At 43.3% G+C, this 57,671-nt stretch carries 52 protein-coding genes and 12 pseudogenes (2 of these 64 cut by a window edge); 16 read left to right on the plus strand and 48 right to left on the minus strand.

Annotated elements, in window-relative coordinates:
- A protein-coding gene (locus tag ACMAZD_RS09445) for a methionine synthase (protein WP_435247039.1) crosses the window boundary here: on the plus strand, positions 1-43 show its end. The gene continues 989 nt to the left of window position 1, outside the view; only the last 43 of its 1,032 coding nucleotides appear in the window; its start codon lies beyond the left edge, outside the window; its stop codon occupies positions 41-43.
- A 502-nt stretch (positions 44-545) separates the two neighbouring features.
- Here ACMAZD_RS09445 and ACMAZD_RS09450 read toward each other — a convergent pair.
- The 4 genes and pseudogenes from ACMAZD_RS09450 to ACMAZD_RS09465 form a co-directional block, all read right to left on the minus strand.
- On the minus strand, positions 546-956 hold the full coding sequence (locus ACMAZD_RS09450; protein ID WP_435247040.1) for a PhzF family phenazine biosynthesis protein: 411 nt from the start codon (positions 954-956) through the stop codon (positions 546-548).
- Positions 957-1,393: 437 nt separating this feature from the next.
- Positions 1,394-2,224, minus strand: a complete 831-nt coding sequence (locus ACMAZD_RS09455) for a sugar nucleotide-binding protein (RefSeq protein ID WP_102460120.1) — start codon at positions 2,222-2,224, stop codon at positions 1,394-1,396.
- Between the two features lie 82 nt (positions 2,225-2,306).
- Positions 2,307-2,765 carry a GNAT family N-acetyltransferase gene (locus tag ACMAZD_RS09460; protein ID WP_029225843.1) on the minus strand — a complete coding sequence of 153 codons (459 nt, stop codon included), beginning with the start codon at positions 2,763-2,765 and terminating at the stop codon, positions 2,307-2,309.
- 28 nt (positions 2,766-2,793) lie between these two features.
- Positions 2,794-3,003, minus strand: a pseudogene (locus ACMAZD_RS09465) (DinB family protein); the annotation flags it as partial.
- 68 nt (positions 3,004-3,071) lie between these two features.
- On the opposite strand from ACMAZD_RS09465, the gene ACMAZD_RS09470 reads away from it, so the two are divergent.
- A protein-coding gene (locus tag ACMAZD_RS09470) for an IS3 family transposase (RefSeq protein ID WP_435247041.1) occupies positions 3,072-4,606 on the plus strand; the annotation gives its coding sequence in 2 pieces (ribosomal slippage) (positions 3,072-3,525 and positions 3,525-4,606; 1,536 coding nt in all).
- Between the two features lie 29 nt (positions 4,607-4,635).
- Here the strand turns inward: ACMAZD_RS09470 and ACMAZD_RS09475 are convergent.
- From ACMAZD_RS09475 to ACMAZD_RS09565, 19 genes and pseudogenes are all read right to left on the minus strand, one after another.
- Positions 4,636-4,947 (minus strand): annotated as a pseudogene (locus tag ACMAZD_RS09475) (DinB family protein); the annotation flags it as partial.
- A 192-nt stretch (positions 4,948-5,139) separates the two neighbouring features.
- Entirely contained in the window at positions 5,140-5,895 is a 756-nt protein-coding gene (locus ACMAZD_RS09480) for an isocitrate lyase/PEP mutase family protein (protein WP_435247042.1), read from the minus strand.
- A 131-nt stretch (positions 5,896-6,026) separates the two neighbouring features.
- Complete coding sequence (locus ACMAZD_RS09485; protein WP_435247043.1) at positions 6,027-6,521, minus strand: AAA family ATPase; 495 nt, start codon at positions 6,519-6,521, stop codon at positions 6,027-6,029.
- A gap of 30 nt (positions 6,522-6,551) precedes the next feature.
- Positions 6,552-6,890 carry a GFA family protein gene (locus tag ACMAZD_RS09490; protein ID WP_063523247.1) on the minus strand — a complete coding sequence of 113 codons (339 nt, stop codon included), beginning with the start codon at positions 6,888-6,890 and terminating at the stop codon, positions 6,552-6,554.
- Between the two features lie 67 nt (positions 6,891-6,957).
- Positions 6,958-7,560, minus strand: a complete 603-nt coding sequence (locus tag ACMAZD_RS09495; RefSeq protein ID WP_435247044.1) for a glutathione S-transferase family protein — start codon at positions 7,558-7,560, stop codon at positions 6,958-6,960.
- Between the two features lie 47 nt (positions 7,561-7,607).
- Positions 7,608-8,453, minus strand: coding sequence for an MBL fold metallo-hydrolase (locus tag ACMAZD_RS09500; RefSeq protein WP_435247045.1), 846 nt, complete (start codon positions 8,451-8,453; stop codon positions 7,608-7,610).
- 186 nt (positions 8,454-8,639) lie between these two features.
- Positions 8,640-9,062, minus strand: coding sequence for a VOC family protein (locus ACMAZD_RS09505; RefSeq protein ID WP_435247046.1), 423 nt, complete (start codon positions 9,060-9,062; stop codon positions 8,640-8,642).
- Between the two features lie 193 nt (positions 9,063-9,255).
- Positions 9,256-9,752 (minus strand): annotated as a pseudogene (locus ACMAZD_RS09510) (GNAT family N-acetyltransferase).
- A gap of 72 nt (positions 9,753-9,824) precedes the next feature.
- Positions 9,825-10,223, minus strand: a complete 399-nt coding sequence (locus ACMAZD_RS09515) for a GFA family protein (protein WP_435247047.1) — start codon at positions 10,221-10,223, stop codon at positions 9,825-9,827.
- A gap of 83 nt (positions 10,224-10,306) precedes the next feature.
- Positions 10,307-10,807: a GNAT family N-acetyltransferase gene (locus ACMAZD_RS09520; RefSeq protein WP_435247048.1), complete on the minus strand. Its 501-nt coding sequence runs from the start codon at positions 10,805-10,807 to the stop codon at positions 10,307-10,309.
- 32 nt (positions 10,808-10,839) lie between these two features.
- Positions 10,840-11,304: a cupin domain-containing protein gene (locus tag ACMAZD_RS09525; RefSeq protein ID WP_435247049.1), complete on the minus strand. Its 465-nt coding sequence runs from the start codon at positions 11,302-11,304 to the stop codon at positions 10,840-10,842.
- 293 nt (positions 11,305-11,597) lie between these two features.
- Positions 11,598-12,362, minus strand: coding sequence for an alpha/beta hydrolase family protein (locus ACMAZD_RS09530; RefSeq protein ID WP_435247050.1), 765 nt, complete (start codon positions 12,360-12,362; stop codon positions 11,598-11,600).
- A gap of 42 nt (positions 12,363-12,404) precedes the next feature.
- Positions 12,405-12,614 (minus strand): hypothetical protein, encoded by a 210-nt coding sequence (locus ACMAZD_RS09535; protein ID WP_435247051.1) that lies wholly within the window; start codon positions 12,612-12,614, stop codon positions 12,405-12,407.
- 123 nt (positions 12,615-12,737) lie between these two features.
- Positions 12,738-13,145 carry a GFA family protein gene (locus ACMAZD_RS09540; protein WP_435247052.1) on the minus strand — a complete coding sequence of 136 codons (408 nt, stop codon included), beginning with the start codon at positions 13,143-13,145 and terminating at the stop codon, positions 12,738-12,740.
- 125 nt (positions 13,146-13,270) lie between these two features.
- Positions 13,271-13,636: a VOC family protein gene (locus tag ACMAZD_RS09545; protein WP_435247053.1), complete on the minus strand. Its 366-nt coding sequence runs from the start codon at positions 13,634-13,636 to the stop codon at positions 13,271-13,273.
- A 224-nt stretch (positions 13,637-13,860) separates the two neighbouring features.
- Positions 13,861-14,046, minus strand: a pseudogene (locus tag ACMAZD_RS09550) (lipocalin-like domain-containing protein); the annotation flags it as partial.
- A gap of 202 nt (positions 14,047-14,248) precedes the next feature.
- Positions 14,249-14,623 (minus strand): VOC family protein, encoded by a 375-nt coding sequence (locus ACMAZD_RS09555; protein ID WP_435247054.1) that lies wholly within the window; start codon positions 14,621-14,623, stop codon positions 14,249-14,251.
- A 68-nt stretch (positions 14,624-14,691) separates the two neighbouring features.
- The gene (locus ACMAZD_RS09560; RefSeq protein ID WP_435247055.1) at positions 14,692-15,408 is read right to left on the minus strand and encodes a pseudouridine synthase; all 717 of its coding nucleotides are present in this window, start codon (positions 15,406-15,408) and stop codon (positions 14,692-14,694) included.
- Positions 15,381-15,542 carry a hypothetical protein gene (locus ACMAZD_RS09565; RefSeq protein ID WP_198593006.1) on the minus strand — a complete coding sequence of 54 codons (162 nt, stop codon included), beginning with the start codon at positions 15,540-15,542 and terminating at the stop codon, positions 15,381-15,383. Before ACMAZD_RS09565 ends, ACMAZD_RS09560 begins: the two co-directional genes overlap by 28 nt.
- 197 nt (positions 15,543-15,739) lie before the next feature.
- Between ACMAZD_RS09565 and ACMAZD_RS09570 the strand changes: the two genes are divergently transcribed.
- On the plus strand, positions 15,740-16,141 hold the full coding sequence (locus tag ACMAZD_RS09570; protein WP_102350151.1) for a YkgJ family cysteine cluster protein: 402 nt from the start codon (positions 15,740-15,742) through the stop codon (positions 16,139-16,141).
- A 53-nt stretch (positions 16,142-16,194) separates the two neighbouring features.
- On the opposite strand, the gene ACMAZD_RS09575 is transcribed toward ACMAZD_RS09570, so the two are convergent.
- From ACMAZD_RS09575 to ACMAZD_RS09650, 16 genes and pseudogenes are all read right to left on the minus strand, one after another.
- Positions 16,195-16,608, minus strand: a complete 414-nt coding sequence (locus tag ACMAZD_RS09575) for an NUDIX domain-containing protein (RefSeq protein WP_372262743.1) — start codon at positions 16,606-16,608, stop codon at positions 16,195-16,197.
- A 198-nt stretch (positions 16,609-16,806) separates the two neighbouring features.
- Positions 16,807-17,187, minus strand: a pseudogene (locus tag ACMAZD_RS09580) (STAS/SEC14 domain-containing protein).
- Positions 17,188-17,352: 165 nt separating this feature from the next.
- Entirely contained in the window at positions 17,353-17,877 is a 525-nt protein-coding gene (locus ACMAZD_RS09585; RefSeq protein WP_435247056.1) for an HAD family hydrolase, read from the minus strand.
- A gap of 42 nt (positions 17,878-17,919) precedes the next feature.
- The gene (locus tag ACMAZD_RS09590; RefSeq protein WP_435247057.1) at positions 17,920-18,420 is read right to left on the minus strand and encodes a GNAT family N-acetyltransferase; all 501 of its coding nucleotides are present in this window, start codon (positions 18,418-18,420) and stop codon (positions 17,920-17,922) included.
- A 52-nt stretch (positions 18,421-18,472) separates the two neighbouring features.
- A pseudogene (locus ACMAZD_RS09595) lies at positions 18,473-18,592 on the minus strand (D-2-hydroxyacid dehydrogenase family protein); the annotation flags it as partial.
- Positions 18,593-18,667: 75 nt separating this feature from the next.
- A complete protein-coding gene (locus tag ACMAZD_RS09600; protein ID WP_435249357.1) occupies positions 18,668-19,132 on the minus strand; it encodes an ASCH domain-containing protein in 465 nt (154 codons plus the stop codon).
- Between the two features lie 223 nt (positions 19,133-19,355).
- Entirely contained in the window at positions 19,356-20,411 is a 1,056-nt protein-coding gene (gene glpQ, locus ACMAZD_RS09605) for a glycerophosphodiester phosphodiesterase (RefSeq protein WP_435247058.1), read from the minus strand.
- Between the two features lie 110 nt (positions 20,412-20,521).
- The gene (glpT, locus tag ACMAZD_RS09610) at positions 20,522-21,892 is read right to left on the minus strand and encodes a glycerol-3-phosphate transporter (protein ID WP_435247059.1); all 1,371 of its coding nucleotides are present in this window, start codon (positions 21,890-21,892) and stop codon (positions 20,522-20,524) included.
- A 435-nt stretch (positions 21,893-22,327) separates the two neighbouring features.
- Positions 22,328-22,582 carry a DUF3297 family protein gene (locus tag ACMAZD_RS09615; RefSeq protein WP_029223190.1) on the minus strand — a complete coding sequence of 85 codons (255 nt, stop codon included), beginning with the start codon at positions 22,580-22,582 and terminating at the stop codon, positions 22,328-22,330.
- A gap of 244 nt (positions 22,583-22,826) precedes the next feature.
- Positions 22,827-25,019, minus strand: a complete 2,193-nt coding sequence (locus ACMAZD_RS09620; protein ID WP_435249358.1) for a TonB-dependent siderophore receptor — start codon at positions 25,017-25,019, stop codon at positions 22,827-22,829.
- Positions 25,020-25,144: 125 nt separating this feature from the next.
- Positions 25,145-26,800, minus strand: coding sequence for a multidrug ABC transporter permease/ATP-binding protein (locus tag ACMAZD_RS09625; RefSeq protein ID WP_435247060.1), 1,656 nt, complete (start codon positions 26,798-26,800; stop codon positions 25,145-25,147).
- A 211-nt stretch (positions 26,801-27,011) separates the two neighbouring features.
- Positions 27,012-28,988, minus strand: coding sequence for a Fe(3+)-hydroxamate ABC transporter permease FhuB (fhuB, locus tag ACMAZD_RS09630; protein ID WP_435247061.1), 1,977 nt, complete (start codon positions 28,986-28,988; stop codon positions 27,012-27,014).
- On the minus strand, positions 28,985-29,923 hold the full coding sequence (locus ACMAZD_RS09635; protein WP_435247062.1) for an ABC transporter substrate-binding protein: 939 nt from the start codon (positions 29,921-29,923) through the stop codon (positions 28,985-28,987). Before ACMAZD_RS09635 ends, fhuB begins: the two co-directional genes overlap by 4 nt.
- Complete coding sequence (locus ACMAZD_RS09640) at positions 29,920-30,699, minus strand: ABC transporter ATP-binding protein (protein WP_435247063.1); 780 nt, start codon at positions 30,697-30,699, stop codon at positions 29,920-29,922. Before ACMAZD_RS09640 ends, ACMAZD_RS09635 begins: the two co-directional genes overlap by 4 nt.
- Positions 30,700-31,073: 374 nt before the next feature.
- A pseudogene (locus ACMAZD_RS09645) lies at positions 31,074-31,490 on the minus strand (GNAT family N-acetyltransferase).
- A 273-nt stretch (positions 31,491-31,763) separates the two neighbouring features.
- Positions 31,764-32,893: pseudogene (locus ACMAZD_RS09650) on the minus strand (PcfJ domain-containing protein).
- Positions 32,894-33,135: 242 nt separating this feature from the next.
- On the opposite strand from ACMAZD_RS09650, the gene ACMAZD_RS09655 reads away from it, so the two are divergent.
- From ACMAZD_RS09655 to ACMAZD_RS09670, 4 genes are all read left to right on the plus strand, one after another.
- Positions 33,136-33,558: a universal stress protein gene (locus ACMAZD_RS09655; RefSeq protein ID WP_435247064.1), complete on the plus strand. Its 423-nt coding sequence runs from the start codon at positions 33,136-33,138 to the stop codon at positions 33,556-33,558.
- 286 nt (positions 33,559-33,844) lie between these two features.
- Positions 33,845-35,227, plus strand: coding sequence for a DASH family cryptochrome (locus ACMAZD_RS09660; RefSeq protein ID WP_435247065.1), 1,383 nt, complete (start codon positions 33,845-33,847; stop codon positions 35,225-35,227).
- Entirely contained in the window at positions 35,224-36,783 is a 1,560-nt protein-coding gene (locus tag ACMAZD_RS09665) for a cryptochrome/photolyase family protein (RefSeq protein ID WP_435247066.1), read from the plus strand. Before ACMAZD_RS09660 ends, ACMAZD_RS09665 begins: the two co-directional genes overlap by 4 nt.
- Positions 36,783-37,523 (plus strand): SDR family oxidoreductase, encoded by a 741-nt coding sequence (locus tag ACMAZD_RS09670; protein WP_435247067.1) that lies wholly within the window; start codon positions 36,783-36,785, stop codon positions 37,521-37,523. The genes ACMAZD_RS09665 and ACMAZD_RS09670 overlap by 1 nt, the downstream gene beginning before the upstream one ends.
- A 145-nt stretch (positions 37,524-37,668) precedes the next feature.
- Here the strand turns inward: ACMAZD_RS09670 and ACMAZD_RS09675 are convergent, their stop codons facing one another.
- The 5 genes and pseudogenes from ACMAZD_RS09675 to ACMAZD_RS09695 all read right to left on the minus strand — a co-directional run.
- Complete coding sequence (locus ACMAZD_RS09675; protein WP_435249359.1) at positions 37,669-38,553, minus strand: PA4780 family RIO1-like protein kinase; 885 nt, start codon at positions 38,551-38,553, stop codon at positions 37,669-37,671.
- A gap of 89 nt (positions 38,554-38,642) precedes the next feature.
- Positions 38,643-38,786, minus strand: a complete 144-nt coding sequence (locus tag ACMAZD_RS09680) for a DUF2256 domain-containing protein (RefSeq protein ID WP_435247068.1) — start codon at positions 38,784-38,786, stop codon at positions 38,643-38,645.
- Between the two features lie 230 nt (positions 38,787-39,016).
- Positions 39,017-42,739 (minus strand): AAA family ATPase, encoded by a 3,723-nt coding sequence (locus ACMAZD_RS09685; protein WP_435247069.1) that lies wholly within the window; start codon positions 42,737-42,739, stop codon positions 39,017-39,019.
- Between the two features lie 5 nt (positions 42,740-42,744).
- Entirely contained in the window at positions 42,745-44,031 is a 1,287-nt protein-coding gene (sbcD, locus tag ACMAZD_RS09690) for an exonuclease subunit SbcD (RefSeq protein WP_435247070.1), read from the minus strand.
- Positions 44,032-44,264: 233 nt separating this feature from the next.
- Positions 44,265-44,747: pseudogene (locus ACMAZD_RS09695) on the minus strand (outer membrane protein); the annotation flags it as partial.
- Between ACMAZD_RS09695 and ACMAZD_RS09700 the strand changes: the two are divergent.
- Positions 44,744-45,052, plus strand: a pseudogene (locus tag ACMAZD_RS09700) (sphingomyelin phosphodiesterase); the annotation flags it as partial. The pseudogenes ACMAZD_RS09695 and ACMAZD_RS09700 overlap by 4 nt on opposite strands.
- 378 nt (positions 45,053-45,430) lie before the next feature.
- Positions 45,431-47,149 (plus strand): S8 family peptidase, encoded by a 1,719-nt coding sequence (locus ACMAZD_RS09705; protein WP_435247071.1) that lies wholly within the window; start codon positions 45,431-45,433, stop codon positions 47,147-47,149.
- 174 nt (positions 47,150-47,323) lie between these two features.
- On the opposite strand, the gene ACMAZD_RS09710 is transcribed toward ACMAZD_RS09705, so the two are convergent.
- The gene (locus ACMAZD_RS09710) at positions 47,324-47,782 is read right to left on the minus strand and encodes a GNAT family N-acetyltransferase (RefSeq protein ID WP_435247072.1); all 459 of its coding nucleotides are present in this window, start codon (positions 47,780-47,782) and stop codon (positions 47,324-47,326) included.
- Between the two features lie 320 nt (positions 47,783-48,102).
- Here ACMAZD_RS09710 and ACMAZD_RS09715 point away from each other — a divergent pair, with 320 nt between their 5' ends.
- From ACMAZD_RS09715 to ACMAZD_RS09740, 6 genes and pseudogenes are all read left to right on the plus strand, one after another.
- A complete protein-coding gene (locus ACMAZD_RS09715) occupies positions 48,103-49,296 on the plus strand; it encodes an IS91 family transposase (RefSeq protein WP_435247073.1) in 1,194 nt (397 codons plus the stop codon).
- Positions 49,297-49,641: 345 nt separating this feature from the next.
- A pseudogene (locus tag ACMAZD_RS09720) lies at positions 49,642-50,612 on the plus strand (tripartite tricarboxylate transporter substrate binding protein).
- 248 nt (positions 50,613-50,860) lie between these two features.
- Positions 50,861-51,361, plus strand: coding sequence for a tripartite tricarboxylate transporter TctB family protein (locus ACMAZD_RS09725; RefSeq protein ID WP_435247074.1), 501 nt, complete (start codon positions 50,861-50,863; stop codon positions 51,359-51,361).
- A 10-nt stretch (positions 51,362-51,371) separates the two neighbouring features.
- Positions 51,372-52,892 carry a tripartite tricarboxylate transporter permease gene (locus tag ACMAZD_RS09730; RefSeq protein ID WP_435247075.1) on the plus strand — a complete coding sequence of 507 codons (1,521 nt, stop codon included), beginning with the start codon at positions 51,372-51,374 and terminating at the stop codon, positions 52,890-52,892.
- Positions 52,893-53,085: 193 nt separating this feature from the next.
- Complete coding sequence (locus ACMAZD_RS09735; RefSeq protein ID WP_435247076.1) at positions 53,086-53,844, plus strand: sulfite exporter TauE/SafE family protein; 759 nt, start codon at positions 53,086-53,088, stop codon at positions 53,842-53,844.
- Between the two features lie 299 nt (positions 53,845-54,143).
- Positions 54,144-54,335, plus strand: coding sequence for a hypothetical protein (locus tag ACMAZD_RS09740; RefSeq protein ID WP_435247077.1), 192 nt, complete (start codon positions 54,144-54,146; stop codon positions 54,333-54,335).
- Positions 54,336-54,473: 138 nt separating this feature from the next.
- Here the strand turns inward: ACMAZD_RS09740 and ACMAZD_RS09745 are convergent, their stop codons facing one another.
- A complete protein-coding gene (locus ACMAZD_RS09745; protein ID WP_435247078.1) occupies positions 54,474-54,887 on the minus strand; it encodes a VF530 family DNA-binding protein in 414 nt (137 codons plus the stop codon).
- A 175-nt stretch (positions 54,888-55,062) separates the two neighbouring features.
- Between ACMAZD_RS09745 and ACMAZD_RS09750 the strand changes: the two are divergent.
- Positions 55,063-55,413 (plus strand): annotated as a pseudogene (locus ACMAZD_RS09750) (HD-GYP domain-containing protein); the annotation flags it as partial.
- Between the two features lie 130 nt (positions 55,414-55,543).
- Here ACMAZD_RS09750 and gnd read toward each other — a convergent pair.
- Positions 55,544-56,992: a decarboxylating NADP(+)-dependent phosphogluconate dehydrogenase gene (gnd, locus tag ACMAZD_RS09755; RefSeq protein ID WP_004733587.1), complete on the minus strand. Its 1,449-nt coding sequence runs from the start codon at positions 56,990-56,992 to the stop codon at positions 55,544-55,546.
- A gap of 28 nt (positions 56,993-57,020) precedes the next feature.
- Positions 57,021-57,671, minus strand: partial view of a 6-phosphogluconolactonase gene (gene pgl, locus ACMAZD_RS09760; protein ID WP_435247079.1) — the 3' portion only. Its footprint extends 84 nt past the window's final position; the window shows 651 of its 735 coding nt (coding positions 85-735); its start codon lies beyond the right edge, outside the window; it ends in the stop codon at positions 57,021-57,023.

The following is a 57,671-nucleotide window of genomic DNA, read 5'->3' on the forward strand; positions in this document are numbered from 1 at the left end:
TGCAGGTGCAGAGATCATCAGAAAAGAACTCGCCGATAGATAGAACACTCATCGGAAGCTTTATCGGGATATGAAGCATCAAACTATTTAACTAAGAGCGCACCTCAGAAATCGGTATGCTTTTTTATGCACCTAACTATTTTTGACTTTGGTTAACTCTTGATGAGGCTGAGGGGTTCTAAGGACAGCCTAACCTTTCAACTGGTTGGTGCTTGTGATTGTGATTGTGATTGTGATTGTAGTATGCGATACATTATCTGTATTTCTTCATTGAATTTTGGACAATGGGTTTTGTCCGAGTGTATGAAAAGTGTAATACCCAATAAATAAGAATGAACAGCCCGATATCAATGACAAAGAGCCTTACGTCGAATGGGTCAGAAAAGATATTGTAGCTATACCCTAACTGACTCATGGCATATCGGCTTAATAAGATAGTGACTAAAATAATGATGAAGTTCATGAATATCCTTATAATTCAAAAATCCGTTCGTTTATAAACACTCGAGACGAACAACCTATTACTCAGGCGTTTTTCAATATTCCTACATAGCGATGTCTTGAGGCCCAATTGGGTGAGCGAAGCCACCGGCACTCACCTTGATAATCTCCATACCTTCTATATTGTCCAATTCAACGGCTGCCGTAATTTGTGAAACACAACCCATTGCCCTACCTTGCTCGAAAGTAAAACTATCTCCATGAGTGCCATTTAAGTGCTTGGCTAAGTAGCAAGCCAACGCACCACTGGCGCTCCCGGTTGCTGATTCCTCAGTGATCCCAAATAAAGGTGCGAAATTTCTGCAACTTGCAGTTAATTCGGTGTGTTTATCACACAGTTCAAAAGCATGCAGGCCAATGACATCATGTAACTTACAGAATTCACTTATAGAGTTTTCATCTACTTGAATCTTGTCGAGATAGCCATTGGGGACGGGAACAATAATATCTGGCAACCCAGTAACGTGAAATCTACAGACCTGATTAACACGAACTCATGAATAGTGATCGATGAGTTCAGACTCACTATAGATACTAACTTTTAGAAGAAAAGCTGACTTTCTGAGGTGTTTTTCGGTCTTTTTTTGCAGATAACCACAGTGTTGGCCAATTTATCATGCCACCCCTGTTTACGCTTATCCCAAGCAACCCAAAATATTCCAAGACCAAATTAACAAAGAGCGACTACAAATAAAACGTTTTATACGCCAGTTATTGGTGCAAGCCGAGCACTAACAAGCACCAATAGCAGATTATCTTAGTTCCTCTTCCTTGAGTGATTTTGATGAAAATGAAAAAAGCTTCTATGAGCAATAACTATGGCGATTCGCTAACCTTAACGTGCCACTTATACTTTACACCGTCACTCGGAAGCTAATTAATCGTTTTACAATTAATCTTGGTACATACAACTTGTGATGCAGTCGCTGATAAGTTCTGTGGGTTCGAATAAAGGGCTAACTGGAAGCGTGAGATTCAATTGTTCTATATCTGCGGCATCACAGCCCTTCAGTCTCGAAAATTCACTCCAAGAACAATGATCGACTTTTTGAATAACGTTTGATTCAAATAAAAGTTGAGCAAACTCTGCTGGGCTATACCCCTTTTTTTCTGCAATAAAGTGCTGCGTTTCCGAAGTTGGGTTTAATACCAACTGTAAATAAAATTTTGCAATATCATAAACGTGCACGTATTGATTGTGCCCTGTGGACGGAACAGCAACTTGCATAGTTTGTTCAGTAAGAGACTCGACGATTCGCTTTAATTGGCAATTGTCACCGCCATACACCAAGCTCGGGCAGTAAACAATATTCCAGTTAGAACTCATCGCATGTTCAATTGTTCTTACGTCTAACTCAACGGCTGTGAGAGGTTTAAGTTTAAACTCTTTAAGATCTTGGTGAGATGCACGGCCAAATAACCAAACTCCCGAGGTGTGTATCTTTATTGCATCTTCACTTGCAAAATTATCAAGCTGCTTTATCAACTTGGACTCAATATCCACAATTTCACTTGCTGAATACTCTGCCCAATGAGGACGCGCGCAGTTGATAATCACATCGAAGTAATTTTCATACCCTGTCGATACGTTTTTAGAATGAACCGAGCAAGGAACAACACCATCGTCCCTAGAGTACCGAAATACCTCCAAGCCACTTTCTACGAACACTTTATGAACGTGACGACCAATATAACCATTGGTACCTGATATCAAAACTCTCATTCGTTACCTCAATTAAATGCCAAGCCTTATATTTCAAGTGCTAGTCATTATTCTTGCGAAAGAGCTCACATGACATGTGCGTTTAAAAATACCTAGGCAGTGTCTCTTTGAACGCCCTACCATCACTTGTAATGTACATGCAGTCAGAACCTTCAGTCACTGTAAACCCTAACCGCCTATAAAACGTTTTGTCGATGTCACTATGTAAGAACAACACTGTATTATTTTGCTTTTGGAGTAACTCATTCTTTATCATGTTAATTAACTTTGAAGCATAGCCTTTGCCTCTTAGCTCTGGAGGTGTAGCAACGGAACCAAGCCCGCAGCTACCATCTTCAAGACCAAACACTCCTTGATAAACAATCAAGGAAGATAAGATTTTTTGATGTTCAATAAGCACATACCAAGTTCCCTTCTGATACTTATTACTTTTATTACAACCAGCTAGATAGTCATCGACAGATGCGGAACCTCCCCATACATCAAAGCCCATAAGATAAATATCATCTAACTCATGAGTGTCTGCAGTTCTTAAAGTCATCATATTGAATTCCCAAATTCACTTACTGCTATTTTTCTTTCAACGCCGCGCTACCTCTGCGTGTTGGCTCCGCGAGATGAAGGTAACGGGTAAATGTGTCCTTTGGGCGTTCTAAATTGTTTTCAGCTAACACTCTAGAAGCCATGCCTCTGTGGTTATTACCGTGTGTGAGCAAGTGGAGAAGGACTTCTTCAACAGACATTGTCCCTATATCACCATCTACGAAGTTAAACTGAATAACTTCCCTATCTGGCAGGGTAGTTGTCACTGTTAAAATTTAACCAGTTTGGGCGATAAAGAGTAATTGTGTCTCGTATCTCAGTAGAAAGAAAAGAAGCTATATTGAAGAAGCTGTTGCCTCCCTATTCGATGTCAGTGAAAGAAGTATCGGAAGAGGAAGGAATTAGCACTGCGACCTTGTATCATTGGCGTCAGCAACTCAGACGTTCAGGAGCCGCCGTGCCAAATAGCCATACTTCATCAGAGCAGTGGTCTGCTCAAACTAAACTTGCCATTGTCGCTGAAACCTACTCAATGACAGAAAGTGAACTCAGCCAATATTGTCGTGAAAAAGGTCTTTTCCCAGAACAAATCCAAAGCTGGCGCAGCGAATGTATGCAAGGGTTTAAGTCGAGTAAAGAGCAGGAAGCTGAAGCAAAGAAGCAGACTAAAGCTGACAAACTTGAAATCAAAGAGTTGAAGAAAGATTTACGACTCAAAGAAAAAGCACTCGCTGAAACGGCCGCCCTCTTGGTGCTAAGAAAAAAGCTGAGAGCCTTTTACGGGGAAGAGCCAGAGGACGACTAACCTCAACCGATGAAAGGCAGACCATAGTGACTCTTATCCTTGAAGCGAAGCAATGCGGATGTCGTTTAGAGCCAGCTTGCCATGAAGTTCAAATCGACTTGAGAACGTATCGCCGCTGGTACCAACAAGGTGAAGTGCAAGCTGACAAAAGGACAATATGTCTCAGGCCTGAGCCTGCTAACAAGCTATCTCAACAAGAGCGTGATGCGATTATTGAGGTGTGTAACCGCTCTGAGTTCGCAAGCTTACCTCCGACTCAAATAGTCCCGACACTGCTTGATAGAGGTGAGTATATCGCCTCTGAGTCAAGTTACTATCGGATACTGAGTGCACAGGGGCAACTAAACAAACGAGGTCGTCATAGAAGTAGGCAGAAGCGTGCGAAACCAACAAGTTATACAGCTACAGACTCGAACCAAGTCTATACATGGGATATCACTTACTTACCTTCAAAAGTTCAAGGCCAACACTATTACCTGTATGTCATCGAGGATATCTACAGTCGAAAAATCGTGGGTTATGAGGTGTATGAGCATGAATGCGGTGAGCTGGCGTCACAGCTTCTGCAACGAACGATGATGCGAGAGCAGTGCTTCAATCAAGCGCTGGTTCTTCACTCAGATAATGGTGCGCCGATGAAGTCGTTGACGTTCAAAGCCAAAATGGAAGAGTTAGGTATTACCTCATCGTATAGCCGCCCAAGAGTCAGTGATGATAACCCGTATGTCGAGTCATTGTTCCGTACAGTAAAGTACATGCCTAACTGGCCAACAAAGGGCTTTGAAACTCTCGATAGTAGCCGAAGTTGGGTTGAAGCCTTCGTACGCTGGTACAACACCGAGCACAAGCACAGTAAGCTAAATTACGTTACGCCTTCAGAGCGTCACAATGGAAAAGATAAAGAGATCTTGAAGCTCCGAGCAGAGGTACTACTCGCTGCAAAAGAGCTAAATCCTGAACGCTGGCCAGGTGATATCAGAAACTGTGCGCCTGTTGGTGACGTTCACCTAAATCCAGAAAGAGAAGTTGCTTAATAAGCAAGCAAATGATGACAACTACCTTGAAAAACACCGACTTTCTCTAACTCATCTTTTGAGGCTGACATTGCATACTGCACTAACCGAGTATCGTTATGAGCCATTCTCTCACGCAGCTCTGAAAAGGAAGGAGTTTCAACCGTATTATCAGCCGTGTATTTTTCCGGTTCGCCGAGAATTCGACTTATGAATAGACTATCCACTACGGTCGTATGATTCAGAATTCTTACGAAAAATATGCCATCGTTTTCCGGCAGTTTTGAAAATTGTCTCTCTCCAAAGTCGAGTAGCTGACTATTTGCCCATTTTTTGTATTCAAATGCCTTAGCAAACTGCATTTATTTATCCTTTTTTGTTTGATTGACTCCCGTGCATTAAGAATTCCCTAACCTTTGAAATCAGGCGAATCAACTATGGAGTTTTGAAGTCACAACTCTTATCCGCGCACGGGAACGGGGTCACACTTGGTTTGAAAACAAGTGCTGTAGCTTAAAGTTCCGATCACTTGCACCCTATTTAGGGTTGCGGTATCAAAATAATGTTCTAAATGATTGCTCACGTTTTATGGTTATCAGGTTCGATTGCAATGAAGAAAGCATCGCTTCATACAAGAAATTACCCATGCTGATGCGCTTCACGCCAAGAGCCTCTAACTCTTTAAAATTAGGTAACTCAGGAACACACATGACATTTATGGGCAGCAACGTGCAATCTACCACGGCTTTGATATCATCGATTCCTTTAATACATGGAAGAAAAACCCCATCAGCACCGGCTTGCTGATAGGCTTGAATTCTCTTGATGCTCTCCTCTAGAGGCTCTTTTACATTCATTAAAAATGTATCAACCCGGACACTAATGAACACTTCTAGGTTGGCTTTGTTGAGCATACTTTTAACTTTTCTCAACGTTTTCGAGAACATCATCAAATCACAAAGTCGCCTCTCACGATTAACGACTACGCTATCTTCTATATTGATTCCGACCGCACCAGCATTCACCAACTCAGTAATATTTTCATAGATTGCCTGCGGCGTATCTCCGTAACCTGATTCAATATCCACGCTCAGAGGTAGAGCTGTTGCCTGTGCAATAGCTTTTACCGCCGATAGTATCTCTTCAAATTCGATATTTTCACCATCATCAAGCCCGTGACTGCGTGCAATCGCTGCACTCGATGTCCCAATCGCTAAAAAGCCGGTTTGCTCTGCAATTAAGGCGCTTGCTACATCCCAAACATTACAAATAACGAGTGGTTTTGATGCGGTATGCATTGTCTTAAACATGTCTGATACACCTAAAAGTGTTTTGGGTTCAGACATAGGCTAGCAACAGGCATAACAAAGAACTCGCCAGTTTCGGAAGTGAATAGTAAATATTTACCCCAGACTCTTTATGTACCGAACAAATAATAAGACTATCGAATATCTGCTCGGGTGGTTTGTTTTACCCAAACCACATTTTCATTTGAGGTTGGTATTTCAAACCAAGACCAGAACAACGCTAACATATCAGGGGTCATTTCATACGACTTTCCGTTCCGATCAGCGTTGCGCATCAATGCCCTCTGTTTACATGTCTCAAACGATACATCAAGATAATGAACTTCACTTTCAACACCGACTGTTAATGCCCATGTTTTAAAAGCATCTCGGTCTGCTTTCTTCCAAAAACCAAAGTCGAAAATAACAGGGACATTAAGAGAAAACAGCTGAAGCGCAGATTCTTTAAATAAGTCTTGGAGCGTAGCTAACCGCTTATCGAACACATTTCGTTCCATGTGCTCACCATAAAGAGGAATCATCCACTCATCAATCGAAAAACGAAAAGCGTTATGTTTAGCTGCAAGCTGCTTGGAGTAAGTCGTTTTACCGGAACCAATAAAACCACATACGAAATAGATTTTAGCCATAATTCCTCATCGGCTTGTGTTATTGGATGACTAGTAGGAAGCACCATTGATCTTACGAACAGGAATACGCGAGATAACTTCATTTTCAGCCATTCTCATATTTACTGCCAAAATATCCTCGGAGCATTTCTCTGTTGTTAGATAGTGCGTCAGGCACCCACATGACTTACAACGGTGAAACTCTACTTCTTTGTCTCCCCAACAGTAAAAATCTGTTGGTTCAATCATATTGATTTGAACTTGCTCGGGAGAAAAGTACGCCCAAGCTGCAACATAACGACGACAAATAGAACAATTACACTCGCCAACTTCTTTAGGGAGCGAACTTAATATCAAACTTACATTCCCGCAGTGACACTTTAACTCCATTTCTTTCCTCTTAAAGAAGCTCAACATGCGTCTAAGCGTTGGACCTTTTGAATAACTCGCTTAAGACCTAACAACGTTGTGGCTCTGAAAACTTAACACTCTCATTTTCAAGGAGGTACTTCAAATGCCCGTCATAGAAGTTATCTCTTTCACAACCGTGTAGTAACGCCTTTTTATAAATTGAAGCAACAAAGATATCCGCTGCGCTAAAATCAAACCCCACAGCGAACCCTGATTTAAGGCAAATCGACGAACTTAATTTTTTTAGACATTGCATAATCCAGTCTCCACGGAGTTCACGCTTTGACTGCTCACATAATTGCGGGCGCAGAAATCGCAATACTGTTCTATTTTGGGGTGAATGGATGCTGCTATTCACGTATTCACAAACTCGACGAATGTGAGTTTTTTCATCAAGGTTTTTTCCAAACAAACTCGGATTAGGGAAGCGTTCTTCAAGGTACTCAATGATTGCCATCGATTCAGAATAAATCAGACCATCAACAGAAAGTGCCGGAACATAACCAAACGGGTTAATATCGAGGTATGTTGTTGTTAGTTCATTAGAGCTAACTTCAACTTTATCGTAAGCTATTTGCTTGAAATTAAGCACCCACTCTACCCGTTCAGAGCTATTCGAGCCCTTTGAGCTATATAACAAAATTGCCATACCCCCTCCTTCAAAATGACATTTGATTGGAACCAGCTTGAGAGTAACTACACACTGATAGAGCTACCTGTTGGAATCGCCTCCAGACGTTCTCCCAATACTTCTTTTAACAACTTATATGCTTTTTTTCCGGTGCAATGCCCCGTGTAGAGCTTATCAATTGGATACTCTGATAACGCAAGTCCAAGGTCTTTAATGTTTTTCGTAGTCCCACCAATGCTATCAAATAAGGGTAACCCCACTAAATGAAAGCCCCCGACAACGGCTTTAATTCGTTCTTCTGGAAAATGAGTAACCGCGGTATCGACCATATTTAGGACACCACTATGCGCACAGCCAGTAAAAATAACGATGCCGTCTTCCTCTTTGATTACTAACAAAAGCTCATGATCGAATGAGTCCTGCTTCCATTTGCCTTGGGATTGTGTGTAAAGGTACTTATTCCCTTTTGGCTTTTCGTATTTATCGCTGATATCAGTAATGATAAATACGTTACGCGCAATCTCGGTCGTCTTATTAACGAATTTCAACCGAGCATTACTATTTTTCAGTAAATCCGCATTAATACCGACATTATTTTTAAAACCATAAGCACGGAAGTAGTAACTGAGATCATCACAGTGTTTCAAAAATACATTGGCGTTAGCATTATGGCGAACAAAATCGATGGCGCCATTACAATGGTCGTGGTGTCTATGTGATATAACGGCTAGGTCTACTTCTTTGATCTCTACGTCGAGTAAAGGCGCGTTTTGACAAAAAGTACCGCCACCTCCCATACCGAATAACATGCTTAGCGACTCAGTTTTGATATGCAGCGACAACCCGCGTTCAACAGCTAAATCAGGCCGACTGTCTAAGCGTTTATTATCAACTAACGTCGTTATTTTCATCGTTTCCCTTATATTTTTTGCTCTCTCGTCAGAACTCAAACATCACTGCAGCTGAGGTGTTCATTTTTTGTGGCTCACTTTACAACCTCAAGGGCTAAACGCGCAAGAAAACCACTTGTGACAAAGCAATTGCGTAATAGCCATCGAGTGTAAACTTTTTATTGCTGGTCACACATATTTCTACGATCACTCGTATAAGTACATTTCATCATGTATGTCAGATAAAAACTCTGTGAGCTCCCACTCAAAACCCGCTTTATCGTAAAAGTATGCTCGCTTTCGATGCGTTTCTCTTGGAGCATATATACCTCGACGATAGCCTTGTTCGACAAGCTTAGTTTCTATTGTTTTGAGATTTTGTACAACTAAGCCAATATGGTTGACCCCATGGTTCTTATACGTTTTTTGAATAGCTCTTGGTACGAGCGAGTCTAAATGAGGCTCTTGAAGTGCAAAATAGCTTTGCTCATTTCCAACATGAACCCAACGATGACGACCTGGGAGGCCCACATCTTTACGTACTTTAAAGTCAGGGGCAACAATACTAAGAAACACCAGTGTTTCATCAATATCGGGAACAGTAATGTTTAAATGCTCTATCTGAGTCATGCTTAATAATCCTCAAGCTAGTGATGCGAATAACAATCGAGAACATCCTATTACTTCAACTTAACTTGAGGTCAAGCAAACTTACTAAGTCATACGATGCTAAGCTACTGAGTGAGAATCGTTACTACTGTCTTATCAACTCTCAATTCACTTGAAGCCACGTCAACGAAGCTTGGAAACTGCTTTTCGCTAATCAATAACCGTTGCTTTCAAAGTGTATGAAGAACATCAAAAGATCGACATCATTGGCTTTCGTCACTCTAAATTTGTCCCCAACAATACGAGAAACAGCAGACTTCCAGAAATATAGAGCCCCAGAGTTTTCTAACAACACTCGAATTTACCATTTCCTGTAAATACAGCAGCGACCTGTGCTAAGGCTTCCTTGCCAACACCTTGCCCTTTAAATTTTCTGAGTACAAAAAACTGTTCAATATCATAGGTCGATAAATCACTAGGATAACGGCGAACCAATGCAAACCCTGCGAGCTCAGCATCCACATAGATGAAATAGGGAATATGATCTTCTCGCTCCCAGTACACGTCAAACTGGGAAGAGTCGTAACTGAATTTGCCCTCATTATTAGGGCTCCACTTAATATACTCGGTCATGTCATATATGTAATAAGAGAACAGGTTCTCAAGCACTTTCCGTTCTTGTTCTTTAATCTCAATTAATTTTACTTCCATTGTTCTCCCACCATTGAACGTCCTCCCTATAAAATGAACAAGATCAACTATGCTAATGAATAGACTTTAACGTCAACCTATTGCCTTGTCGAAAGTAGGCAAACCTGAAATGCTTTCTAACCAACTGACTTTCGACTCATCGTAGATATTTACATCTGGTTTTAGCTCACCTAACAAATCTAAGTCTAGGCAGCCGAGATGTAGAATAGTTAACCCTTCGTATTTGGGATTTGAATTGAATATCGGTGTGCCACATTCACCACAAAAGTGTTTTCTCGCATTTTCCGTCACATCAAAAAAGGACAAATCACCCGTAACCAGCTCAAAGTCTGTCTGTAGTACTGCTACATAAGTTGAAAATGCAGCACCATTCATTTTTCGACATAAATTACAGTGACAATTGACGATACGTTTAAAGTCACCAGTGACTTTAAACTGCACAGCATTACAGAGACAACTTCCTAAAACCATTGAATTCCCTAATAAATAACATTTAACCGAGCCCCAAAACCAAGGACATAAATTCCATCTGCCCAGACGCTGCCATTCATGGACTACTTCGTTATATCTAAGCGGTACTCCACAGTGTTTGCACTACTCGAGATTCTCTCTTGAAAACCTAACTTCTTCAACACCGAAGCGCTTTTGTGATTCCAAGAGTGAACACCAGCCCAAATTTCGCCTTGATAGCCGGAACTCTGAACCTGTGATAATAATGCTTTGCACATTTGCGTAGCAATGCCTTTACCCCAACATTTGGGACTAATCCAATAAGCTAACGCAAAACAATTTTCCAAAGGGAGTAACGTGACCTGACCAATAACTTGCGAATCGTTTAAATGCCGACAACTCCAAACATAGCACTTACCCTCTTCCCACTCTAAAGCACGTTCTAAACACCACTCTCGTGCTTGTTTGAGCGTTTTGATGTCTGCTAAAGGAAGCGACTTAGGGAACAAATCTGAACCTACAGATTTGAACAAGTAAACGGCGTCATCAACGACCACTGGCCTAAATGTAAGGTCTAAGCATTCGAATTCTCTTGTGAATGTCAAAATTCCCTTCCTATCTACTAATATGAAAAAGGCTAATAGCGCGTGCCGTCCTTTCTGCATGCCACCCATTTACCAGAACTTGCTTCTACCCACTCAAAATCGTCGTCCGGATAATGAGCTTTATCACCTGCTACGCGGCTACCTATCACAATAAACTTTGCTTGTTTGTCACTTCGGTTTACTAAATGATGCCCATTCTCGACACCACCGGGAAAGCCAACGCACATTCCTCGCTTCATAACTTGCTCACCGCCATCCATGATTAAGCACAGCTCACCTTCAAGCAAATATAGGAACTCGTCGGATTTAGTATGCCAATGTCTTAAAGCTGATTGCGCATTGGGTTCAAGTATCTCTAGGTTCACTCCAAACTGGGTTAAGCCAAATAGGTCTCCCAGCCCCTTGCATTCAGAGTCCCCTAGAATTGATTTGTATGGCTCTGGAAACGGGTTAAAAGTGTCACCTATTAAGCTTGCAGTATCTTTTACTTTCGTCATATTTTTCCTCAGTGGGATGTGATGCAAAGCTCGACAGCGAAGATTGATATGCTTCTCTAGCCTCAAGACTTAGCGAACTGTTAAAATGCTTTTAATCTGAATCCCTCAAGCTTGCATATTGAATCTAGAAATCACTCTTTACATTAGATTTCTTGTACTTTGCCGATTTTAAAAAACACATAGTCTTGAAATATTCCAAACTGAACCCTTCACCGGAAACAGAAGCACCAAGCCTTATGAATCAGAATGGGGACAGTTGTTAGCTGTTTTTCGTTCCAGATATAAGTGGTAGTTTATAGATGTTTATTCAACCAACATATCGTATGATCACGCATATCATTCGAAAAATAATGTGATTCGTCAGCCAAATTGAACGCAATTTCAGTATTATTTTTATCATATTTACTCTTAACCTTTTCAAAAAAGTCTTTCGCGAACTTGGCTGGAACCCAATCATCTCTCTCGCCATTTATAATTAGCATTGGACGACTTTCATTTTCAAGAAGATACAAACATGGGTCGATCTCTTTCATATACCTAATTGCTAACTTTTCGTCTTCGTTGAAAGTCTTATTGTCCGAATCTGCTTTTAATGCGAACTTCTCCAAACCGACGAAATCAGGAGAACCAAGAATAGGCACCGCAACTTTAATCTGGTTATTTTGAGTCAGCGAATAGAATGTAGACAGTGCCCCCATTGAAATGCCGACAAGAGCTATCCTTGATGGGTCAATCCGAATATCTTCTTGAAGTTGCTGAGCATCATTGAGTGGGGCTTTGAACCGAATAATTGAGCTATGCGCTGTAACTAGCTTATAACGGCTATCGAAAGTTACTCTTACCCCTGCTTCAATTAGCTGCGTTCTAAGCTCGTTCCTAAGTCGCTCTAAAGTATCAGATATTGGAAAGCCTTGAATTACAATACAGTTAGGTGAAGCACTAACACCTTGATACCTGATTTCTATTTTACCTGTGTTCTTCAGAACCGAACGAAAAATATCGATATAAGAATTAACATCAATTTCGGTTACGGAAAACTCTGGTAGACATGAAATCACTGACAAAACGGTTAAATGCAGCTCATTTGATGGGTGATAGTATTACTGTGGTTCGAGTTCTAGTACCTCTTTTTGAAAACGAGTGATTTCATTGATGGTAGAGCGGTTCCCTTGATTTAAATACGCCAAGGCTGTGATGCCTCTTCGAGTGTCATTTTCAAGGTCTGACAGGTATGGATCGAGTTCGTATTCATTGCGCTTTAATGCCAATTCAAACCTCTGCCACATGTCATCATAAATACTCTGAATCATCACTTTCTCTAAGCGTATAAAGCTAAACTAACCACTTGAAACTATGTCATATACTTTTACGCAGTGAAAATGCCAAGTGTTAAAAGTCAATTTTAGTACCTTGTTAAACGGATTTAACCGCGCCTACTTTCGCCCGACTTCGTGCTTTTCATTGCGAGGTAACTCAACATCTAAGTCATCCCAGTTAGCCTTTGATGTAACAAAGTTATGAGAAATAGGACGTTCCGATATCTCTGTATCGAGTATACCTAAACGAAGGCGAAGCCTTTTCGGGGATTGTGAATTTGAACTATAGATTGGACTTCCACAAGTTTTACAAAAGTACTTCCGTTTGCCTTCACTGCTTTCGTAAAAGGTAAGTGTATTATTTTTGTCTGTTAACTTGATACCTTCAGCATTAATGAATCCATTAGTGGCATAGGCACTTCCACTCGCCTTACGACACAAAGAGCAATGACAGTGAATGATATCAGTAACACCTCCATCCAGTTCGAACTGAATTGAACCACACAAACAACTTCCTTTATACATCTAAATTCCTTAGCTAATTCTACTTAAGTCGCGTTAAGTACTGAGCGATGCTACCACCTAACTCATTGTATCATAAACACGAAATCCAACCTTGAGCTAACAATGCCAAGTATTGGGAACCTTTCTTAAATGCTCTGTTTAGTGGCTCCCCCGCGTAAACCGATTAAGTTTCCAAAGGGGTCTTCAACTTGGCACATAGATAATCCATTTTCGATCTCCATAGGACCACGATATAAAGATGCCCCAAGTGATTCGAAACGAGCTAATGCAACAGATAGATCAATAACAGACCAATATATTACAGTTCCCTTTTTACCCTCAGAAACCTTGTCATCAGATTGAACGACTTCAATAGAAAACCCGTTGACATCAAGTACCGTGAAGTCAAAGTCAGGGTAATAAACCGGAACGGCTTCAGGAAAAGCTTTCTTGTACCATTCAAGCCCTTTAGGTACGTCAGGGACATGAACAAGAACCGCTGATGGATTCATGATTTTTCTCCAACCACATAATATTCTATTAATGTGTAAAGCAACGCAAAATAAAATGCCACGCATTGCGTATCACTCTTTAATTATTTGTTAAGTATTAACTTTCGACCATACAGCGTTACTCGTTCTTTTAGACCCTTACCAGATAGCCATAAGCGACCATCATTTAGTAGCTTTACTTCACGCTCCATACGTTCACCTATTAAAGATTGAACGCTAGACTGTAGCCCTATATGAAAAACACGATTGTTAACTAAATCTAATTCATAAGTAGCTGTATAAAAGTTTGATTCTCTCTTTTTATCTTCGTCTGTAGGATTAGTTAGTGGATCTCTATTCTGTGCGACGCTAACGAACCCATTGTCTGTATAAATTAGAGTGCCGTTTTGTTTCCCCGGCCAATTAAACAATTCACCTGATTCTCGATGAATGATGAACTCATCTAGGGACCAAACGCCACTAATACTTCCTTTGATAATTCCATTTACGCTTCCTTACGGTCCTTGATACCTAACGTCTTGCTAAGGTGTGATGATTACCGAAGAGCGGTATAAATAAAGCGACAGATGGGTAATTTGAAGCGTTTCACTGGCCTTAAAACAAGTTTACGGGCTAACGTGGCCTGATGTTCTCGGCAACACGCCATAACACGCCACTTGGGTCAGTGATACAAAACTCAAGCATTCCCCAAGGCTGTTCAACAACCTCGGTCACGGTTACTTCAAATTCCGCCAATACATTAGAGTTTTGTACGTGCTGGTACCAACTTTTTACGTCTTCCACCAGCAAGTGCATCATGTAATTGTGACAGTGCGCAGGTTCGTAAAAGTCGTGTAAAAGGAATGCATAATCGCCGTGACGAAAATAGGCGATATCATGGAATTCAGACATGATTTCAAAGCCGAGAGTTTGATAAAAACGCTTTGATAAGTCGAAATTTTTCGCGGGTACGAACGACTTTATTTCAGTGACTTTGAGGTTTTCCATGATAAATAATTCCTTCCCTTTTAAAGCCCAGCAATATCGCTAGGCTTTATACTTTAATTTGTTTTAAGTTACTGGCTAAAAGAGCTAACTTCATCTTTGGTGAGGTATCGCCACTGGCCTTCTTCGACATCTAAACTTACTTCGCCTATTTGCTCTCGGTGAAGCCCTACCACTCGGTTTCCAACGGCAGCGAACATTCGCTTAACTTGATGAAACTTACCTTCTGTGATGGTCAATAGCACCTCTTTCGGGCTTATCACTTCCAGTTGTGCGGGGCGCGTTGCGGTTTTCTCGCCTTGCAACTGAATACCCGCCTTAAATTTATCAGCGACATCGTTTTTGATATCTCGTGACAATGTCACACGATACACCTTTTTACACGACTTAGTTGGCAGTGTGATATTGAAAGACCAACGACCATCATCGGTGATCAACACTAAACCTGTTGTATCGGCGTCTAACCGCCCTGCGATGTGCAGTTCAGAGGCTTTATCCACCTCCAGATAAGTAAAAAGCGATGGGTACACTTCATCGATATTGGAACAGATTGTGCCTGCGGGCTTGTGCATTAAGATGTATCGAAACTCTCGTAGTGTTAATGCATCACCATTAAGCAAGATAGCGTTACTTTCATGAACCTGAGTAGATTCATCTAACACAACCACACCGTTCACACTCACCTCACCGTTTTGGATTCGCTGAACGGCTTCGAGCTTTGTTAGTTCTGTGCTTTTACAAAGGTATTTATCAAGGCGCATTAATCGTCTGCACCACATTTCGCACAAGGTTTATAGGTACGTTCACCTTGAGCAATCACCACATACTCTCGAACGCAGTTATCACATAGCGCGAACTTTGGGTAAGCGTCTTTCTGTTTCTTTGCGTTAATGTCGCCTTCGGTGGTGTATACAGTTCTCATTTTGATGCCTTTGTTTAATCACTTGCTAGGCGTAAATTGTATCACTGTTTACAGCCCTGTTTGCAGTGTTGTGACTTAGATAAATGAACATCAAATGAGGTTCTTCCTTTGATGTTCCGAACAATGGACAACAAAATCAACGTGCCACGGCTATCAATGATAAAATGACAAAAGCTCACCAACCAATGAAGTCATTAATGAAAAATTGTAATCAATGCGGAAAATGCTGTATCAAATATGGAGATGGTGACCTTGCCGCGACTCAAGAAGAAATTGATTTATGGGAGCTGTTCAACCCAGACATATTTGAATATGTTCGCGGTAGTGAGATTTGGTTTGATCCGGAATCTGGCGAACGTTTAAGTCGTTGCCCTTTCCTAGAGGTTGTTCCAACTAAAGATAAGACTGCTCAAGCAAAATATACATGCAGTATTTACTTAGACCGGCCTGAAGATTGCCGCCACTACCCGAGCTTAATCAATGAGATGGTAAGAGATGAATGCGAGATGATTGAGGTGGTGGATTTACAAGATACGAAAAAAGCTCAAAGAAAACTCGATATTCTGATGAAAGACAGTCGCCCTTCAAGCTTTTCATAAGCACTGATATTATAAAGATCCTGACTAAACAGTCGTTCTGTATTAACGAGCCATTATTTACTGATCAGTGGTAAATAGTGGTTTGCTTCTAACCAATCAAGCGCAACAAGAGCAGCCAATGAGCATACAGCTCTGTCGTTGCCATCAACAAACTTAAGCTCTTCGATTTCAGCGTCTGGAGCGAGTTCGCCAGTATAATCTGCAAGGTAACACGTCAACTGCACTGACACGCCTTCTGCTTTGCCGTCAGCTTGGCCAGTGAACGTCTCTACGTATTTGATTGAATCAGGTACTAGGTCTACTGATATTTCTTCTTTGATTTCACGAACCAATGCTTGCTCATCACTTTCCCCTGCTTCTCGCTTTCCGCCCGGCAAGTAGAACAGTTCTTTGCCTTTTGACCTTACCATCAGCAGCTTACTATCTTCAATGAATATCCAAGCGAGCTTATCAATTACCTTATTCATGTTCTTAAACCTTGTTATTGTGTTTATTATTCTGGTTAAAGCGACGATATCGCATGGGCGGTATGTTACCTACAGCCGTCAGCATATTCTATTGAATTTCAGAAAAAAATAACTTTGGGAGTCGATGAATGACAGCTGGTGGTTCGTTAAAGGTCAACGCTTAGCACCAGCTGTCACTTGAAATAAGATATGATGAATCTAATCAACAAGCCACTCTATGGCAGAGTCGTGATCTTCGATTGATTTGATGTCACCAGACACAAACCAACTGCCGACTTTTGACGCCATTTCTTGCCAGCTTTTATCGCCGTAAATAGCAATCTTGTCTATCTTGGAGTTTAGTACTAAACCGAGTTTGAAATCGTCCCACGCGGCGCGCAGTTCCCACCCCGTCAGCATTGAGATATCGACCATCATCTTTAATGCTGATGAATCGATCTATTTTATAGTGGTTTTTAAGATAGGTATCATCGCTTGATAGTCGTCGTGCGTTAGTTTCCCTTTCGCTTTGAACACGATGATGGTTGCACCTCTTAGACGTTCAATCCCAACCGATATTCCATGACGTTCAATACTCATAGCCTAACCCTTATATTAGAAATCTAAACTTAGCTTAGAGCATTAGATAGGCAATAAATGAGAGGTTTACGTCAAAACAAACAAGCTTGTCGTTATGTTTTAAGATCAAGGATTTGAGCGGTACCTAAGCGTGATGACGACTACTGACACCAGACCTCTGAATGGTCATCCATTGAGGTGCTCCAATAGTTGGCTCAGGCTTTGAATCTGCACGATTTTCGCATAGTTTGATTCAAACACTTTTCCTTCTGCGTTAAACCAAATAGCTTGTAAGCCAGCTTCAAGCGCAGGATAGATATCTTTTTCTGGAGTATCGCCAATCATAGTGACATCTTGGGGTTCGATACCTAGCTTGGCAATAATGGCAGGATAAAAACCAGAATCATATTTAGATAAGCCAATACTTGCCGTACAGAAGTAGCCATCAATGTATTGGGACAACCCGACACGTTCAAATGCACTGATGATGTCATCTGTACTGGAATCGGCCGCGTTCGTCGCGATGTAGATGTTGTGATGCTCCGACAATTGAGTGAGTAAGGCTTGTGCTCCACTCACTTCTTCAACGGTTTTCCAGTCACACATTTTCCCTTGTGCGTCTGAAAAGTCGACCATCAGCGTATTGCCCCAATCAAATAAGACGGTTTTGGTCAGCCTGATTGAAACCGTTGATTTTGTGCCTTTGTTCATCATGCCTCCTGCATTGATGATGTTACGAAAGTTTTACGGTACTTATAAGAGTTTCTCGATAAGAATCTCATCAAAGTACTGCTTGCCGATCTTAGCGTGTTTCTTTGCTATTCCAACAGTTTCAAAACTCTGTTTGAGATAAGCCGCTAATGCGCGTTCGTTATTGGCTAGAACATACGCAAAAAGTTTTTCGTAGCCTTTAGTTTTTGCCACTTCGAATGTGTGATCAAATAGCTGCCTTGCAACGCCTTGCCCACGGCTGTTTGCGTCAACATAAGTCCCAATAATACCCACATGGTCAAAGGCTTTCGTATATGAGGCAAACGGCTCTACGTTTTGAAAGCCAAGCAGGTCACCAGTCGCTTCATTGACCGCAACACTGAATACACCTCGATCTGGAAACGACTCAATAAATGCCTTCTCCTCTTCGACCGTAAACGTCTTATCCAAGATAGTGTAACGTGCTTCAGTAATAATTGGATTCAATACGCCAATTATACCCTGAGCATCATCTACTGTTACTTGTCTGATTGTTAAGCTCATACTTTCTTTACCTTTTATCTTTGGATAGATTCTAGCTCGATATGCCATCCCTTTAATAGGGCAAAATGTTGTCGAAAGCGATATCAAAGTAGAGTTCGTAGCTATTTTGTTCAACGTAGCCTAAATGCGGGATTGCCGTGACGTTCGGTAAGGATAATAAAGGTTCAATGTCTAGTTATATTACTTTAGTCAAAGATAGCTAAAGTGCCATGCCTTGAGATTCAACATTACACTCGCTGCGACTTCACTATTGATGGACGACTTTGAAACGCTCAAGCACCAACATCATGTCTTCACGTGGTGTGATCTTTAATTCTTCACACTCACGAGAGAAAAAGTTCCAGTGCGCTTCTCGCCACCATGCCAAAGTTTTGTCCCCCTCGCCTTCAGCGGCAGCAAACTCAGCCGTCACCTGGTTATAAGGGCACAATGACACCGAGGTAAGTTCAACAATACAGACAGGCTCACCGTTCCAATCAGTGACCACCTGTAAGTGACCAACAACGGGCATGGTTTCGCCTTCATGGCTGTACCAGTATTCCAAGCTGCACGAGGCTTGTTTTTCACCTTTCAGTATCAGCTGCGCGCATAGATTGGCATTGTATTCATCCGCACAGTAATAGTCGGCACTGAATGAGGTGTATTGTTTGGCAGCTTCAGCCGGCAGTGTATTGAGATAGCTATCTAGATAGGCTTTGCTTCTTTCTTCCATGATGTGTCCATTTTCAATATTCGTTTTAGCCAGAAGCGCTATATATTGAGCAACTGACTGCATTGCGCGTAACCTATCAAGGAGCGTAAGAGGTGTAAACCAAGTAACGATGAAAGTGTGTTAAGAGAGTAGAATTAATGCAGGGTTGTTAGATCAAAAAAAGAGCTAAAAACACCTTCAGGCAGTGCTTTTAACTCTTTGTATTTTATTATGGATTAACCAATTAACGGTTTAAGAAGTCTACCGCTTTATCAGGGAAGTCGGTAAACACACCGTCGACTTTCACTTGGTTATAAAACACATCCAACATCCCATCGAAGTTATCGACATAACCTGGAATTCGGCCTGGATCAGCGCGGAATGTGTATGGGTGAACATCTAAGCCTGCGTCTTTCGCTGATTTCATCAATGGTTTAATAATGATGTTATCTTTGGTCGATGCATCGTCCACTAACATAGGCTTCCATGGGCCAATGCCATCAGCATAGCTAGCGACTTTTGCCATGCCGCCTTTCTCAAACATCCAGTCATAACTGTATGGCGTGGCTTTGTCGCCCTTGTAAGTCATGGTTTCATTCCAGTCTGTATAAGCCATCAGCTGAACAAGCTTGAGGTCCATTTTCATCGCTGGCATGAGTTCGTCGTTAATACGTTTTAGTTCGTTTGCATCGAAACATTGCAGGTAAACCTTATCGTCTTTAGATAGGTAACCATATTGATGTAAGGTAGCCAGTACCGCTTTAGAAATGTCTTTGCCTTCATGGCGGTGGAACCAAGGTGCTTTGATTTCTGGGTAGATACCAACGTCATAGCCAAGGGTCTTATTCAAGCCTTGGATCATTTCGATTTCTTCTGCAAACGTTGGTACTCGGAAATCAGACTGCCACATTGGGAAGCGTGTTGGGTAACCTGCGACTTTGTTCTCTTGATCATCAAGCTTGAAGCCTTCTGTCACTCTTAATGACTTAATCTCGGCGAGCGTAAAGTCTATCGCGTAGTAGCGCCCATCTTCACGCGCGCGGTCAGGAAAGTGCTCTGCAACATCGGTAACTCGATCTAAATAGTGATCATGTAGAACCACCAATTGGTCATCTTTGGTCATCACGACATCTTGTTCGATGTAGTCCGGTTTCATTGCGTAAGCGAGTGCTTTCGCCGGTAATGTATGTTCAGGTAAATAACCTGATGCACCACGGTGAGCGATCACTAAAGAATCGGCAAGCGCATTGGTTGATAAGCTAAGTGCTAAAAGAGTTAGGCACATTGACGTTGTTTTCATTATTTTTATTCCTTTGATAGCACAGAGGCAGGTTACCCCTGCCTCTTTTATTTATTAGTATGATTTTGTTTATTAATACTGTCTCAACAAACAATTTAGCTAACGAGTGATTATGCTAATGCTTCTTTCTCTCGCTCAAGGCTTTTCCCTTTATGGTGCTTACGCTCACCAAAAAATGCGTACAGCAGACAGATGATTGAAGCGACACAAGCACCGACCAAGATAATAAAACCACCATCCCAACCGTAAAGGTCAACCATAAAGCCAAGTACTGCGTTTGCAGCAACCGCACCGCCTAGGTAACCAAACAAACCCGTTAAGCCAGCCGCTGTTCCCGCCGCTTTTTTAGGCGCAAGTTCAAGTGCATACAAGCCTATTAACATTACTGGACCATAGATAAGGAAACCAATTGCAATCAGTGCCAGCATATCGACCGTTGGGTTGCCTGCTGGGTTCAGCCAATACACCAAGACAGCAATAGTTACGAGTACCATGAATAGCATACCTGCGGGTGCACGTCGGCCTTTAAATAACTTATCCGAAATCCAACCACATAATAAAGTGCCAGGGATACCTGCCCACTCGTACAAGAAATAAGCCCAAGACGATTTATCTACGGAGAAACCCTTCGCTTCATTTAAGTAAACCGGAGCCCAATCAAGTACACCGTAACGAATTAGGTAAACAAACGCATTCGCGATAGCAATTGACCACAACAACTTGTTAGAGAATATATATTTAAAGAAGATTTCCTTAGCTGTCATCTCTGTCTCGTGAGACTTATCGTAATCATCTGGGTAATCGTCTTTGTGTTCTTCAATTGGAGGCAAACCACAAGATTGGGGTGTATCTCTTACTGTAAACCAAACGAAAATAGCGACGAGAGTGGCAAAAAATGCAGGAACATAAAAAGCGGTTCGCCAGTCGTCGTTAAAAGCCCAAAGCCCCAATAAGAACATTGGACCAATCAATCCGCCGCCAACATTGTGCGCAACATTCCATACCGACACTATCTCGCCACGTTCTTTACGTGACCACCAGTGCACCATGGTTCGCCCACAAGCCGGCCAGCCCATACCTTGAAACCAACCATTCAAAAATAGCAGGATAAACATTGCGGTAATGCTGCCTGTTGCCCAAGGCATGAAACCAAAGCAGAACATCACCAGTGCCGACATTAACAAGCCGCCGCTGAGGAAATAACGTGGGTTAGAGCGGTCCGACACGCTTCCCATTAAAAATTTAGATAAGCCGTAAGCAATTGACACTGCAGCCAAGGCAATACCAAGCTCACCTCGGCTAAAGCCTTGTTCAATAAGGTAAGGCATTGCCAAACTGAAGTTTTTGCGAACTAAATAATAGCCTGCGTAGCCAACAAAGATGCCGAGAAACAGCTGCCATCGTAAACGTGTGTAGGTGCTATCGATCTTATCTGATGATAAGCGGTCGATATGCGCCATAGGTTTGAATATTCCAAACATAGGAACCTCATAAATATTGGGCGATAGAATTAAAAATGCTCGAACGAAAAAAGTTAGGCGCTCATTCGAAAGCCAGGGCATTGTATGTGCTTCAGGATTAATTTCTGTGATAGAGATAGCCATTAACAATAAATAACCTATATACAGCACTTTAGTTTCATTTAATTAGACTACGCTTCATATTTTCGTTTGTATCTTTCAAGTCTAAAAATGGGGCAAGCGAACAATAATTGTTCGAATGAACAAATAACGAACAAACTATTTAAATCTGGTTGGTAAATTAGCGAAGGAATTAGAGCGAGCGTGTGGCTAACAGCTAAATTTTGATTTAGCAGATGCTTATCAGTAAATTAAAAACAAAAAGGGCCTAGATTTCTCTAGACCCTTCTATATAACAGCGTTTTGTACTCGACATTATCGAGTTACACGAAGTGATTAATCTTCGATGTAGAAAGCTTCTACTGTGCCTTTAAGAGTAATAAGCATTGGCTGGCCAAAACGATCTAGCGCTTTAGGTGAAGGGATCTTAACCCAACCTTCGCTGATGCAGTATTCTTCAACATCAGTACGCTCTTTACCATTTAGACGAATGCCAATTGGGTATTCGAAACACTCAGCCACGTGGTGTGGGCTACGTGGGTTACCTGCAAGATGATCTGGTAAAGCTGGTCTTGAATTAGTATCGCTCATGTTCATTACCTGTATGTACGTAAATAAAAAAAGTGCGTCATTCTAGTCAATATAGGCTTTGTGCTCAACAACTGCTGCAATAAATCGTATTGATCGTTTTATTCAGCGTCTAGTTGTCTGATTTGGCAGCGATATGAACATGAGGTTGAACGAAAGTTACACAAAATCTTGTGTTGAAGATAAAGGGAGATGATCAACTTAATAAAAGCACCCAACCAACTGGCCGAGTGCATATAAACCAGTGCTACCAGTCGTAGGTTACACTTGCAATTACGTTACGGCGATCACCGTAAAAACAAGAACCAGAGCAAGTCGCCACGTATTCTTTGTCCGCTAAGTTCTTCGCTGCAACTTGGAACTTGTAATCTTCGATTCGGTAACTTAGTGTGGCGTCAAACAATGTGTAAGAAGGAACAACGTTAGTTTCTGTATTGTCGGCATACGAATCACCAACGTAACGTGCACCCGCACCAACGGTTAAGCCATCAAGCGGACCACTCAAGAAACGATAGTTTGCCCAAGCCGAAGCCAGTTGATCGGCAATTTGTGACGGCGTGTTCCCCACAATACTGTTGTCAGCATCTTCAGTGATTTCAGAATCAATGAACGACACATTACCAATCAAAGTCAATGCTTCGGTCACGTTTGCCACCGCTTCCAGTTCAATGCCACGGTTGCGGACTTCACCAATTTGCGTGAATTGTTTTTTACGCATACTCTTCAAGTTCTCTTTCGATACTTGAAATGCCGCAATGTTGAAGTAGCCTTCAAAACTACGCGGTTGGTATTTCAAGCCCACTTCGTATTGCTCACCACGTTCTGGTTTCGCAGGATTTTTATTGTCATCTAGTTCGATAATAGGATTAAACGACTGGGCATAGCTCACATAAGGTGTAAAGCCACTATCCATCAAGTAAGCAACACCGAAGTTGGTTGTCCACTCTTCGTTATCAACCTTAGTTTTTGCGCCCGTAGTCGTGTTATGTGTCTTGTTTTGGGAATCGTCGTAACGAACACCAACTTGCACTGCCCACTTGTCAGCTATCATCATTTGGTCTTGAAGATACAGGCCTAGCTGATTGTTTTTGGTCTTAGTCGTTTCGCGATCAGATTCATCAACGACACCAAAGCTTAGATTAAGCAGAGTCACGTTATCGCTATATGATGGATTGAACACATCAAACAATGGGTTAGCGATTGGAACTGGCACGCTAATCGAACTATTGCCATCGGCAACAATTGGATCGCTAGCGTAGTCTTTACTATCGATGTCGATACTTTGGTAATCAATACCAGCTAATAGAGTGTGCTCTACAACTCCGGTTTTGAAGGTATGTACAACTCGGTTATCAATGTTGAATGCGTCCGATGTACCTTCTTCCGTCGATGCGCCACGTAGAATCTTACTTTCCGTAGGGTCATATGCTCCTAACCCGTTATCCTTTGCATAACCAAGCGAATACATTTGACGAAGGTTGATGTCCATCTTGCTGTAACGTGTGTTCTGCATGAAATAGGTACTGTCATTAAAATGATGTTCAAATTCATACCCTACTGACAGTTGTTCACGCTCGAACGTTTCCCAATCTGTATTGCCTACCGCAGTGCTATCACTGATTTTCCCGTTTGGATTCGACGTTAACGTCCCTTCCATTGGCAAGAATTGCAGATACGGATCAGAATCATCTTTTTGGTAGCTAGTGAGTAGCGTAATTTTGGTGTCGTCTGTGAATTTATAAGCCAGAGAAGGAGCGATAAAAATGCGTTCAGCTTCTACACCATCGACACGGCTGCCATTTTTACGACCAAGCGCTTGAAGACGGAAAGCCATTTTGTCATTGACTTCAGAGTTCACATCTAAACTGATTTGCTTACGATCGTCAGTACCGTATTCGATAGCAAACTGACCCGAGCCACCATCAAACTGTGGACGCTTGCTCACGACGTTAATCACCCCACCAGGAGGGGTTTGGCCGTATAGTGCAGATCCTGGACCTCGTAAAATTTCTACACGCTCCAAACCAAACGGGTCGATTTGCCAACTGTAGAAATCTGATGAATACAAACGGGTACCGTCTTGATACAAGCCACTGTTTGCTTGCTGAAAACCACGGATAACAAACCAATCTTGCTTGTTGTCTTCACCAAAATAATTCGCTTGGATACTCGGTGTGTATTGCAATGCATCGGCAATACTGATTGACGCTCGGTCGTCCATCTGTTCACGAGTAACAATAGAAATTGCACGTGGTGTCTCACCTATCGCAACGTCTGTTTTTGTTGCTGTTCGACTGCTTAATCCTACGTAACTAAAATCAGGACCTACTGAGCTGTCTTCAAGTTGCTGCCCGATAACAACAACGGTTTCATCTTCGTTAGCTTGAGCCATTCCTGACGATACAACTAAAGCGACCGCAAGTGCTGTTGGGGTACGCATAAAGTGCCGATTCATATATTTCTCCTTCAATACGGCTATGAACCTATTGCAATAAAACACAAACAATCACTGTAATTTTTACTATTTAATTGTTTGTATTTGAGCCTAACTCGGCTCTTAAAAACTCAAGCGACAACACTTTCTAGTGCTTGGTGCGCTTGAACCAAATTCCCTTTACTCAACTCAATAAGATTGCCGTTATCCATTTTGAAAATGCGGTCTGCGGCATCAAAATAAGCGTCATCATGAGTAATCGCGATGACAGTCACGCCACGTTGTTTAAGCATTGGCAATAACTGACGGTAAAACAGTTTTCTGAAACGTGGGTCCTGATCAGCGGCCCATTCATCAAGCAGAATACAACCGCGTTTTTCGAGTACTGACATCATCAGTGCCAGTCGCTTTCGTTGACCTTGTGAGTAGCGAACGTCACTTAACTTACCTTGTTGATGATCAACCTTGTATGCCATTTCAAGACGAACCATCCATTCGTCAACATCTTTGCTATCGATGTCTTGACCTTCGCCATCAACAATTTGATGGAATAAATGGAAATCACTGAACACTGCCGAAAACTGATGGCGATAATCTTGCCAATGCGCTTGAGTCACCTCATTGCCATCGACATAAACTTGGCCAGAATGTGGCCGGTAGAGTCCAGTAAGCAAACGAGCAAAGGTCGATTTACCACTGCCATTGCCACCAATAATGAAGATATGTTCGCCGCGTTCTATTTTGAAATTGATTGGACCTACGCCGAATGCGTCGCCATCTGAATCTGAGCGATAGCGATAGCGAGCACCCACGAGTTCAAGAGAATGAAATACTTTGTTTTTTGCCGATTTCGGATTCAAGCTTCGATCGGTACTCAACTCTAATGACGACAACTTCTTCATCGAAATATTGGCAGTAATCAAGGTTGGAATTGAGCCTACTGCAGACATCAATGGTGTTCTCATAAACAACACGACCAAAGCAAATGTAGACGCAACTTCTAACGTCGCCCAACCTAAACCAGTCGCCAGGTAAAAGTTCAAACCAATCAGCGCCAACACCACGGTGTTCGCCATGTTTGCAGCGAAACCATTTAGGATATCGGCCTGTGTCACTTCATTTCTGTAACCTTCAGCATTGACTGAAAAGGTTTCATCAAAGTACCGCTTGGCTCTGAATGGATTTAAAGACAGCTCTTTACGTCCATCAATCAAGGACTGGTAATCGTGATACAACTTGTCGTCGTACTCACGAACCTGTTTAACGTGTTTAGTGATGCGTGTAACAAGTAGGTAGCCAATGACACCGGTTAAAGACAGCATTAAAACGCTGACACCAAAAAGAGGCATAGACAAAAAAGCCAAGTAGATCAAAGCCACAACCGTTAACACCAAGCCATAAATCAGCTCTGGTAAATGTACGAACGCAATAGTGATGTTGCGAATGTCTGTGTTCAGTGACGCGAGTACGCCTGCACTTCCAACCTTCTCGACTTGTTCAATATCGGTATTCAATAATTGAGAGACCAGTTCACAACGTTTGTTATAAACAAATTTATGACCCAATTTATGGAGAGCGATTTGAGCAACGGTGGCTGTCACCAACAAACCAATGAGCAGCAAGGTAAACTGAATTAGGGTATTGGAAAGTGGTCCATTGCTTTCAAGTAATTTGTGCTGAATAAACGCAATCACGCCCACGCTCAAGAACGCACTCGCTATACTCAACAAGATCACGAAGGAAAGTGATTTTTTCTGTTTTTCAGCCAGTAATAGGATCAAGCCCATTTCATACACACCATTTAATTAATTATTATTGTGATTATCATTATTAATAAAGAAAAAAATAATCCCGTATAAACCAAGTTCGATAATCTTGTTGTTTAGTCTTGGCCTCTAGAAGCTCACCGGTTCATTCAACAGACACCCGTTTACGAGCGTTCAGTAGCCGCTCTAAGTAACTACACAAGTAACTACACAAGTAACTACAGCGACTAAGCTATAACCTTCTTAAGCCCCACATCAGGTACATGCCACCGATAATCGAAGCTACCAAGCCTGCCGGGATCTCTTGTGGGTAAAGCCACTGTCTACCAAGCCAATCCGAGAACAACATCAGTGCCATACCAATTAACGAAGAACAGATCAGGTGCTCTTTAGCACGGTTATAGCCAAATAGTCTCGCCATATGAGGAGCCATCAAACCAATAAAGCTTAATGGACCAACCACCAGTGTTGCGCTAACGGTTAAACATGCCACCAGCACCAACAATAGAATTCGAGATCTGGAAACATTGATACCAAGAGATTGCGCACTCTCCTGCCCTAATGGCAACACATCCAACCATCGCACACAGAGGAACCCTAACGAGATAAATACAACCGAAGATATCAGTAACGGAACGAGAGTTGCTTCGGTGACGTAACACGTTGATCCTGCCAACCAAGCCAGAACCTTATAACTTCTTGGGTCGCCACCTGCCAATACAAAACTTTGCACAGCGTTCATCAGTGCCGTTATCGCAACGCCTGTTAGTAATACTCTTTCCGGTTGGAAGCCCGACTTTTGATTAAGCACGACAATGATGCCCAAAGTGCAGACCGCGCCAATAAAACCACCGACATAAAGCCCAACAACGCTGCTGCCAAAGCCTGCAAAAATTGCAATGATCAAACCTAATGCCGTACCAGAACTGATACCAATCACTTCTGGACTAGCCATTGGGTTGCCACTCAAACGCTGGACGATCGTGCCAGCGACTGCCAACATGCCGCCCGCTAATGCCGCTGCCGTCAATCGAGGTAAACGCCACTCAAGCATTGCCCAGTCTTGAGTTTGAAATAACCAACGCCAACCTTCAGTTTGTACAGAGAACAAACTGAACACGACCAGCGACAGTACAATAAACAAGCCGGCCAATACCACTGAGTGCTTATTTAAGCGAGAAGCTACTTCCTTATGACGTGTTAATATAGTTTGTGTTTGTAACTGACTTTTCATTGATAACTTGGGTAGTAACCACAACAACAATGGAGCACCCAACGCAGCTGTTGCAGCACCTGTCGGTATAAACATCGACATGATGCCTGGTAGTTGTTGAATAAGCAGATCGGTAAGGCTTAACAACAAGCCGCCTAACACCATCGATACCAATAACTTAGGCACTAAACGGTGTACACCCATCAAGCGTGCTAACGCGGGGGCCGCTAAACCAACGAATCCAATAACACCCACAGCACTGACAACCCAAACTGTCAACAATACAGCTAGTCCTAAACAACCAACTCTCAATTTAGGTAACGAAACACCTAAGCTCTTAGCGCCCTGCTCTGATAACTGGAGTAAACTCAGTGGTTTTACGAACAGAAACGCCATGAGAGTCGCAATCGCTAAGCGTGGAGCTAAGTAGTCAACATCTTCCCATCCGGTTTGAACCAGTGAACCTGCGCCCCAAATCATTAAGCCATTCAGTTTGTCTTGGTTCATCATTAATAAGACAGTGCTCACAGCGCCAAAATAGAGGTTAACGACCAAGCCAGATACAATCACCACAGTTGGAGACAACGCACGTCGCCAAGACAAAGCAAACACCAAACCAATCGTTGTGATGCCACCAACGAGCGCCACCAGCGAATAAGACCACTCTAAAAGCCAAGGGGCGTAAAGCGTCGCTAACATAAGTGCAAAGCTCGAACCACTCGCGACACCTAACGTAGACGGTGAAGCCAAAGGGTTTCTGAGCACCTGTTGCATCAAGACACCCGCCACTGCCAATGCTGCGCCAGATAACAATGTAGTGAATAACCTCGGCCACCAAGCCAAATGCAGTTTCACTGAGTCTGGAGAAGTGAAATCAACGCTCCACAAGCTAGAAAGTCGGCTCAGTCCGAACTGAGAGAAAGATAAGTGTTGGCCGATTAACGCCAATGTAGAAAACATTAACAGTGTCAAAACACCAAACGAAAGAGCTCTCATAGCACGTCTCCTTGATTCAATTCAGAAACAATGAACCTTGCAAAGCGTGTTGCAGAAGGTATCGCTCCGAAGCTCCATACCGCTGGAACTTGTAACGCGGGATAGCCCGACTCTTTCACAATGTATTGCCAAAACTGATTTGCTTTAAGGCTCTCTTCTGTTCCCGCTGGCATTGGAGAAATGATCACGATTTGTCCTTTAACGCCAATAAGTTGATCGACACCAACCAAACTGTAACCCCAAGCGTTGGTTTGCCCTGTCCATGCGGATTCAAGGCCAATCTTGTTTACTGAAGCTTTATATAGGCTGTTGTCTCCAAAGACACGAACGTGATTAGTATCCATGAATTGCACCATCAACATTGCAGGAGCACTGTTGGGTAGCTGAGATCCTAAACGATCCATTTCAGCATTCGCTTCCTCTATCAAAACTTCAGCTTGAGATTGTTTTTCAGAGACCTCTGCTAGCTTTCGAGTAATTGTTTCTAACGCCGACCAATCGACATCGCCGCTTCGGTACAAACCAATGGTCGTGACAGGGGCAATTTTGCTTAGTTGAGTCTCCAACGTTGAAAACATTGGAGAGAGTAATATTTTGTCGGGTTTGAGCTCATGAATACGTTCAAGGTTTGGCTGTGTTCGTAAGCCAACACCTGCAACAGTTGGGGGGATTTGAGGAGACTTTACCCACGAGTTGTAATCGGGTATTTGCGCTACCGCAATAGGAGTAACGTCCAACGCCAAAAGCGTTTCTGTGTGAGTCCAATCGATGGAAACCAATCGAGGTCGATCGTCATCATTCATCTCAGGCGTATCTTGTTTGGCTAACGAAAGTGGAGAAAATGCTAGTAAGCTCGAGATGACGACACTTGAAATAAGAGTACGAGTGACGTGCGAGCGATGTAATATTGATTGAAAAGGCTGTTTGAACATCATGCTGGCTCCAGATCACCGGGCATCGCGACTGGGTAACCTGCAGAGTGTTGAGTAATGTGCATAGGCACACCATAGATATCTTTCAATATCGATTCTTTGAACACCTCATCAACCTCGCCTTCGACTAATAGCTCACCACTATGAAGGGCAATAATGTGGTCGCAAAAACGCGCAGCCATGTTGATGTCATGAATGACAATGATCACTCCAATTTCCAATGTTTCACTCAATCGCTTAATCAATGTCAGCATCTCGATCTGATGCCCGATATCAAGCGCTGCTAGAGGCTCATCAAGCAACAGGTATTTGGTGCGCTGAGCTAACAACATCGCTAACCAAACACGCTGGCGTTCACCACCCGATAAAGTATCCACCAAACGATCAGCGTATTGCGCAGTGTCGGTAAGTTGCATCGCCTCTTCAACATACTTCTTATCTTTACTTGAAAGTCGGCCCAATAAGCCGTGCCAAGGGTAGCGACCAAAGCTCACGAGATCTTTGCCGGATAAACTGTCGGTTACAGGTAAATGTTGAGGCAAGTAAGCAATTTGCTGTGCAAAGTCCTTATCAGACCATTTAGCGACCGTTTTATCTTTCAGGAAAATATCACCTGAAGTGGCGCGCTGCTGCTTCGCTAACAACTTTAATAAAGTCGATTTTCCCGAGCCGTTATGCCCAACCAAAGCGTAGATTTTCCCTTGCTCGAACGACACATCAAATGTCTTGAGTAATTGCTTATCTCCTACGCTAAAACCGAGACCCTTTGCTTCGAGCATATCTTCAACCTTAAAACTCATCATTTAACAAAAAAATCAATGGAATGCGAACATATTCACACAATCATTAACAAGCAAATATTTATACACTTACAGAAAATCTAATGCAAACGATTCTCATTTAGATTAAACTGAATGTCGTACTAATTTATGCCTATATTTTATAGAGTTAGAGCTTAATTTAGAGAATGAAATCTAAAATTGATTCAAGATCTTGTCGCAACGTAGTTTAAGCATTTATGAAAATGTGCTTATAAATCGATGGATGAGGAAGACAGAGAGTTTCGTGGCTGTTAGGCTGTTTCCGCATATTCAGCCTAAAACGAAACGCTCATCACGAGATGTTCTGGGTCGGTTTCAATATCGACAATTGATCAACCGAGAGAAAGGTACAAAGGCGCAATATTGGTGTAGGCGCACAAGTTAGCCGTTGAATCTTTCGAGGATTGAGATTGAGATCGATAATAATCTGGCATTTGTGCGACTTCACGCTTAATCAATTCACTCGCAACACCTTGACCACGCCACTGGGAATCCACACAGACAGCATTTACCCAAACCACATCCCTTACTTGATGAGGTTCTTGAAATGAGAATACGCTAACACACCGATGACTGGATTATCTCGCAGCACAACCATTACCGGTGGTAACTGGGGGGTGATCAAGATTGGAGACTTCAGAATAAGAAGCCTTAAATTCAAAATCCAACCATTCGCTTTGGAAAAGTCGTTCGAGTTGCTGCCTGTATGGTGAGTGCTGTTCACATTGTCTAAATACGACTCTCTGCATTTAAAATTCCTTTTCAAATACTCGTACTGCGTTGGGGTATGTTGGATATAGGTTATATCCTCTACTAAGTGTAGCGATATCGAATCTGCTTGCTTGAGATAAGCAGGTGGTTATTCCTCTTCTTCATAATGCTCTTCATCCGGGTCTTGATTGATCTCTTCGCCACCCCCCAAGCACTCCGCTTGCAAATCGGTTGGCATGACAATAATCAAACCACAATACGGTCATAAATTACCTTGTTGATACATCATTTTATTCCTTCTACTGCAACGGCTATTGTTTAGTATACTTTTGCTTACTCAGTTCTAGCCAATCGTAAATGACTTGGTGAGCAGACTCTGATGGCGGTGCATTTCGTTTCCCACAGATCTCGTCAATCTCAAACGGAAAGGCTTTGCTTGGAACACGGCGCAGGCCAATGGTTAAGCGCTGAGGCTTGAGCATGCGAAATACTACATAGCGGTCGCTCATGATTCTATTATGATAAACACTAATACAATGTTTTTGTTCAACGCCCTCTTGTTAAAGGTCGTAGTAATCAGTCAGCGGATGAATGTTGTCGTTACCAAGTAAAGGGACGGGATAAGAGATGTCCATGTCCACAGGGCGATTTCCTTCTAGACGGCGTAACTGACGCAGCTCTGTCCACCTATCGTGCAGTTGCTCAAACATGGCAAAGGAGTTTTGACTCGTGATAGCGCGCAATGGATCGTCCATCTGCAAATCCTGTCCCAATAAAATTGCATCTTGGAACATGGCCATTTTTGAGGGGCATTGAGCCTACCCTCTTCTACCATCGCGATACCTAATCGACTGCCGGTTAAAAACGGATGAACCTGATCCAAACGTAACGCTGTGTAACCTACTTTTGAATAATGTTTGAATTTCAATACACGTCTTTGTAGCGGTTCGAGAATTCGCACAATATGTTTGAGCTCATCACCGACGTTGTAATGCAACTCTAACTTATCGATAAACTTGAGCGTCGCTTTACTTCCGTCTAAGCCGAGTTTTACTAAGATTCTCTTTTGACCTAAACGACTAATTTCTAAGGCTTTCTTGTTATCGACACTGTATTTCATGCAGATTAACGCCAAAATAACGGGCCTTAATTCAAGCAGTTGTGCCGCTTCATAAGTGTTCGCAGCTAGCCATAACATTTGAAATTGATACTCTGGAAAATCATCGGTGATTTCACGATAACGAGCAAGTAGTGAATCTAACCAACGACCATTCACATCAAACTGTTCAACGAGATTAAAGCTTAAACCAATACCACCATCGAGCGGGTGTCGACCATCTTCAAACACATGAAAGCCCACGAGCTTTTGTGACCAATCACTGATCTCAATATCGTAATCAAAGCCTAATGTGCGAGTGGGAATGGTGAGTAATGCTGTCATTGATGCTTCTTCGTTAATAGCGCGTTGGACTGTCGAACTTATCTAATAGCTAAAGCATAAAGATCGAACTCGGGTCACTATAACAACCTTTTGTAAATTTCATATCAATCAAAGCGATATAAATACGAGAGTACTTAGAAGAGCTTTGAATGATGATTTTACGCAATATGAGACTTCTTCGATATCATTTACTTATATAGAAACTATGCTTGTTACATCACTAACAACAAGAGGCTTTAATTATGGAATACCGACATATTCTGGTCGCACTTGAAATATCTGATGACTCGAAAATACTCATCGATAGAGCAACCTTCTTCGCGAACAAACTAGAAACGGAACTTTCATTTGTTTATATCGACGGTACTCACGGAGAAATTTACCCAGAACTCGTTGATATTCAAAAAAATAATGATGACCTACCTGTCAATGAAGGCGCTATAAAACACTTAAGAGAGTTTGAGGCTTACGCTAAACAGCCGATTCAACATATCTTTGTGGGTACGGGTGATTTGAATGACAAGCTCAAAGACACCGTAAAAGCGCATAATATTGACCTAATCCTTTGCGGTCATCATCATGATTTTTGGCATAAGATCATCTCACACTCGAAGCAATTGATAGACTCTTCTTCTGTGGACATACTCGTCGTTCCGATGGACTAGCTGCTTCTAAAGATTAACTGCTCCTATGAGCTGTCTGCACCTCAAGGCTGACTGCTTCCATGGACTAGAACTCCTAAAAACTGTTGCTGTTAAAAATAACTGTTTGGCTTGTAAGGCCAAACTTCATTAGCCAACCTCTATCGGTATTATTGGTTGGCTTACATCCCCTATTCCATCTTCTTATCTACCTCAATCCAACGATCACTGACTTGCTGAAATCATTTGTGATCTTGTCGGCTTATCAACTCGTAAGCGTCTAATAATTAACAAATCACGAGTGTAAGTAATGAAAAAGATTGGTCTCTATCTTTTTACAAATGACTTAAGAACCAACGACAATCAGTTGCTTCAACACGCCGCGCAGGTTGTCGATAAGCTCGTTTGCGTTATTGTCGAACCCACGCTGTCCCGCTTCTCTTCTGAATTCGCACAAGAGCTCAGTTATGGCGCACATCGCCAAACCTTTATTTCACAATCGACAGTCAATCTAGAAGCCAGTTTAATAAAGCTTGGACAACAATTTGTTGTGATCCGCTGTACCCACCTAGAACCCGACACAACCGAGCAAACACTAAACCAAATCGTTGCTTCACAAAATGTCACCCACTTTTTCGCTAACGCCAACTGCGGTTACGACGAGCGACAATTAATTCATGCACTACAAAGCCGTCACCCTGAGTTAATAACATACTTGCCACACCACTCGACCTTGTTTGACCAAAGCGAGCTACCGTTCGAACTATCAAAGGTACCTAGCTCGTTTACCAAGTTTAGAAAGCTAGTCGAACACTTGGAAGTTAATGGCGATGAGACGGTTATTTCACGCCGACCACCAACGGTGACACCTGAGCTAATATCGACAATTCCACGATTCAGTTCAGCAACTGATGAAAACGGAGTAACAATCGATTATTTGGGTGGTGAAGATGCAGGACTAGCGCATTTAGACAACTACTTTTCACATGATTACGCTCTTAATTACAAACAGACTCGAAACGCATTTGACGGCATCGAAAATTCAACCAAGTTCTCGCCGTGGTTGGCACTCGGCTGCGTTTCTCCTAAAACGATTTATCGCCATTTGAAACAATTCGAGGCCCAACATGGCAGTAACGATTCAACCTACTGGATTTACTTTGAGTTGTTGTGGCGCGAATATTTCTATTGGAAGTGCCTGTCTCTTGGCTCATCGCTATTCGGTGACTATTCACATCGTGAACTCTACAGCCCTAACTCCTCGGCAACGTCGAATCTTAATTTCGCTAAATGGAAAAGTGGCAACACCAACTACCCGATTGTCGATGCGTGTATGCGCCAACTGAATGAAACAGGCTATATGTCTAATCGCGGAAGGCAGCTAGCTGCTAGCTGTTTGATCTACGAATTGGGGATCGATTGGCGACACGGCGCAGCCTATTTTGAGAGCAAACTCATCGATTATGACGTTGCATCAAACTGGGGTAACTGGGCATATATTGCAGGAGAGTTAAGACCTCCGGTAAGCGCTCAAACCAACAAGCAAAAGAATGCCGACCAAGCACAACCCAAATCACACCATTTCGACTTGGCTAAGCAGACCGATATGTACGATCCAAACCACCTCTTTATAAACAAGTGGAATACGAGCAGCAAAAAACCTGTCTTAAACAACAATCAGGATGTGTTATGAACTTCAAAACCGTGCGCCTTGTCTTGGGCGACCAACTCAATGTCCAACACTCTTGGTTTCAACAGGTTGATGATGACGTCATTTATATTATTGCCGAACTCAAGCAAGAGACTGACTACGTTGCATCGCACGTCCAAAAGGTGGCCGCTTTTTTCTCGGCGATGGGCTATTTTGCCGACGAACTCAAACAACAAGGTCATCAGGTACTCCACCTAACTCTGGATGACACGACTCAATTTGAGAGTCTCGATGCGCTATTGCAGCACTATGTACACGAGTTTGCTACTGAAAAGTTTGAATACCAACGGCCAGATGAGTATCGACTTCTCCAACAACTGGCAAAGCTAAAGTTAACTGGAGTAACAAAAGGCTGTAGCGACTCCGAACACTTCTTGTTTCCGTTTGACGAGATTGAAGGCCAGTTTCCGAAAGACAAACACATCATGATGGAACACTTCTATCGTCGAATGAGAAAGCGTTTCAACATCCTGATCCACGATGGCAAACCAGTTGGCGGAAAATGGAATTACGATGCAAACAATCGCAAGAGACTAAAGAAGCAAGACATCGAAAACTTACCGCAACCATTAATGTTTGCCAACGACATTTCTGCGATTTTAAAACGTATAGAGCATCATCAAGTTCAAACCATTGGTGAAGTTGGCGACCAATTATTATGGCCAGTCAATCGAGCGCAAAGTCTCTCGCTACTTGCTCACTTCTGCCAAGTTTGTTTGCCATTATTCGGTCAGTTCCAAGATGCGATGACGACTGAACACGATTCAAAGTGGAGTTTGTATCACAGCCGCCTCTCCTTTTCGTTGAACAGCAAGTTGCTAAGCCCCCATGAAGTGATTAACGCGGCAATGTCAGCTTATCAGGCTTCTTCTAAGGCAAATGCACCCACTATCGATATTGCACAAGTCGAAGGGTTCGTACGCCAGATTTTAGGTTGGAGAGAATACATACGTGGCGTGTATTGGGCGAACATGCCTGCTTACGCCAATAAAAACCACTATGCAGCAGACAGACAGTTGCCTCATTACTTTTGGGATGGACAAACCAAGATGAATTGCATGAAACACGCGATTGATCAATCCCTGGAATTTGCTTATGCGCACCATATTCAAAGGCTCATGATCACCGGTAACTTCTGTTTAATCACAGGGATTTCGCCGGATCAAGTCGACAGTTGGTACCTCGGTATTTATGTTGATGCGATTGAGTGGGTCGAAATGCCGAATACGCGAGGTATGGCACTTTTTGCTGATGGCGGGATCGTCGGAACCAAACCATACTCTGCCAGCGGTTCTTACATTAATCGCATGAGTGATTACTGCAAAGGCTGTCATTATCAAATTAAAGAGCGCAGTGGCGAGAGTTCTTGTCCATTCAATAGCTTGTACTGGCGCTTTATGAACAAACATCGCGACGCTTTAAATCGTAATCCTCGAATGGGGATGCTTTATCGCTCTTGGGACAATATGGATGAACAAGACCAACAAGCGATACTCGACACCGCAGAACAACGACTGACTAACTTGGAGAACTTATAATGGTGGAACAACTCAAATTACACATACTAGTCATTGGTGGCAGCGGCGGTATTGGTTTCGCCGTGGTTAAGCACCTATTGTCTGAGCTGTCTCGCTTTGATTTTCTCGATGTACATGTTGACGCGACCTATCATTCTCAACGACCAGAATTGGAAGATCACCGTTTGAATTGGCACCAAGTCGATGCCACCAGCGAAGCTGATATTGAGCAGCTAAGCACTCAATTCGAGCGATTGGATTGGTTAATAAATTGCGTGGGTATGCTTCATACTCCAGACCTTGGCCCGGAAAAGAACCTGTCCTCTATCGACCCGGAATTCTTTCTGAAAAACATCTCAGTAAACACCCTACCTAGTTTGTTACTGGCCAAACACTTCACGCCGATTCTTAAAGCCAGCGACAATCCAAAGTTCGCGGTGGTATCGGCCAAGGTCGGCAGTATTTCAGACAACCGCTTGGGTGGATGGTATAGCTATCGATCATCTAAAGCCGCACTCAACATGTTCATCAAAACCATGTCGATTGAATGGCAACGTACATTGAAGAAAGGCACAGTGTTAGCACTACACCCTGGTACAACCGACACGGCTCTATCTAAGCCCTTTCAGACCAATGTGCCGCAAGGTAAGTTGTTTGAGCCTAGTTATGTTGCTCATCAGTTGGTGGACATCATTCGAACCGCTACGCCGGATAAAAGCGGTCATTTCTACGCGTATGATGGTGAGCAGTTAAAGTGGTAATTAATACCAGTGCCCGTCTTTTTGAGTTCTAAAAAAATAACCTAACAGAGTTGAGGCTCCATTGGGTTATTTTTTGAAAGGGCGCCTTAGTTTTTTAAGACGTTATGACTGACATTTTACGAAAGTTCAAAACGGATCATTACGACTACTCAGCCCAGTTGAACTTGCTCTCGTCGACACCTTCTTTTTCTTCCTTTACGCGCTCACGTCGGCTTTGCTCTTCAGCACGGGCTGCGTCAATCTCTTGCATGATGGCATCAATATCTGCCAATGCGTCACTTTCGGTAAACTCACCCGTAAGTTTGCTATCCGGCTTCAAATCACCTTTCTCAGACAGTGCCCACATTTCTTTAGCATACTCAGTGGTCGCCAGTTCAGGGGCAAACTGAGCGTAATAGTCACGGATGTTATTAACATCACGAGTCAGCATCCACTCAGCATTGTTATTCGCAGATGCATCGACTGCTTGAGGTAAATCGATAATCACAGGGCCATATTCATCAACCAATACATTGAATTCAGATAAATCGCCATGAATTAAACCAACGCAAAGCATCTTAACAACATAAGTCATCATCACCGCATGATCTTCAATAGCTTGTTCAGGCGGCATCACCACATCGTTCAATCTTGGCGCGACATAGCCTTCGTCATCAGTGACCAACTCCACCAGCAGTACGCCATCAAAGCAGCCATACGGAACAGGCACGCGAACGCCTGCTTCTGCCAGCTTATACAAGGCATCCACTTCTGCGCTTTGCCATACTTTTTCTTGTTGCTCGCGACCGAAACCAGAGCCTTTTTCCATTGCTCTAGCGCGGCGGCTATTGCGGACCTTTCGACCTTCGCGATATGCCGTTGCTTTTTTAAAACTACGTTGGCTTATTTCCTTGTACACCTTGGCACAACGGATCGTATCACCACAGCGTACTATATACACCGACGCTTCTTTGCCACTCATTAGTTGGCTTTTCACCTCGTCGACTAAACCATCGTCAACTAAGGGCTGTATTCTTTTAGGTATCTTCATGTCGCCTTTATACATGAGTTACCTGGCAGATAAAATATTAACTCGTTAAATCAGTGGTTATTCTCAATAGATTCTTAAATGAAGGGAGATTATGTGGGTTTTGTCTTGTGGCGACGACAACGTTCAGAGCAATAAATCACCTCTTCCCAACAATGTTGCCATTTTTTACGCCATGAGAATGATTTGAGGCAAACGGGACATGTCTTGGTGGGTAGATGTCGTTTCTTATGCATGGACGCTTCCTTGCCGATGAGTTAATTAACCTATTCGTTGAAGAGAGATTCCCTATTACGTTCGTTCCTGACTTTAGGGAGTTACGGTGGTGTGATTGATAACAGCCCCCGACTCCGTCATCCTCGAGAAGGAGGAACGACTGAGTCTGGGATCTGCTTTACCAACCGGATTCAGCTTTATCTGAACTGGCTGTGCTCAAATTCGACTATGTCCGGACCGCTTAATCCAATTAAGCAACGACTTTGTACTGCTTCTCCATCTCGCTCACGCCAAGGCCAGAATGCTTGGTCACTTTAAGTTGCACAGGCACACGCTCTTTCAGTGCTTCGACGTGGCTGATGACGCCAATCATCTTGCCTGATGCATTCAGGTTATCGAGCGCGTTAAGTGCTATGTCCAATGTATCGCTGTCTAAAGTGCCAAAACCTTCATCCAAGAACAGTGAATCAATACTGGTTTTGTGGCTCACAAGATCAGATAACGCGAGTGCCAACGCCAAACTCACCAAGAAGCTTTCACCACCGGATAATGTTTTGGTATCGCGCATCACATCGCCCTGCCACGTATCCAACACCTGCAGTTCTAACCCGTCATCGGCTTTACGTTTTAGCTCGTAACGACCATGTAGACGTTGCAATTGCTTGTTGGCCAAGTACACCAAGTTCTCTAGCGTTAACCCTTGAGCAAACTTACGGAACTTGTCGCCATTTCTAGAGCCAATCAACGAATTAAGACGTGAGATGTCGTCAAACTCAAGTTGTTGCACTTCGATCTGTTTGAACAAGTCTTGTTGATTGCTGCGGTTCTGGCGATCTGTTTCCAAGTTCGCAGAAATTGCACCTATTTTCGTCGCATGACTTTGCTGTGCATTGGAGCAGTCAGTCACGGCTTGTTCCACTTCTTGTAGTGGAAGTTGTTGCCAAGCTTTTGCTTTATCATGACCTTTCAATTCAACTAAATTCGCTTTGGCTGAATTCAAACGAGCTTGAGCACTAACCATCGCCACTTCCAGCGTTTTCTTGAGACTTTGCAGTTGCACTGTCACGGCTTCATCCAACAGTGCCGACTCAAACTCATCTTCGGTAGCAAATGGACTTGTCGTTAATGCTTGTGTCCAAAGCGACGTCACTTCAGTCAAAGCAGTCTGTTTCGCCGTTAGATCGTCACTGTAAGATGTGTGTTTCGTCAGCTCGGTTCGGTGGTCGAGTTCACAACGATTAAACTCCGTTTGAGCCGCATCGTATGCACTGACGGCATCCATCACTTTTTGTTTCATAGTGTTGGTTACGCTTTGAATGTCTTGTGTACCAAGTAGTTGCGTTCTCGATGCGGTAACAACCGCCAGCTCTTTCGACAGTGACTCAGCCTCTTGATTCGCAACCGTGATGTCTTTTGCTAATGTTTCTAACTTGTCATCAAGTGCTTTCAACTCAGCATATTGGCTGATCAACTGCTTATCTAACTCGTCATGCTGCTGTTTTGTGGTGAGCCACGTATTAGAAGCTTCAAGCTTTTGAGCAAACCAAGCATCGATATGCGCTAACTCAGGCGCTTCAATCGATGTTTGAATAATGCCTTCTCTAAGCCCTTGCCATTCAGACTCTTTCGCTTGCGCACATTTAGCGGCTTGATCAATCAATGTGTTCGTTTGTGTAGAAAGATCTGCGAGTCGTTGTTCTGCGAGTTCAAGATTAGATAGAGCCTTCTCGACAATCATTGCGGTTGCTGCGTGCTGCTTCTCTGCGTCAAGGTAGGCATTTTTTGCATCAGCCATATTGCGCAGGAGTACGATCGTGTTGTTAAGCTGCTGCTCACAAGCATCAATGAACGACTGCACAACATCACTATTACCTAACCCTTCGACATTTGGCAGATAGATATTGAGTGGGCAATTCTGAGCCAATAAAGTTGCATTACTTTGCTCTAGCTTGGCAACAAGATTTGTCCAATTCACTTTGGCTTGTTCGAGGTCTGCTTGAGCACGCTGAATTTCATCGTTGAGTCCATTGATGATAGGAACCAGTGAATCCAATTGTTGACGGTGCTCAGTGCCTTCTTTCTGAATAACGGCTAACTCTTGCTCTTCTCGCTCTTTTTGTGCAACAAGATCAGCGATATCCTGAGATTGCTCAATAGTATGCTCGGTTGAACCGCACAGTGGGCATTCTGAATCTGGCTTCAACGCCGCGCGATACTTCGCTAATTCACCCTCTTGGTCAATTAGGCGTGTTAAACGCTCTAACGCTATCTTATTGTTCTGATAACGCTCCACCAGCACTTCACGCTCTTTTGTGAGCTTTTCACTACGTTGAGTATTGGTTTGCAATTCGACAGATTTAGACGTTATACGCTGAGTCGCCTGAACAAAGCCGCGATTAATATCCACCAACGTATTGGTATTACGGCTCCAGTGCTCAAGCACCTCTTTTTGTGCATTAAGGGTATGTTCATTGGCTTGTTGCTGCAAAGCGTCCCATCGCTGTTTAGCTTGGTTCTCTGCTGAGACTAGATCTGTGAGTGCTTTGTCTTGAGCCAATTTAGAGTCTTTAGCTGCTTGTAACGCTGCTTGCTGATTGGCCAGCGTGCGCTGTGAAGCTTGAACGCTATTAAAAAGTTCCGTGTGTTGACGTTCCAGATTTCGAACCTGAGTCACATTGATTTGCCATTGACCCAAATACTTTTCAAGCAGGCTATCAGCTTGGTTAGCCACTAAATATTGTGCTGCGATCTTTTCTTGCTGCTTAATGGATTCGACCGTTTGATTCAAAGAGACTTGTAGCTGACTTTTTTCAACCTGTTGTTGGTTAAGCGTATGTACCGCTTTAGAACCCGCTACTTGTTTGTCTTTCAGCATCGAAATTTGGTTATCTAACGGGCGAACTTGTTCAATGATCTTCTCTTGATCTTGCTGCTCTTGTTTAGCGACCTCAACCGACTTAATGTGGTTATTGACACTCTGTTTTGCCGAGTTTTTTTCTGTATCTCGCTCAGCTAAACGCTTAGTACTACTTTCAAGGTTCGCTTGAGTCGTCACAACTTCTTGGCCACAACGCTTTAAATCTTTATGAAGCGGACGCAGTTTTTCAGCAGGCTCGCTATTCGCTAAACGATCTAACGATGGTTGATTTTCAACAAGGCTGCCTTGCGCCGTTTTTAAGTCATGATTGCTTGCCACAATAACCTGTTCGGCTTTACCGACATCTTTCCACCAGCCTAAATGCGTGTTCCACTCAGTCAGTTGTTCGGCCAAACGTTTCTGTTCTGATTCTAAATGGCCATGTTCTTTGGTCAGCTCTTGAATCTGCTCTTCAGAAAGTAAGCTCACACCCTCAGCTTTGGCTTTAAGGTGGTTGAGTGATTCTTCGCTCGACTTGAAGTGATCGTAAATACGCTCTGAAATCAGACTATAAACTTCGGTACCCGTAAGCTCTTCCAATAACTCGGCACGGTCGTTTGCGTTAGCATTCAAGAAAGCGGCAAACTCACCTTGCGACAACATGATAGATTTAGTGAATCGTGAAAAGTCTAAACCGGTCACGGTCTCAACCATCTTAATTTTCTTAGTGAGCTGAGTTTCTAATACATCATCACTATCAGCATCCGCAAATTCACAGGTTGGTGTCTGTAGTGCACCATCATGTTTTCCGCGAGCTCTTTTATGATGAAAATTAGAACGGTAAGTTTTACCCTTCACTTCAAATTCAATCTCTGCGAAACACTCACCTGTGCCACGCGTCATTAGCTCATTGGTGCCTTTAGCGATACTTTTCAAACGCGGTGTTCGGTGGAACAGTGCCAAACAAATTGCATCAAGAATCGTTGTCTTACCCGCCCCCGTTGGGCCAGTGATCGCAAACAGGCCATTTTCTGCAAACGGTGACTGAGTAAAATCGATCTTCCAACGACCTTTCAAAGAGTTCAGGTTTTCAAATTCTAGGCTTAAAATCTTCATACTCGTTACTCACCTGTCCCTTTGGGCGCTTCTATTGCTTCTTGACTATCTGAACCGTAGCTCTTAGGGCCGTAAGAGACTTCTTCCATCACTTGCTTGAATTTCACGGTCATTCGCTCTAACCGTGCTTTTTCAGAATTCGTTTCAAACTCTTCTAAAGCAATACGCTTTTCAAACACATCCATTGGAGTTAACTCTGATAAAGTTTCAGCAGACTCTTGCTCTAACCCTTGATTACGTCGTTCTCTAGCCCTTCTTAATTGAAGTACCTCGACATTCAAGCCTTCCGTTAGCGCTCGCATGCGTTCTTGCAAATCAGACAAGTAATCCTGAGCTTGAACTTCTATCGACAGCCACACGCTTTGCCCTTCTTCCACACCAATGTATTGGTTTAACTGCGATTCGATTTCGTTCAAATCGCCTTTAATTTCAGCTAGGGGTTGGAATGTTGGGACAGCCAGCTGTGAAATGGTGCGTTCGCCTTCCACAAACTCAACCACACAGACCTGCTTTTGAGATTTAAGCTCATCAAAACTGAGCGGAATGGGTGAACCGCAATAACGAATGTATTCACGTTTTGCTACTACTTGTGGGCGGTGGATATGACCAAGGGCAATATAGTCCGCATTAGGGAAACCATCAGCGGCAAAACCATCGAGATTACCGACGTAGATATCACGTACAGAATCAGACTGCTTAACGCCCATTGCGGTTAAATGACCCGTTGCGATGATTGGCATATAGTCGCCGTTTTCAAACGTTGCTCGCTTTGCAACAGCGGCATCATAGACACTTTGATAATGCTGTTTAATCGCGTCACCTAATTGTTTTTGACGCTCAACACCAGTAACGCCGGCTTGGCTGGTCAATACATCGCGAGGGCGAATAAACGGAATCGCACACACCAGCGCTTCTACATCGCCAGTTTTACCTTTGAGTTCGACAACCTGACTCACGTATTCTTCATTGGTATTGGGGATCACGTCGGCACCCATGTGCTTCAGTAATTGCTGAGTTTCTTTAAGCACAGACACGGAATCATGATTGCCGCCCAATAACACCAATTGGCAGCCGATCTTATTCGAGTCAACGACAAACTGGTTATACATCTCACGAGCATAACTTGGTGGCGTACTGGTATCAAAAATATCGCCAGCAACAATTATCGCGTCGATGTAGTGCTCAGTAACTTGCCCAAGTAACCATTGTAAGAACCGTTCGTGCTCATTCTTTCGGCTTTTATTGTAGAAGTTTTGGCCAAGGTGCCAATCGGACGTGTGAAGAATCTTCATTGTTGCTCACTGGAAGTCGGTAATAGCTTTAATTTACCAAAATACCTATCAACTACCAAACGGGTTAGCGTTATTTCCCTTTTATAAGCTTGTGAAAACCAACTAATTTCAGGCTTTATGTCAATCCCGTTCAGAGCCTGACCAATCGTTATTTTTGACATAACAAAACCGCTTGAGGTTAGAGCGGTTTCAGGTATCTACGACTTTAGCTGTAAGCTATTTGATCGAAGGCATTAAAAATTGTACGAAGCACCCTGTGTTACTTTGCTGAACGCAACATCGCGACTCGCTAATCTATTACCTCAGTTATCGAAGAACTCGATATTTACCGCATCCGCTTGCGAGATCAGACGTAACGTTAGATTCTCAACTGGTGTGTATTCAACACCGAAATGAAAACCGGCACCAGAATCATAATCAATATAGCTCGAACCCTTTGAGTTAAGGTCAACATAGCTCAGACCAGCTGTTACGAACGGACGAATTGAATTATCGAAAGTGTAACCTACGTTTGCTGCAACAGAAAAAGACGTAGGTGAAAGTACCTTAGTACTAAACGCTTCGTAGTCAGCATAATCCGTGTAACCGAGCTCAATGCCTACAATACGGTTGAACTGGTAACCACCATAAAGGCTGTATCCCATGCTTTCTGCGTCTAAATTGCCACCGCCATCCGTGTCTGAATCTTGATATACGCCAAGGCTAGCACCCAAATAGCGACTTCGTGGAATACCTTCTAATGCTAGCTACGTTGGATGTTGATCCTCCAGAGTTCAGAGGCTACACCAATGCAACCTTTGACCCGACGATTAACCCGTATGCCGCTTAAAAGTATTCAGGTGGTGCTGATGTAGAGTATCTGGATTACGTTTTTGTTAGCAGAATGCATAGACGAGCAACAAGTAATACTAATACGGTCAAGCTTCATCAAAGGTTGAGCTCTGACACTTGGGGAAGTTGGCACCTTTCAGACCATTTTGCCGTCAACGGAAACTTTGAATTTAGCTCTCACGACGACTAAGCTCCTTAATCTTGGCTCTTTCAAAAGCATTTCTATGCTGAGTGAGAGCCAAAGCCACTCCCTACAACTAACAAACTAACAAACTAATCAGTTGATTTTAAAGGTCTTTAATTCTAAATCTTAATTTTATAAATGTTACTTTTATTAATAGAATTTAACTCAAACTTTGAGACTTTAAAATCGATCACAGTGAGATCTTCCTACCATTTCATTGATCAAATGAATGATACAAGTCTGATTGCATATTACCTTTTGATTGCTTTTTGAGCGGGCATTTCCCTCTCACAGAACTGACTACGTGCTTTCATAAAGCTTCGCTAAGGAGTCAGTTCTAGTCGCACAACTATTTAGTCGCACAATGATAAGGATGCAACACACATGAATCACGGACAAAGACTCACCACGCTTGCTTTGGCTATTATGGCTTCGGCTCAGGTATCAGCTTCGACTCTGAATGAAAGTAGCCCAGAGCCACAACCCGCCAACTCACCTTTCATCCAAGATGTAAAAGGGACAATTGTTGAGGATTACTCGCGAGAAACTATTCAACCTTCATTTTTCTCGATGAGAATGATGAGTAACGCCGATGAACAGCGCGGTGATTGGTTTAACTTAACGGCAAGCTACACAAGAATTCAGGGTGTGGGTTCTGATGTGGTATACGACTACTTGATGCCCCCTCTTCAGCCACAACCTGTCATCGTTGCCGTTCTTGATTCGGGTGTCGACGTTGAACACGAAGACCTAAAGAACAAACTTTGGACCAATGAAGACGAAATCCCAGACAACGGAATTGACGATGATGGCAATGGTTACATTGATGATGTCCACGGTTGGAACTTTCTGGGTAACTCATTAGGTATTAATGTTGATCAAGATACATTAGAGGTTACTAGAGAATACAAAAAGTACCTCGAGTTAAAAGAGAACGGACATTGGATTCCGCGTAAGAAGCGCAAGTACTATCAAGGTGTTGAATCCGATTACTTGTCGTCTCTAAAAGATGACCAAGATGCGTTGAATCGTGTAACGACAGCAACTGAGCAAGCCAATGAGTTCAAAGAACAGATTCTTCAATTCGTCGATCAAAAAGACTTTTCTACTAACGGTTTAAAAACACTATTAGATAGCGAGAACGCTAGCGTTGTGACCGCTGCTGAAGGGCTTTTAAGTGTATTTGATTCATGGTATTCCTTTGAGTATCTGGAATCTCGTCGCAGTCGCTACCAAGACTCTTTAGATTTCCACCTTAACCTAGAGCTCGATACGCGTGGCGATATTGTTTGGGATGACATTTCCAACCCTTGGGAAAAAGGCTACGGCAACAACGATGTAAAAGGCCCGGTCGGTTCACACGGTACACACGTCGCTGGAATCATCGCAGCTGAACGCGGCAACTTTATTGGTATTGATGGTGTGGCGGATCATGCTCAGATCATGGCGGTACGTATGGTGCCAAATGGCGATGAGCGAGATAAAGACATTGCTAACGCAGTGCGCTACGCTGTCGATAATGGTGCTAAGATCATTAACATGAGCTTCGGCAAAAGCTACTCGCCACGTAAATACGTCGTCGACCACGCATTCCGCTATGCAGCGCGGAAAGGTGTGCTAATTGTTCACTCTGCGGGGAACAGCCGCAACGATAACGACATCAAACCAAGCTTTCCAAACCGCTACGCGAAGCACTACCGTTCAAAGCCTATTTCAACATGGTTAGATGTGGGTGCATCAGCGAAATACGCCGACGAAACCTTAGTCGCAAGCTTCAGTAACTTCGGTCAGAAATCGGTTGATGTGTTCGCACCCGGGTACCGCATTTTATCAACCACGCCTGGTAACACGTATAGTTCAAAAAGTGGCACAAGTATGGCTGCGCCAGTTGTTTCCGGTGTCGCGGCTTTGGTCTGGTCACGCTACCCTGATTTGTCAGTCAAAGAGCTCAAAGCGATGTTAATGGGCGATTCAAAAGTCTACCCTGAACTACTTGTTAAAAAGCCATCGAGCCCTGAAGATTTGGTTCCGTTCAGCACACTTTCTATCTCAGGAAGCGTTGTGGATGCAGAAGCAATTTTCGCAGAGCTAGAAACTCGCTAACGCTTTAGTCATTGGTCCTTGGCCGGATAATCGTCATTCCCTAAAGCGAGGGACGAGCGTTATAGGGAATCTATCTTTGCGGTTAGAGACTCCCTATAACGCTCGTCCCTCGGTTCTGGAATGAAGCTGGGGAATCTCGCTTTCATCTTTTTGACTATTAACTTTAAGCTTGTACTAGCGTAATTCGATACTCATGAACTGACTGTAAGGGTCTAACTCATAATCGGCAAACGGTTCGCAATAACCAAAGCCAAACTTCTCGTATAAGTTACGAGCCGGTTTGAAGTAATCTTCTGAACCGGTCTCTAAGCTAATTTTTCGATATTGGCGAGCGCTGGCTGTATTTAAAACATGTTGTAAAAGTTGACTAGCGACACCAGAGTTGCGAGCAAACTGAGTGGTTCTCATTGATTTAAGCTCAGCATGTTGAGTATCCAGCTCTTTAATCGCAACACATCCAAGTAACTGGCTGTCTTTCCAGGCACTGAAAAACGTTATCTCTGGCGACTTGAGTCCATCAAGATCAAGTGCATGCACACTTTCTGGTGGTGATGTTGCGTACATGTCAGCTAAGTGCTCTTCAAGTAACCCAATCACCTCTCCACCCGACAAGTCATCAATTTTTATTTCCATAACTCTTTAATTATCCTTAATAAATTTTTAATCCATTTTTGATACAGTAAAATTACGCTATCCTCGAAAAATCATGAATATCATACTTTATATATATAGTCTCGCGACGTTTGTCATGCTGCGGGTTACAAGACCTGGTCATGTCCAGTAACCAAACCCGTTAGCCCACCGATAGTGAAAGCTCGTGTCGCGACCCATATTTCTTGCTCCTCGCCGTGAACTTTAGAACCGGCGACGGTGTCGCCTGAGCGGCCTACGGCCGAAAACAAAGAGACTCAACCGACTAGGGTGCTTTACATGGATCGTTTATCCTATAGGTCATGCATCCGAATAAGCCCATCAAACAACTCTTCAATGCCAACGATACTTGGCTGAACTACCTCAATAAGTACCGAGAAACCCTCCGAACCGTCGTCATTGAAAACGTCACCAAGATGCTCGCTTGCAGTACCGCTGCTTTTGGCTCTAAAGAGTATCGATGCACTCATGCTGACTGCACCCATCACAAATACATTCACCAGACGTGTAAATCTCGCTTTTGCAGCAGTTGTGGCATAAAAGCCACAGAGCGGTGGATACGAAAGCAACAACATGTCTTTCCTGAGTGTGAGTATCAACACGTTACGTTGACGCTACCACACACGTTGTGGCCCATCTTTCGGGATAATCGTTTTCTTCTCAATCATCTCTTTAGCTGCGCAGCCAAAATCTTCTTAGGATGGGCAAAGCAACTCGATATCGATATTGGCGTGTTCTGTGCACTTCATACCTACGGCAGAAAGCTGAATTGGAATGTGCACATCCATTTGTCTGTCACCCGTGGGGGTTTATGTAAGAAGACTGGTCTATGGAAGCCGATTTTCTTTAAAGCTAAGACCACTGAGAAGTGTTGGCGCGGTGCCATCACTCAACTTCTCAGCTCCAATTACTCAGAGTTAGACTTGAGTGGAGAGGACTGCCCTTTCATTCGTAATGAGCAAGATTGGTCCCGATTTTTAACCAGCCAATATTGCCGACGATGGAAACTGCACTTTGCTAAGAAAACGGCCAATGTGACCCCCACCATGACCTACATGGGTCGATACCTAAAGCGGCCACCGATATCGGCGTCTAGGTTACGACATGATTTCCAAGGAGGATTAGTGACATTTGATTATCTTAATCATAGGAATGGTCAGACGGAATCCCTCATTTTGAGTCCAGAAGCTCTGATAGAACGCATGATTGAGCATATTCCAGATAAGCACTTCAAAATGATTCGATACTTCGGTTTTCTATCAAACCGACGTCGTGGTGAGATGCTCCCTAAGGTCTACGGTGCCTTGGGTGTCGCACCTAAAGACGCACCTGAAATGCCCGGTTACGCAGCTATGCTGAAAGGGTATGTGAAGGTTGATCCGTTTGAGTGCATTCTTTGTGGGCACCGTTTAACGTTTCTTCGCTTTAGGGCTGGGGAGCCGCTGTCAGAGCTGGTCCACCATGCTCTGGTTCAAGCCCAAATCAGGTCAATTTAGGCGTTTCACAGGATGGGTGTATCTGAAATAGCGAAAACAGCATGAAAGTGTTCAACAAACATCCGTGTTTAGATTGTAGAGCAGAAGTTAGGTCTGTCCGGGACTCATTCTGACGTGAGTTATGCCGCGATTGTTCAGGTCAGGAAACATTGAGATTCCTTACCTTGAACTTTATTTACCCAATGTTCTTTATCCTCAATATCGCCGCATTAAAGACAACTCGTTAACACACCGTTAACTTTAACTTCATCTGCTAAGCAACACCCTACTCGTGTGTTTAGCAGATGAATATAAAACATAAGTTTCTCTCCATTGAAGAGATCCCATACATAAGGAACGTGAACCATGTTCAAGGCACTGAAACCTACTCTTGCGGCTTCTATCATCGCAGCAACCTTTTCTTTTAACACTTTTGCTGCTGACGTAGAGAAAATCCACTTCCTAATCCCTGGCGGCGCTGGTGGCGGTTGGGATATGACAGCTCGTGGTACGGGTGATGTATTAGTGAAATCCGACATCGTAGAAAATGTCTCTTTCCAAAACTTGTCTGGTGGCGGCGGCGGTAAAGCAATTGCTCACCTAATCGAGACAGCTCAACGTCAAGAAGACACACTAATGGTGAACTGACACCTATCGTTGTACGCTCGTTAACCGGTATATTCCCACAGTCCTTCCGCGACTTAACTCCTGTTGCAGCAACCATTGCCGATTACGGTGCAATCGTCGCGTCTGCAGATTCTAAGTACAACACTTGGGAAGACGTAGTAAAAGAATTCGAAAGCAACCCACGTAAAGTGAAAATTGCTGGCGGATCTGCTCGTGGCAGCATGGATCACCTTGTTGTTGCAGCAGCGTTCAAAGGCGAAGGTTTTGACGCTAAAAAAGTGCGTTACATTGCCTACGATGCTGGTGGAAAAGCGATGGCGGCACTGCTTTCTGGTGAAACCCAACTGCTTTCAACAGGCCTTGGTGAAGTGTTAGAGATGTCGAAATCTGGCCAAGTAAAAGTATTAGCAGTCACAGCACCAAAACGTCTTGATACTGCTCCAAATATTCCAACACTAACGGAATACGGAAATGAAACTGTATTTGCCAACTGGCGTGGTTTCTTCGCTGCACCAGGCACTAGCCAAGCAAAAATCGACGAGTGGAATGAAGCTCTGGGCAAAATGTACAAGACCGATGAATGGCAAGTCGTTCGTGACCGTAACGGTTGGATTGACAACTACAAAGCAGACAAAGATTTTTACGCGTTCCTAGAAGACCAAGAAAAACAAATGGGCGACCTAATGCGTGAGCTTGGTTTCCTGAAATAACCAATAATGGCAGAGGGTATCCGTACCCTCTCACTCTTTCCTTGTTTTGCCGTACATGATTTAACTTCAAACTCCTTTGTTTATTCGTAGACGTATTACTAACGCTTGCCGATTCGTTGTAAACGCAAGTGGCTTACTAAACCCAAGCACCGTAATCCGTTTACCTTTGGTTAGTGATCCCAGACATTTCATTGACTCGCTCATGTACGGTTTTTTACTTTTCTATACCACCCCAAATGGAGTTGGACATGTCGGACTTACCAACCAAATTTCTGAGTAAGGAATCTCTGCTTTCTAAAGATCGCCTCAGTGCAATGATCTTTATGTTGGCGTGTTTGTGCTATGGCTACCAAACCACACTGATTCCTTTATTCCCCGGTGACGAGTATGAACCGTACACCGCAAGAACATTGCCTACCCTGCTGACCTTCATTGGCATCGGGCTATCGTTGATCCTACTCGTCACAGGGCAACCCGATCAGAAAATCAAATGTGACACCACACCTTTGAACTGGAAACTCCTTATTGGCTTTTTAGTATTAATGGCTTTGTACGGTGTTGGACTGACTTATCTTGGCTTCGTTTTAGCGACCAGCTTCTTCTTACTTGCAGGCTTCTACCTACTGGGTGAACGCCGTAAAGCGGTTTTATTTGGGGCGTCGTTTCCTTTCGTTATCGCGTTCTTTCTTCTTTTAACTCAAGGCTTAAATATCTACCTAGAGCCTGGTTTAATCTTCACTCTTTGGTAGGGGTAACATTATGTTAGATGGAATTTTACAAGGACTTTCGACCGCTGTGATGCCAATGAACATCATGATGGTAATCGTGGGCTGTTTCGTGGGTACCTTTATCGGGATGCTACCGGGGCTCGGTCCAATTTCAGCAATCGCACTGATGATCCCTATAACTTACGGCCTTGACCCTTCTTCAGGTCTTATTTTGATGGCGGGTGTGTATTACGGCGCGGTATTTGGTGGATCAACATCATCAATCTTAATCAATGCTCCGGGTTGCTCTTCTACAGTGGTAACAGCATTCGACGGCTACCCAATGGCGCAAAAAGGCCAAGCTGGTAAAGCCCTTGCCCTCGCAGCCTACTCTTCTTTTACTGGTGGTACACTTTCTGCAATTATGTTGTTGATCGCAGCACCAGCTCTAGCAAGCGTGTCACTGAGCTTCCAGTCTTCTGACTACTTTGCACTGATGTTACTAGGTTTATCAGCAGTAGCGGCGTTTGCAGGCCCTGGTCAGGTAATCAAGGCTTGGATGATGACTATCCTTGGTCTAATGCTTTCAACAGTGGGTATCGACAAAGGTGTCGGTGTAGAACGTTTCACATTTGGTCTAACGGATCTTATGGATGGATTCAGCTTCCTACTTCTTGCTATGGCAACCTTCGCTTTAGGTGAGACTTTGATGGGAATTTTGAAACCAGAGAAAGACACCAGCGGCGAAGAAAGCCAAAAGATGGCCGATATTGGCAGTATGAAAGTGACCAAAGAAGAGTTCAAAGAAGTCGCGCCTGTTTCGATTCGTTCTTCAATTCTTGGCTTTTTTACTGGCGTGCTTCCGGGTGCTGGCGCAACCATTGCCGCTTTCTTAAGTTACGGTATGGAGCGCAGCCTTGCACCAAAAAACAAACAGAAAGAATTTGGTAAAGGCAGTATTCGTGGTCTTGTTGCACCTGAATCAGCAAACAATGCCGCATCAAGTGGTTCATTCGTTCCACTACTGACGCTTGGTATTCCGGGGTCTGGTACTACAGCAATCATGTTAGGTGCATTGATTGCTTACGGTATCCAACCTGGTCCTCGCCTGTTCGTTGAGCATCCAGATGTATTTTGGTCGGTAATTATCTCTATGTACTTCGGTAACATTGTACTGGTTATCTTAAACCTACCGTTGATCCCATATATCGCTAAACTGCTTGCTGTACCAAGAACGGTACTCCTGCCAATGATTATCTTCTTCTCAATCACTGGCGTGTATTTGGTGTCTTTCAACACGATGGATGTGTTTGTAATGCTCATTGTGGCGATGGCAGCGATAGCGTTAAGGCTGGCCAATTTCCCACTCGCACCGTTACTGCTTGGCTTCATATTAGGTGGTTTGATGGAAGAGAACTTGAGACGTGCACTGATGATCAGTGATGGTGAACTCAGCTTCCTTTGGGAACGCCCGATCACCATGACATTCACTATCTTAGCGGTATTGGTTCTCTCTAGTCCGATTCTTGTTAAGCTGTTCAAGAGCTTTAGAGCAAAACCTGTTGAAGTTTAGGCTCAGAACATCACTTATTTAAACTAAACAGAAGGAGCCTCAGGCTCCTTTTTTCGTATCCGTTATTTCAAAAAAACACAGATCTAAGATGGTAGTAAACTCACAATCCGACACCTGGAAAACACATATCCCTGATATTAATAACAAAATCAAGTAAGGTGATTCATCATTTAACGCATTGGATTCTAAAACTATGGATTGGTTGATTCTATTCTTGTCAGGTGTGATTGGCGGTGTACTTAACTCTATTGCTGGTGGAGGCAGCTTCATCACCTTCCCTGCTCTATTGTTTGCTGGCGTGCCTCCGATTGCGGCCAACGCGACCAATACCTTTGCATCATGTGCTGGCTACATCAGTGGCGCCTATGCACTGCGCCATGAAATTCGATCTGGCACCAAACAACTCAAACTCGTTGTCGGGCTATGTGTAATAGGTGGCGGCATTGGTGCATTTTTACTACTACACACACCAGAAGCGCTATTTACTCAATCCGTTCCTTGGTTGTTGCTGTTCGCCGCTCTGCTTTTTACCTTTGGTGGCACACTCAACAAATGGCTGAAACAAGCAACTGCGAAACATAAGCACGCCACCAGCGCAGGCACGTTCTTTTCAGCCGTATTACTGTTGATCGTGTGTGTTTATGGTGGTTATTTTAATGCAGGCTTAGGCATTGTAACATTGAGTTACTTGGCACTGGCAGGGTATACCAATATCAACGTGATGAATGGCATCAAATTGTTGGTATCGGCATGCGCATCACTTGCAGCAATCGTGTTCTTTGTTGTGAATGGTTCGATTGATTGGTCGTCAGGCATGGCCGTTTTATTTGGGACATTGGTCGGTGGTTACTATTCGGCAAAAGTCTCGCGCCGCATTCCTCAACAATATGTTCGTACCACAGTGACCATTGCTAGCTTTTTGATCACCGCTTACTTTTTCTATACCAACTAGGTTTTATGCGAAATAGATTCTAGGCCAACTAGCTTTTATTCGAACTACTTCTAGCAGTAATCACGGTTTCCTTTAGCAGAACACAACGTAAAGCGTTAAACGTTAAACGTTGAAAGGTATCAAAGAAATCTCAAACACCCCACTGGCTATTTTATTAACTATAAAATTGCCAAACCAAAATGTGTGAGACGAGCCGTTTAATTAGCAAATTTGATAACAATTTAGACTGTTTTTAGCCTTTATTTTCCCAAAGGTGGGATAATTCTCCTGTCGAGAGTGAGAGTTAATTAGGAGGCGTTATGAACATAAAACTCGGTCATATCATGTCATCAAGTCGACTCATTTGCTTCGTCGGTTTTCTTACTGCCACATTCGCGTGGATTCTAAAAATGCCCGCTCTGTTTTCTGTGTCAGCGCTATTCCTACTGATCAGTGCCATTGTCTATGTCGTTGACCTTTGGAAGAATCAAAGAAAGAATCGCGAAGCTTAAGGCAAACGACTAAAGCGACACCCATTAAAAAAGGAGCGCTTAGGCTCCTTTTGTATTTTACAGTCAAGGCTTCGTCTATCTGACGATGATCGACTTACGCCTTTACATAGAGACGTTAAAACTAGCGACGCCTTTCTATTAACGACGGAAGTTACGACCGTTGCCGCCACGACGCTCTTTAAATGCAGATGCCGCTTTAGCTTGTGATGCTAGAATCGATTCAACCGTCAATTCCATTGGCTCACGAGGCTCTAAACCGTGACGGAATGTACGTGAACGAGGAGGCATCTGGTATTCGATATCAGAAGCTTTAGGCATGCGCTTGAAACGGTAAAGGTAGAAGTTCTCTACTTTCTCACGAGCCCACTCTGTTTTCTTCAAGTATTTAACGGTACTTGCTACTGTCGGCTTAGTGTTAAAGCAGTTCATGCGCATTGCTGCATCCAAAATTTCCCAACCATAATGATCCACTAATTCAGTGATCATAGTGTCTAGCTTCAAGCCATGCAGAGGGTTGTTCTGTTGCAGTTCGATTCTTTCTTCTTCAGTCATAATATTACCTTTTCCAAGGCAACTAAAGGCCTTGAATTTACTCTAGAACACCGTCATCACTGACCACTTCTAGCTCAATCACTTGGGCATTACATCCATTGCCCTTATCTATGCCTTTATGATGGCATAAAGCATGCCAGTGATCCTATTTTTCTTTTAATTTAATTTCAAAATGGTCAATTACCATACCTCTATGTGTGCTGACGAAATACAGTTCATTAAAAATATCGTGCGCAATCATCATAAGCGGTTTGATGGCACAGGGTTACCTGATGCTTTGAGTAACACAGCAATACCGCTCGAAGCCCGCATCGTGACATTAGCCGATGTGTTTGATGCGCTAATGAGCAAAAGAGCCTATAAGCACGCATGGACACTCAATGAAGCGATTGAATATATTGAAGCGCACAACGGTTTAATATTCGACCCAGAATGTGTTAAAGCCCTTAAACAGAACCTAGACAACTTTATGGCAATTCGAGAGCAATACAACGACGATACTCAGTCACAGGTCATGATTGCTTGAGCTAGGAATTCTTGGTTGTGTAGACCAAAGAAAACGCGAAACAACAAAAAAGGATGCCCATTGGCATCCTTTTGTTTTCTAGTTTACAACTGAAAGAACGAACGTGTTCTTAACTGATTCTAACTTACGATTATACGTCGTAAGTTGTAGAAGCAGTATCGCCGCCTGTACCAGTCCAGTTTGTGTGGAAGAACTCACCACGTGGACGGTCAGTACGCTCGTAAGTGTGAGCACCAAAGTAGTCACGTTGAGCTTGTAGAAGGTTCGCTGGAAGACGAGCTGTTGTATAGCCGTCTAGGAACGTTAGTGCAGAAGTCATACATGGCATTGGGATGCCAGATTCCATAGACTTAGCTGCAACTTTACGCCAAGCGCCCATGCAGTTGTCTAGGATGCCTTTGAAGTATGCATCTGAACCTAGGAAAGCGATCTCTGGGTTCGCTTCGTAAGCATCACGAATGTTGCCTAGGAATGCAGAACGGATGATACAACCGCCACGCCACATAAGAGCAACGTTACCGTAGTTTAGATCCCAGCCGTTTTCGTTCGACGCTTCACGCATTAGCATGAAACCTTGAGCGTAAGAGATGATCTTAGAAGCAAGTAGAGCCTGACGGATTGCATCAACCCACTCTTGCTTGTCGCCTTCAACTGGAGCAACAGTCTTGCCGAACAGTTTTTCAGCTTCAACACGTTGGTCTTTAAGCGCAGATAGGCAACGAGAGAATACAGACTCAGTGATTAGAGTCAGTGGGATACCCATGTCTAGTGCGTTGATACCTGTCCATTTGCCTGTACCTTTTTGGCCAGCAGTGTCTAGGATCTTCTCAACTAGCGCTTCACCGTCTTCATCTTTGTAGCCAAGGATGTCAGCAGTGATTTCTACTAGGTAGCTATCTAGCTCAGTTTTGTTCCAGTCAGCAAATACAGCCTGCATTTCGTCGTGGTTCATACCTAGGCCATCTTTCATGAACTGGTATGCTTCAGTGATAAGCTGCATGTCACCGTATTCGATGCCATTGTGAACCATCTTAACGAAGTGACCAGCACCGTCGTTACCAACCCAATCACAACAAGGCTCACCTGCGTCAGTTTTCGCAGAGATACCTTGGAAGATAGGCTTAACCGCTTCCCAAGCTTCAGGAGAACCGCCAGGCATGATAGAAGGACCGAAACGAGCGCCTTCTTCACCACCAGAAACACCCGTACCGATGAAATGGATGCCTTTCTCGCGAAGAGCAGCAACACGACGGTTAGTGTCTGGGAAGTTAGTGTTACCACCATCAATGATGATGTCGCCTTTATCTAGAAGTGGTACAAGCTTGTCGATGAACGTATCTACAACGTCACCAGCACGAACCATAAGCATCACTTTACGTGGCGCTTCTAGTTTCTCAACTAGCTCTTCTAAAGAGTAAGCACCAACAATGTTAGTACCTTTAGCTGGGCCTTCTAGGAACTCGTCTACTTTCGCAGCAGTACGGTTGTGAGCCACAACTTTGAAGCCGTGGTCGTTCATGTTTAGGATAAGGTTCTGACCCATTACTGCTAGGCCAATTACACCGATATCACCTTTCATTATTTTATCTCCTTGCGGCTATTCGCACTTATGCGATAGCACTTGCTGCATTTGAATCTAGGAACCACTCTGTTTCGCCAGTTTTAGACTGGATTTTCGCTGCCGGGTAAGGCAGTTCTGAAGCAGGAGTTGTATGAATTTCTTTAACGATCTCAACTTTACCTGCACCCAGTACTAGGTAGCTGATTCGTTTTGCTGCTTCTAAAACTTTCGCTGTTTTAGAAACACGGATCTGGCCTGACTCTGGGTGAGAAGCTAATACAGATAGGTTCTCATCTTGGTAGTCAGTTGCACCCGGGAATAGTGAAGCTGTGTGGCCGTCTGCACCAACACCTAGCAGGATCCAATCGAAAACAGGTGTGCCGTTTTCTGTTGGAATCACGTCTGCCATCTCTTTTGCGAAACGCTCTGCTTCTGCTTTTGGCTCATCTTCACCACGGATGCGGTGGATGTTTTCAGCAGGAAGGTTTACTTGAGTCAATTCTTTTAGTTTTGAAAATAATAGCGCGTTTGCTTCACCGTAATTGCTTTCAGCGTCGACTGGTGCCACGCAACGTTCATCGCCCCACCAGAAATGAAGGTTATTCCATTGAATGCCTTCTGCGTATGGTGCTTGAGCTAAAAGCTTAAAAAGCATTTTTGGCGTGCTGCCACCTGACAGTGAAATGTGAACAGGTTT

Source organism: Vibrio sp. nBUS_14 (genome assembly GCF_051201655.1).
Lineage (GTDB): Bacteria > Pseudomonadota > Gammaproteobacteria > Enterobacterales > Vibrionaceae > Vibrio.

Excerpts from the sequence above, each read along its gene's own strand:
- ACMAZD_RS09635 (WP_435247062.1), bottom strand. The coding sequence starts at position 29,923 with ATGATGTTCAAACAGCCTTTTCAATCAATATTACATCGCTCGCACGTC.
- fhuB (WP_435247061.1), bottom strand. The coding sequence starts at position 28,988 with ATGAGAGCTCTTTCGTTTGGTGTTTTGACACTGTTAATGTTTTCTACA.
- ACMAZD_RS09665 (WP_435247066.1), top strand. The coding sequence starts at position 35,224 with ATGAACTTCAAAACCGTGCGCCTTGTCTTGGGCGACCAACTCAATGTC.
- ACMAZD_RS09495 (WP_435247044.1), bottom strand. The coding sequence starts at position 7,560 with ATGGCAATTTTGTTATATAGCTCAAAGGGCTCGAATAGCTCTGAACGG.
- ACMAZD_RS09505 (WP_435247046.1), bottom strand. The coding sequence starts at position 9,062 with ATGACTCAGATAGAGCATTTAAACATTACTGTTCCCGATATTGATGAA.
- ACMAZD_RS09675 (WP_435249359.1), bottom strand. The coding sequence starts at position 38,553 with ATGAAGATACCTAAAAGAATACAGCCCTTAGTTGACGATGGTTTAGTC.
- ACMAZD_RS09515 (WP_435247047.1), bottom strand. The coding sequence starts at position 10,223 with ATGGTTTTAGGAAGTTGTCTCTGTAATGCTGTGCAGTTTAAAGTCACT.
- ACMAZD_RS09710 (WP_435247072.1), bottom strand. The coding sequence starts at position 47,782 with ATGGAAATAAAAATTGATGACTTGTCGGGTGGAGAGGTGATTGGGTTA.
- ACMAZD_RS09485 (WP_435247043.1), bottom strand. The coding sequence starts at position 6,521 with ATGGCTAAAATCTATTTCGTATGTGGTTTTATTGGTTCCGGTAAAACG.
- ACMAZD_RS09615 (WP_029223190.1), bottom strand. The coding sequence starts at position 22,582 with ATGAGCGATACTAATTCAAGACCAGCTTTACCAGATCATCTTGCAGGT.
- ACMAZD_RS09575 (WP_372262743.1), bottom strand. The coding sequence starts at position 16,608 with ATGAATAAGGTAATTGATAAGCTCGCTTGGATATTCATTGAAGATAGT.
- ACMAZD_RS09730 (WP_435247075.1), top strand. The coding sequence starts at position 51,372 with ATGTTAGATGGAATTTTACAAGGACTTTCGACCGCTGTGATGCCAATG.
- ACMAZD_RS09540 (WP_435247052.1), bottom strand. The coding sequence starts at position 13,145 with ATGTATAAAGGAAGTTGTTTGTGTGGTTCAATTCAGTTCGAACTGGAT.
- ACMAZD_RS09740 (WP_435247077.1), top strand. The coding sequence starts at position 54,144 with ATGAACATAAAACTCGGTCATATCATGTCATCAAGTCGACTCATTTGC.
- gnd (WP_004733587.1), bottom strand. The coding sequence starts at position 56,992 with ATGAAAGGTGATATCGGTGTAATTGGCCTAGCAGTAATGGGTCAGAAC.
- glpT (WP_435247059.1), bottom strand. The coding sequence starts at position 21,892 with ATGTTTGGAATATTCAAACCTATGGCGCATATCGACCGCTTATCATCA.
- ACMAZD_RS09655 (WP_435247064.1), top strand. The coding sequence starts at position 33,136 with ATGGAATACCGACATATTCTGGTCGCACTTGAAATATCTGATGACTCG.
- ACMAZD_RS09545 (WP_435247053.1), bottom strand. The coding sequence starts at position 13,636 with ATGAATCCATCAGCGGTTCTTGTTCATGTCCCTGACGTACCTAAAGGG.
- ACMAZD_RS09525 (WP_435247049.1), bottom strand. The coding sequence starts at position 11,304 with ATGACGAAAGTAAAAGATACTGCAAGCTTAATAGGTGACACTTTTAAC.
- ACMAZD_RS09625 (WP_435247060.1), bottom strand. The coding sequence starts at position 26,800 with ATGGGCTTGATCCTATTACTGGCTGAAAAACAGAAAAAATCACTTTCC.
- ACMAZD_RS09735 (WP_435247076.1), top strand. The coding sequence starts at position 53,086 with ATGGATTGGTTGATTCTATTCTTGTCAGGTGTGATTGGCGGTGTACTT.
- ACMAZD_RS09565 (WP_198593006.1), bottom strand. The coding sequence starts at position 15,542 with ATGAGAACTGTATACACCACCGAAGGCGACATTAACGCAAAGAAACAG.
- ACMAZD_RS09705 (WP_435247071.1), top strand. The coding sequence starts at position 45,431 with ATGAATCACGGACAAAGACTCACCACGCTTGCTTTGGCTATTATGGCT.
- glpQ (WP_435247058.1), bottom strand. The coding sequence starts at position 20,411 with ATGAAAACAACGTCAATGTGCCTAACTCTTTTAGCACTTAGCTTATCA.
- sbcD (WP_435247070.1), bottom strand. The coding sequence starts at position 44,031 with ATGAAGATTCTTCACACGTCCGATTGGCACCTTGGCCAAAACTTCTAC.
- ACMAZD_RS09660 (WP_435247065.1), top strand. The coding sequence starts at position 33,845 with ATGAAAAAGATTGGTCTCTATCTTTTTACAAATGACTTAAGAACCAAC.
- ACMAZD_RS09535 (WP_435247051.1), bottom strand. The coding sequence starts at position 12,614 with ATGATTCAGAGTATTTATGATGACATGTGGCAGAGGTTTGAATTGGCA.
- ACMAZD_RS09640 (WP_435247063.1), bottom strand. The coding sequence starts at position 30,699 with ATGCTCGAAGCAAAGGGTCTCGGTTTTAGCGTAGGAGATAAGCAATTA.
- ACMAZD_RS09585 (WP_435247056.1), bottom strand. The coding sequence starts at position 17,877 with ATGAACAAAGGCACAAAATCAACGGTTTCAATCAGGCTGACCAAAACC.
- ACMAZD_RS09455 (WP_102460120.1), bottom strand. The coding sequence starts at position 2,224 with ATGAGAGTTTTGATATCAGGTACCAATGGTTATATTGGTCGTCACGTT.
- ACMAZD_RS09725 (WP_435247074.1), top strand. The coding sequence starts at position 50,861 with ATGTCGGACTTACCAACCAAATTTCTGAGTAAGGAATCTCTGCTTTCT.
- ACMAZD_RS09600 (WP_435249357.1), bottom strand. The coding sequence starts at position 19,132 with ATGGAAGAAAGAAGCAAAGCCTATCTAGATAGCTATCTCAATACACTG.
- ACMAZD_RS09715 (WP_435247073.1), top strand. The coding sequence starts at position 48,103 with ATGCATCCGAATAAGCCCATCAAACAACTCTTCAATGCCAACGATACT.
- ACMAZD_RS09620 (WP_435249358.1), bottom strand. The coding sequence starts at position 25,019 with ATGCGTACCCCAACAGCACTTGCGGTCGCTTTAGTTGTATCGTCAGGA.
- ACMAZD_RS09555 (WP_435247054.1), bottom strand. The coding sequence starts at position 14,623 with ATGGAAAACCTCAAAGTCACTGAAATAAAGTCGTTCGTACCCGCGAAA.
- ACMAZD_RS09590 (WP_435247057.1), bottom strand. The coding sequence starts at position 18,420 with ATGAGCTTAACAATCAGACAAGTAACAGTAGATGATGCTCAGGGTATA.
- ACMAZD_RS09500 (WP_435247045.1), bottom strand. The coding sequence starts at position 8,453 with ATGAAAATAACGACGTTAGTTGATAATAAACGCTTAGACAGTCGGCCT.
- ACMAZD_RS09745 (WP_435247078.1), bottom strand. The coding sequence starts at position 54,887 with ATGACTGAAGAAGAAAGAATCGAACTGCAACAGAACAACCCTCTGCAT.
- ACMAZD_RS09480 (WP_435247042.1), bottom strand. The coding sequence starts at position 5,895 with ATGTTTAAGACAATGCATACCGCATCAAAACCACTCGTTATTTGTAAT.
- ACMAZD_RS09570 (WP_102350151.1), top strand. The coding sequence starts at position 15,740 with ATGAAAAATTGTAATCAATGCGGAAAATGCTGTATCAAATATGGAGAT.
- ACMAZD_RS09490 (WP_063523247.1), bottom strand. The coding sequence starts at position 6,890 with ATGGAGTTAAAGTGTCACTGCGGGAATGTAAGTTTGATATTAAGTTCG.
- ACMAZD_RS09670 (WP_435247067.1), top strand. The coding sequence starts at position 36,783 with ATGGTGGAACAACTCAAATTACACATACTAGTCATTGGTGGCAGCGGC.
- ACMAZD_RS09460 (WP_029225843.1), bottom strand. The coding sequence starts at position 2,765 with ATGACTTTAAGAACTGCAGACACTCATGAGTTAGATGATATTTATCTT.
- ACMAZD_RS09680 (WP_435247068.1), bottom strand. The coding sequence starts at position 38,786 with ATGCATAAGAAACGACATCTACCCACCAAGACATGTCCCGTTTGCCTC.
- ACMAZD_RS09685 (WP_435247069.1), bottom strand. The coding sequence starts at position 42,739 with ATGAAGATTTTAAGCCTAGAATTTGAAAACCTGAACTCTTTGAAAGGT.